General features: G+C 70.8%; 49 protein-coding genes and 3 pseudogenes (1 of these 52 running past the window's edge). 31 read left to right on the top strand and 21 right to left on the bottom strand.

Annotation, left to right across the window (positions count from 1 at the left end; all coding sequences use genetic code 11):
* Positions 1 to 54 precede the first annotated feature (54 nt).
* Positions 55 to 720, top strand: coding sequence for a response regulator transcription factor (locus ABZ848_RS21465; protein WP_360834015.1), 666 nt, complete (start codon positions 55 to 57; stop codon positions 718 to 720).
* 4 nt (positions 721 to 724) lie between these two features.
* Here ABZ848_RS21465 and ABZ848_RS21460 read toward each other — a convergent pair whose 3' ends face one another.
* From ABZ848_RS21460 to ABZ848_RS21445, 4 genes are read right to left on the bottom strand one after another with little or no spacing between them, the layout of a single operon-like run.
* Positions 725 to 1,927, bottom strand: coding sequence for a Gfo/Idh/MocA family oxidoreductase (locus ABZ848_RS21460; RefSeq protein WP_360834013.1), 1,203 nt, complete (start codon positions 1,925 to 1,927; stop codon positions 725 to 727).
* Between the two features lie 26 nt (positions 1,928 to 1,953).
* The gene (locus ABZ848_RS21455; protein WP_360834011.1) at positions 1,954 to 3,303 is read right to left on the bottom strand and encodes a sugar ABC transporter substrate-binding protein; all 1,350 of its coding nucleotides are present in this window, start codon (positions 3,301 to 3,303) and stop codon (positions 1,954 to 1,956) included.
* Between the two features lie 10 nt (positions 3,304 to 3,313).
* The gene (locus ABZ848_RS21450; protein ID WP_360834009.1) at positions 3,314 to 4,237 is read right to left on the bottom strand and encodes a carbohydrate ABC transporter permease; all 924 of its coding nucleotides are present in this window, start codon (positions 4,235 to 4,237) and stop codon (positions 3,314 to 3,316) included.
* Between the two features lie 17 nt (positions 4,238 to 4,254).
* Positions 4,255 to 5,220 carry a sugar ABC transporter permease gene (locus tag ABZ848_RS21445; protein ID WP_360834007.1) on the bottom strand — a complete coding sequence of 322 codons (966 nt, stop codon included), beginning with the start codon at positions 5,218 to 5,220 and terminating at the stop codon, positions 4,255 to 4,257.
* Positions 5,221 to 5,401: 181 nt separating this feature from the next.
* Between ABZ848_RS21445 and ABZ848_RS21440 the strand changes: the two genes are divergently transcribed.
* From ABZ848_RS21440 to ABZ848_RS21430, 3 genes are all read left to right on the top strand, one after another.
* Positions 5,402 to 6,562 (top strand): ROK family transcriptional regulator, encoded by a 1,161-nt coding sequence (locus ABZ848_RS21440; RefSeq protein ID WP_360834005.1) that lies wholly within the window; start codon positions 5,402 to 5,404, stop codon positions 6,560 to 6,562.
* Between the two features lie 141 nt (positions 6,563 to 6,703).
* The gene (locus ABZ848_RS21435; protein ID WP_360834003.1) at positions 6,704 to 6,889 is read left to right on the top strand and encodes a hypothetical protein; all 186 of its coding nucleotides are present in this window, start codon (positions 6,704 to 6,706) and stop codon (positions 6,887 to 6,889) included.
* A 59-nt stretch (positions 6,890 to 6,948) separates the two neighbouring features.
* The gene (locus ABZ848_RS21430; RefSeq protein ID WP_360834001.1) at positions 6,949 to 7,770 is read left to right on the top strand and encodes a DMT family transporter; all 822 of its coding nucleotides are present in this window, start codon (positions 6,949 to 6,951) and stop codon (positions 7,768 to 7,770) included.
* A 55-nt stretch (positions 7,771 to 7,825) separates the two neighbouring features.
* Here ABZ848_RS21430 and ABZ848_RS21425 read toward each other — a convergent pair whose 3' ends face one another.
* From ABZ848_RS21425 to ABZ848_RS21415, 3 genes are all read right to left on the bottom strand, one after another.
* A complete protein-coding gene (locus ABZ848_RS21425; protein ID WP_360833999.1) occupies positions 7,826 to 9,208 on the bottom strand; it encodes a S1 family peptidase in 1,383 nt (460 codons plus the stop codon).
* Positions 9,209 to 9,353: 145 nt separating this feature from the next.
* Positions 9,354 to 10,184, bottom strand: coding sequence for an SAM-dependent methyltransferase (locus ABZ848_RS21420; RefSeq protein WP_360833997.1), 831 nt, complete (start codon positions 10,182 to 10,184; stop codon positions 9,354 to 9,356).
* A 54-nt stretch (positions 10,185 to 10,238) separates the two neighbouring features.
* Positions 10,239 to 11,276, bottom strand: a complete 1,038-nt coding sequence (locus ABZ848_RS21415; RefSeq protein ID WP_360833995.1) for a hypothetical protein — start codon at positions 11,274 to 11,276, stop codon at positions 10,239 to 10,241.
* Between ABZ848_RS21415 and ABZ848_RS21410 the strand changes: the two genes are divergently transcribed.
* Genes ABZ848_RS21410 through ABZ848_RS21400 form a run of 3 tightly spaced genes read left to right on the top strand, consistent with a single transcriptional unit; the run spans position 11,275 to position 13,674 of the window.
* Positions 11,275 to 12,459 (top strand): MalY/PatB family protein, encoded by a 1,185-nt coding sequence (locus ABZ848_RS21410; RefSeq protein WP_360833993.1) that lies wholly within the window; start codon positions 11,275 to 11,277, stop codon positions 12,457 to 12,459. The two genes, ABZ848_RS21415 and ABZ848_RS21410, sit on opposite strands and share 2 nt — an antisense overlap.
* Positions 12,460 to 12,519: 60 nt before the next feature.
* The gene (locus tag ABZ848_RS21405; protein ID WP_360833991.1) at positions 12,520 to 13,278 is read left to right on the top strand and encodes a type 1 glutamine amidotransferase domain-containing protein; all 759 of its coding nucleotides are present in this window, start codon (positions 12,520 to 12,522) and stop codon (positions 13,276 to 13,278) included.
* Positions 13,279 to 13,287: 9 nt separating this feature from the next.
* Complete coding sequence (locus ABZ848_RS21400) at positions 13,288 to 13,674, top strand: PPOX class F420-dependent oxidoreductase (RefSeq protein WP_360833989.1); 387 nt, start codon at positions 13,288 to 13,290, stop codon at positions 13,672 to 13,674.
* A gap of 66 nt (positions 13,675 to 13,740) precedes the next feature.
* Here ABZ848_RS21400 and ABZ848_RS21395 read toward each other — a convergent pair whose 3' ends face one another.
* Positions 13,741 to 16,521, bottom strand: a complete 2,781-nt coding sequence (locus ABZ848_RS21395) for a hypothetical protein (RefSeq protein ID WP_360833987.1) — start codon at positions 16,519 to 16,521, stop codon at positions 13,741 to 13,743.
* Between the two features lie 203 nt (positions 16,522 to 16,724).
* Here ABZ848_RS21395 and ABZ848_RS21390 point away from each other — a divergent pair, with 203 nt between their 5' ends.
* The gene (locus ABZ848_RS21390; protein WP_360833985.1) at positions 16,725 to 18,170 is read left to right on the top strand and encodes a Gfo/Idh/MocA family oxidoreductase; all 1,446 of its coding nucleotides are present in this window, start codon (positions 16,725 to 16,727) and stop codon (positions 18,168 to 18,170) included.
* Here ABZ848_RS21390 and ABZ848_RS21385 read toward each other — a convergent pair.
* Positions 18,152 to 18,565, bottom strand: a complete 414-nt coding sequence (locus ABZ848_RS21385) for a zinc ribbon domain-containing protein (protein ID WP_360833983.1) — start codon at positions 18,563 to 18,565, stop codon at positions 18,152 to 18,154. The two genes, ABZ848_RS21390 and ABZ848_RS21385, sit on opposite strands and share 19 nt — an antisense overlap.
* A gap of 186 nt (positions 18,566 to 18,751) precedes the next feature.
* Positions 18,752 to 19,420, bottom strand: coding sequence for a TetR family transcriptional regulator (locus ABZ848_RS21380; RefSeq protein ID WP_360834152.1), 669 nt, complete (start codon positions 19,418 to 19,420; stop codon positions 18,752 to 18,754).
* Positions 19,421 to 19,638: 218 nt separating this feature from the next.
* Here ABZ848_RS21380 and ABZ848_RS21375 point away from each other — a divergent pair, with 218 nt between their 5' ends.
* The 6 genes and pseudogenes from ABZ848_RS21375 to ABZ848_RS21350 all read left to right on the top strand — a co-directional run.
* Entirely contained in the window at positions 19,639 to 20,736 is a 1,098-nt protein-coding gene (locus ABZ848_RS21375) for a substrate-binding domain-containing protein (protein ID WP_360833981.1), read from the top strand.
* 176 nt (positions 20,737 to 20,912) lie between these two features.
* Positions 20,913 to 22,217, top strand: a complete 1,305-nt coding sequence (locus ABZ848_RS21370) for a sugar ABC transporter substrate-binding protein (RefSeq protein ID WP_360833979.1) — start codon at positions 20,913 to 20,915, stop codon at positions 22,215 to 22,217.
* Positions 22,218 to 22,311: 94 nt separating this feature from the next.
* Complete coding sequence (locus ABZ848_RS21365; RefSeq protein ID WP_360833977.1) at positions 22,312 to 23,283, top strand: sugar ABC transporter permease; 972 nt, start codon at positions 22,312 to 22,314, stop codon at positions 23,281 to 23,283.
* A gap of 62 nt (positions 23,284 to 23,345) precedes the next feature.
* Positions 23,346 to 24,116 (top strand): carbohydrate ABC transporter permease, encoded by a 771-nt coding sequence (locus ABZ848_RS21360; protein WP_360834150.1) that lies wholly within the window; start codon positions 23,346 to 23,348, stop codon positions 24,114 to 24,116.
* An 83-nt stretch (positions 24,117 to 24,199) separates the two neighbouring features.
* A complete protein-coding gene (locus tag ABZ848_RS21355; RefSeq protein ID WP_360834148.1) occupies positions 24,200 to 25,177 on the top strand; it encodes a hydroxyacid dehydrogenase in 978 nt (325 codons plus the stop codon).
* 77 nt (positions 25,178 to 25,254) lie between these two features.
* A pseudogene (locus tag ABZ848_RS21350) lies at positions 25,255 to 26,082 on the top strand (alkaline phosphatase family protein); the annotation flags it as partial.
* Positions 26,083 to 26,122: 40 nt separating this feature from the next.
* Here ABZ848_RS21350 and ABZ848_RS21345 read toward each other — a convergent pair.
* Both ABZ848_RS21345 and ABZ848_RS21340 read right to left on the bottom strand, forming a co-directional pair.
* Positions 26,123 to 27,370, bottom strand: a complete 1,248-nt coding sequence (locus tag ABZ848_RS21345) for a cytochrome P450 (RefSeq protein WP_360834146.1) — start codon at positions 27,368 to 27,370, stop codon at positions 26,123 to 26,125.
* A 49-nt stretch (positions 27,371 to 27,419) separates the two neighbouring features.
* Positions 27,420 to 28,769, bottom strand: coding sequence for a glutamine synthetase family protein (locus ABZ848_RS21340; RefSeq protein WP_360833975.1), 1,350 nt, complete (start codon positions 28,767 to 28,769; stop codon positions 27,420 to 27,422).
* Between the two features lie 291 nt (positions 28,770 to 29,060).
* Between ABZ848_RS21340 and ABZ848_RS21335 the strand changes: the two genes are divergently transcribed.
* From ABZ848_RS21335 to ABZ848_RS21290, 10 genes are all read left to right on the top strand, one after another.
* Positions 29,061 to 29,249, top strand: a complete 189-nt coding sequence (locus tag ABZ848_RS21335) for a ferredoxin (RefSeq protein WP_360833973.1) — start codon at positions 29,061 to 29,063, stop codon at positions 29,247 to 29,249.
* Position 29,250: 1 nt separating this feature from the next.
* Positions 29,251 to 30,456 carry an FAD-dependent oxidoreductase gene (locus ABZ848_RS21330; protein ID WP_360833971.1) on the top strand — a complete coding sequence of 402 codons (1,206 nt, stop codon included), beginning with the start codon at positions 29,251 to 29,253 and terminating at the stop codon, positions 30,454 to 30,456.
* Between the two features lie 11 nt (positions 30,457 to 30,467).
* Entirely contained in the window at positions 30,468 to 31,280 is an 813-nt protein-coding gene (locus ABZ848_RS21325) for an acetoacetate decarboxylase family protein (RefSeq protein ID WP_360833969.1), read from the top strand.
* A gap of 123 nt (positions 31,281 to 31,403) precedes the next feature.
* Positions 31,404 to 32,864, top strand: a complete 1,461-nt coding sequence (locus tag ABZ848_RS21320) for an aldehyde dehydrogenase (RefSeq protein ID WP_360833967.1) — start codon at positions 31,404 to 31,406, stop codon at positions 32,862 to 32,864.
* Positions 32,857 to 33,792 carry a 3,4-dihydroxyphenylacetate 2,3-dioxygenase gene (locus ABZ848_RS21315; RefSeq protein WP_360833965.1) on the top strand — a complete coding sequence of 312 codons (936 nt, stop codon included), beginning with the start codon at positions 32,857 to 32,859 and terminating at the stop codon, positions 33,790 to 33,792. Before ABZ848_RS21320 ends, ABZ848_RS21315 begins: the two co-directional genes overlap by 8 nt.
* A 10-nt stretch (positions 33,793 to 33,802) precedes the next feature.
* Complete coding sequence (locus tag ABZ848_RS21310; protein ID WP_360833963.1) at positions 33,803 to 34,648, top strand: fumarylacetoacetate hydrolase family protein; 846 nt, start codon at positions 33,803 to 33,805, stop codon at positions 34,646 to 34,648.
* Between the two features lie 28 nt (positions 34,649 to 34,676).
* On the top strand, positions 34,677 to 35,276 hold the full coding sequence (locus ABZ848_RS21305) for a TetR family transcriptional regulator (RefSeq protein WP_360833961.1): 600 nt from the start codon (positions 34,677 to 34,679) through the stop codon (positions 35,274 to 35,276).
* Between the two features lie 177 nt (positions 35,277 to 35,453).
* Positions 35,454 to 36,905 (top strand): APC family permease, encoded by a 1,452-nt coding sequence (locus ABZ848_RS21300; protein ID WP_360833959.1) that lies wholly within the window; start codon positions 35,454 to 35,456, stop codon positions 36,903 to 36,905.
* Between the two features lie 46 nt (positions 36,906 to 36,951).
* Positions 36,952 to 38,442: an aldehyde dehydrogenase gene (locus ABZ848_RS21295; RefSeq protein ID WP_360833957.1), complete on the top strand. Its 1,491-nt coding sequence runs from the start codon at positions 36,952 to 36,954 to the stop codon at positions 38,440 to 38,442.
* The gene (locus tag ABZ848_RS21290) at positions 38,439 to 39,152 is read left to right on the top strand and encodes a gamma-glutamyl-gamma-aminobutyrate hydrolase family protein (protein WP_360833955.1); all 714 of its coding nucleotides are present in this window, start codon (positions 38,439 to 38,441) and stop codon (positions 39,150 to 39,152) included. The genes ABZ848_RS21295 and ABZ848_RS21290 overlap by 4 nt, the downstream gene beginning before the upstream one ends.
* A 3-nt stretch (positions 39,153 to 39,155) precedes the next feature.
* On the opposite strand, the gene ABZ848_RS21285 is transcribed toward ABZ848_RS21290, so the two are convergent.
* Both ABZ848_RS21285 and ABZ848_RS21280 read right to left on the bottom strand, forming a co-directional pair.
* Positions 39,156 to 39,728, bottom strand: a complete 573-nt coding sequence (locus tag ABZ848_RS21285; protein ID WP_360833953.1) for a MarR family transcriptional regulator — start codon at positions 39,726 to 39,728, stop codon at positions 39,156 to 39,158.
* Between the two features lie 67 nt (positions 39,729 to 39,795).
* Complete coding sequence (locus tag ABZ848_RS21280) at positions 39,796 to 42,252, bottom strand: polysaccharide lyase 8 family protein (protein ID WP_360833951.1); 2,457 nt, start codon at positions 42,250 to 42,252, stop codon at positions 39,796 to 39,798.
* Between the two features lie 167 nt (positions 42,253 to 42,419).
* Between ABZ848_RS21280 and ABZ848_RS21275 the strand changes: the two genes are divergently transcribed.
* On the top strand, positions 42,420 to 43,079 hold the full coding sequence (locus ABZ848_RS21275) for a peptidoglycan-binding domain-containing protein (RefSeq protein WP_360833949.1): 660 nt from the start codon (positions 42,420 to 42,422) through the stop codon (positions 43,077 to 43,079).
* 80 nt (positions 43,080 to 43,159) lie between these two features.
* Positions 43,160 to 43,318 carry a hypothetical protein gene (locus ABZ848_RS21270; protein WP_360833947.1) on the top strand — a complete coding sequence of 53 codons (159 nt, stop codon included), beginning with the start codon at positions 43,160 to 43,162 and terminating at the stop codon, positions 43,316 to 43,318.
* Positions 43,319 to 43,351: 33 nt separating this feature from the next.
* Here the strand turns inward: ABZ848_RS21270 and ABZ848_RS21265 are convergent.
* From ABZ848_RS21265 to ABZ848_RS21235, 7 genes and pseudogenes are all read right to left on the bottom strand, one after another.
* Positions 43,352 to 44,068: pseudogene (locus ABZ848_RS21265) on the bottom strand (PP2C family protein-serine/threonine phosphatase); the annotation flags it as partial.
* Positions 44,069 to 44,152: 84 nt separating this feature from the next.
* A pseudogene (locus ABZ848_RS21260) lies at positions 44,153 to 44,338 on the bottom strand (ANTAR domain-containing protein); the annotation flags it as partial.
* 147 nt (positions 44,339 to 44,485) lie between these two features.
* A complete protein-coding gene (locus tag ABZ848_RS21255; protein ID WP_360833945.1) occupies positions 44,486 to 44,860 on the bottom strand; it encodes a hypothetical protein in 375 nt (124 codons plus the stop codon).
* 295 nt (positions 44,861 to 45,155) lie between these two features.
* Entirely contained in the window at positions 45,156 to 46,079 is a 924-nt protein-coding gene (locus ABZ848_RS21250) for a MurR/RpiR family transcriptional regulator (protein WP_360833943.1), read from the bottom strand.
* Positions 46,080 to 46,203: 124 nt separating this feature from the next.
* Positions 46,204 to 47,973 carry a phospholipid carrier-dependent glycosyltransferase gene (locus ABZ848_RS21245; protein ID WP_360833941.1) on the bottom strand — a complete coding sequence of 590 codons (1,770 nt, stop codon included), beginning with the start codon at positions 47,971 to 47,973 and terminating at the stop codon, positions 46,204 to 46,206.
* A 37-nt stretch (positions 47,974 to 48,010) separates the two neighbouring features.
* Entirely contained in the window at positions 48,011 to 49,939 is a 1,929-nt protein-coding gene (locus tag ABZ848_RS21240) for a phosphatase PAP2 family protein (protein WP_360833939.1), read from the bottom strand.
* 198 nt (positions 49,940 to 50,137) lie between these two features.
* The gene (locus tag ABZ848_RS21235) at positions 50,138 to 51,037 is read right to left on the bottom strand and encodes a BadF/BadG/BcrA/BcrD ATPase family protein (protein ID WP_360833937.1); all 900 of its coding nucleotides are present in this window, start codon (positions 51,035 to 51,037) and stop codon (positions 50,138 to 50,140) included.
* Between the two features lie 228 nt (positions 51,038 to 51,265).
* Here ABZ848_RS21235 and ABZ848_RS21230 point away from each other — a divergent pair, with 228 nt between their 5' ends.
* From ABZ848_RS21230 to ABZ848_RS21210, 5 genes are all read left to right on the top strand, one after another.
* The gene (locus tag ABZ848_RS21230) at positions 51,266 to 52,390 is read left to right on the top strand and encodes an ROK family transcriptional regulator (RefSeq protein ID WP_360833935.1); all 1,125 of its coding nucleotides are present in this window, start codon (positions 51,266 to 51,268) and stop codon (positions 52,388 to 52,390) included.
* 274 nt (positions 52,391 to 52,664) lie between these two features.
* The gene (locus ABZ848_RS21225; protein WP_360833933.1) at positions 52,665 to 53,993 is read left to right on the top strand and encodes an extracellular solute-binding protein; all 1,329 of its coding nucleotides are present in this window, start codon (positions 52,665 to 52,667) and stop codon (positions 53,991 to 53,993) included.
* Positions 53,994 to 54,077: 84 nt separating this feature from the next.
* Positions 54,078 to 54,989 (top strand): sugar ABC transporter permease, encoded by a 912-nt coding sequence (locus ABZ848_RS21220; RefSeq protein WP_360833931.1) that lies wholly within the window; start codon positions 54,078 to 54,080, stop codon positions 54,987 to 54,989.
* On the top strand, positions 54,986 to 55,888 hold the full coding sequence (locus tag ABZ848_RS21215; protein WP_360833929.1) for a carbohydrate ABC transporter permease: 903 nt from the start codon (positions 54,986 to 54,988) through the stop codon (positions 55,886 to 55,888). Before ABZ848_RS21220 ends, ABZ848_RS21215 begins: the two co-directional genes overlap by 4 nt.
* A gap of 2 nt (positions 55,889 to 55,890) precedes the next feature.
* Positions 55,891 to 56,856, top strand: the 5' portion of a protein-coding gene (locus ABZ848_RS21210) for a hypothetical protein (RefSeq protein ID WP_360833927.1). It continues 768 nt past the right edge of the window; only the first 966 of its 1,734 coding nucleotides appear in the window; its start codon is at positions 55,891 to 55,893; the stop codon falls past the right edge of the window.

Genomic DNA, 56,856 nt, shown 5'->3' with positions numbered 1-56,856 from the left:
GACACCCGGGACACCCGGGACACCCGGGACACCCGGGCCGCTCGGGGAGGACCGATGAGTGCCGTCCGGGTGGTCATCGCCGACGACCACCCCATGTACCGCTACGGTCTGGCCGCCGTCCTGGCCACGAGGCCGGACCTGGACGTCGTCGCCGAGGCCACGAACGGCGACGACCTGCTGGCCGCCGCCGACCGCACCGAGCCCGATGTCGTCGTGACCGACCTGACCATGCCCGGACTCGACGGCACCGAGGCCATCCGCGCCCTGCTCACCCGGCGCCCGGCCGTCGGCGTCCTCGTCCTGACCATGCATGAGGACGACCAGGCGCTGTTCGCGGCGTTGCGCGCGGGCGCCCGCGGCTACCTCCTCAAGGACGCGGACAGCACCGAGATCGTCCGGGCCGTCCTTGCCGTCGCCGAGGGACAGGCGGTGTACGGCAAGGCCGTGGCCCGGCGCATCGTCGACTTCTTCACCGGCGCCCACCGCGACTACGCGGCGCAGGTCTTCCCCGAACTGACCGAGCGGGAACGGGAGGTACTGGACCTGGTGGCCCTCGGCGTCGGCAACCACCAGATCGCCGCCCGGCTCGTCCTGTCGGAGAAGACGGTCCGCAACCACGTCTCGTCCATCCTCGACAAACTCCACGTCTCCGACCGGGCCGCGGCCGTCGCCCGCGCCCGCGACGCGGGTCTGGGCGGACGGCCGCGGCCTCCCGGCTGACCGCTCAGCCCTGCGGCGCGTCCCCGAAGTCCGGGATCTCCAGCCGTGCGCCGCCCTGCCGGGCCGAGTCGTGGGCGATGATGCCCGGCAGGGTGTAGCGGGCCGCCACCCATGCGTTCACCGAGGGCAGCGACCGTGTGTTGACGGCGGTCACGAAGTCGTCGACCAGGAAGTGGTGGCTGCCCTCGTGGCCGTTGTGCAGGTTGTCGAACACCCGCGGCAGCCGTGAGCGGTCGTGCACCGGTGCCGAACCGGAGGTGAAGGCGGCCCGCAGGTCCGGCGCGATGTGCTGGAGGGAGGGGTCGTCCGGGGACATGGTCGGCTTCGGTTCGAGGAGCTCGCTGATGTCCTTGACGCCCTTCTTGTCCTGCCACAGGGCCACGGTCGCGAGCTGCTCCATGCTCGCCTCCGTCCCGAAGAACCGGAAGCGGGACTCGCGGATGTGCGAGGGGTAGCCGACCCGCCGGAACTCGTTCGTACGGAACGAGCCGCCGCCCGCCACCTCGAACAGCGCGGTCGCATTCGAGAAGTCGTTGCCGAACTGGCTGACGTCCTTGTCGAAGACGCCGTCGCCACGGTCGTCGACGACACCGATCGCCGAGACGCTCACCGCGTGCGTCTGCCAGGCGCCGAGCACCCCGCCCACGGAGTGGGTGGGGTAGAGCAGCGGGGGATAGCTGGCGGTCTGCTTCCAGTTCTCGCCGCCGCTGTACTGGTACGCCGCGTAGAACCCGAGATCCATGTCGTGGACGTAGTCGCCCTCGGCGTAGAAGAGCCGCCCGAAGGCGCCCTCGGCGATCTGGTTGCGGGCGTGCACGGTCGCCGGGTTGTACTGGCTGGTCTCGCCCATCATGTACGTCAGTCCGGTCGCCTTGACCGCGTCGATGATGGCGGAGATCTCCTCCGTGGTGATCGCCATGGGGACCGCGGAGTACACGTGCTTGCCGGCGCCCAGGCCCTGCAGCACCAGCGGGCCGTGCGTCCAGCGCTGGGTGAAGATGGCGACCGCGTCGACCGCCTTCGACTCCAGCATCGCCTCGTACGAGGGGAAGGTGCCCGCCAGCCCCTGCGCGGCGACGAGCTGCTCGGCCCGCTCGGGCAGCAGGTCGGTGACGTAGATGTCGCTGACGCCGGGGTGGGCCTGGAAGAGGGTGGCGAACTGGCCGGAGAACTGGCCTGCGCCGACGATACCGATCGAGAACGTCATGTAAGGCGTGCCCTTCAATGGTCGAGTCACTGGTCGAGAATCAGGTTGATCTGGCTGTTGGTCCGGTTCAGGCTCGTCACCGACTTGCCGTTGCCGTATATGTCCTGCATGGCCGGGTGCATCAACGCATACACGTCGGCCGCGTAGTTGGTGATCGGATAGGAGAAGGTCGCGAAGTCCTTCTTGTCGGCGACCGGCTTGGTGAAGGCCGAGACGTCGAGGCCCTTCTTCTCGTACGCCGCGACCGCCGCCTTGGTCCCGTCGGGCGTGGCCGGGAAGACGATGCCGTAACTGCCCACCGTCTTCTGGCACTCGTTCGAGGACAGGTACTCGACCCACTTCAACGCGCCCGCCTTGTTGCGGGCGTTCTTGGTCACCGAGTCGGCGAGGCCGTTCATCATCGTGGCGCGCTTGCCGGTGGGGCCCTCGGGAGTGAGGGCGGTGGCGATCTTCATTCCCTTGAACCCGGCGTACGTCGAGATCATCCAGGCGCCGTCGAAGGTGGCCGCCGCCGTGCCCGCGGCCACCTGGGCGTTGCCCGGGCTGGACTGGGAGTTGTAGGCGGTGAAGGGCGCCATGTAGCCCTTCTTCGCCAGCCCGAAGTACCACTTGATCACCGACTGGAAGGTCTTGCTGTCGTACCGGTACTCGTTGCCCCACCGCTTCTTGTCGGTGTAGGTCCAGCCCGCGGAGGCGGCGAAGTTGCTCCACTGGGTCTGGCCGTCGCCGTCCCCGCCGCCGTTGCTGGCGAGGCCGTAGACCTTCACGTGGTTCTTGTCGAAGCCGGGTTCGTCGCCGCGCCTGCCGTTGCGGTCGACGGTGAGGTGGGCGATGGCCTTCTCGAAGGTGCCGCCGTCCTTCGGGTTCCAGGACAGGGAGTTGAGCTGTTCGGCGGTGAGGCCCGCGTCCTTGGCCGCCTTCTGGTTGTAGAAGAGGGCGACCGTGTCCCAGTCCTTCGGGGCGCCGTAGCGGTGGCCGTCCTGGCCGATCCAGTTGTCGGCGAGGCCCTTCTGGTAGGCGGCCGGGTCGATGCCCAGGTCGTCCAGCGGCTCCAGCACCTTCAGGTCGGCGAACTGGCCGAACTTCTGGATGTGGTCGGTGAACACGTCCGGCTCGGTGCCGGCGATGAAGCTCGCGGTGAGCTTGGTCCAGTAGTCGTCCCAGCCCAACTGGGTGATCTTCACGTGCAGTCCGGGGTTCTCCTTCTCGAAGCCCTTGGCGCACGCCTGGTAGGCGGGCAGCTGGTTGGCGTCCCACAGCCAGTACGACACCGTGTCCGAGGAGGACCCGGCCCCGCCGCCCTTGGCGCAGCCGCTCACCAGGGACAGCGCCAGCGCTCCGGTCAGTGCCACGACCGTACGCATCCGAACTCGCATGTCCGTCCCCTTACTTGATGCCGGTGAAGCTGATGGAGCCGACGATGCGGCGCGCGAAGAACCCGAACAGCACGAGCATCGGTAGAGCCGCGATGAGCGTGGCCGCCATCAGGCCCGACCAGTCGGTGCCGGTCTGCGGGGTCTGCGCCCGGAAGATCGCCAGGGCCACGGTCAGGACACGGGAGCTGTCGCTGTAGGAGACCATCAGCGGCCAGAAGTAGTCGTTCCAGGCCGTGATGTACGTCAGGACCGCGAGCGTCATGATCGGCGTGGACGCCATCGGCAGCAGCACCCGGAAGAAGATCCGCACCTTCCCCGCGCCGTCGAGCAGGGCCGCCTCCTCGACCTCGCTCGGGACGTTCATGAAGAACTGGCGCAGGAAGAACACCGCGAACGGCGTCATGAACATCGTGGGCAGCGCGATCCCCAACAGGTTGTCCACCAGGCCGAGTTGCTTGATGAGCACGAAGTTCGGCAGCAGGGTGAAGATGGTCGGGACCATCAGCCCGGCGAGGAACAGGCCGAACACCTTGTCCCGCCCGCGCCAGCGCAGCCGGGCGAAGGCGTACGCGGCCATCGCGGAGAAGAAGATCTGGCAGCCGGTGATCAGTGTCGAAACGATCACCGAGTTGAGCAGATAGCGCCAGAACTTCAGTCCGCCGCCCGCACCGCCCTGAGCGATCGCCTCCTTGGTCGACTGCAGGCCGAGTGCCCGCTCGAAACCGCCCGTACTTATGTCGACCGGCAGCGGATCGCCCGGATGCGCGGCGAGCCCGGAGTTGGTGGACAGCGCGGTGCGCAGGATCCAGTAGAACGGCAGCAGGGTGACGAGCACGATCGCGGCCATCACCGCCCAGGCGGCGATCCGGCCGAGGGACGGCCGGCGCCGGAGGGGCCGTATGCGTGTGGTCGTCGTAGTGGTCACGGCAGCCATGTCGGTCTCCTCTCCCGTCAGCCGAGGTCGCTCTGGCCGGCCCGGGTGATCCGGTACTGCAGGACGGTGATCGCGCTGAGCACGACGAGCAGGGCCACGGACATCGCCGAGGCGTAGCCGAACTGGAAACGGCCGAACGCGGCGCCGTAGATGTAGTACTGGAGCACGTTGGTCGCGTTCGCCGGACCGCCCGCGGTCGTCACCGCGACCGTGTCGAACACCTGGAACGAACCGATCACCGTCATGATCAGAACGACCGCGAGGACCGGTCGCAGCAGCGGCATGGTGATCCGCCAGAACATCCGCCACTCGCCCGCGCCGTCCACCTTCGCGGCCTCGTACACGTCGTTCGGAATGGCCTGCAACCCCGCGAACAGCAGCAGCGCGGTGTAGCCGACGTGCCGCCACACGTTGATCAGGGCGATCGTCGGGATCGCCCAGGTCTCGTCGGCGAGGAACGGGATGCGGTCGAAGCCGAGCCCGGCGATGATCTCGTTGCCGATGCCGAGCTGGTTGTCCAGGATCCACAGCCAGACCAGACCCGCGACGACGTTGGACATCAGATACGGCGTCAGCACGATCCCGCGCAGCACGGCCGACTGGGTCAGCCGCTGGAGCAACACGGCGATGGCGAGCGCCGACACCGTCTGGATGCCGATGTTGATGACCACGTACTCGACGGTGACCTTCAACGAGTCCCAGAAGATGGGGTCGTGGACCATCCGCACGTAGTTGTCGAGGCCCACCCACTCGGCCGGGGTGAGCAGGTTGAAGCGGGTGAAGCTCAGGTAGATCCCGCGCAGCGTCGGCCAGAGCAGGAAGACCGTGAAGCCCAGCAGCGCCGGGGCCAGGAACACCGCGGCGAGCCGTCCGTCGCCCCCGCGCTCGCGGGCCCTGGCCCGCCCCGTCCTCGATGTGGTCCCAGCCCCTTCCGCGCCGCGCAGCGGCAGACGCGAAGGAGGGCTGCTGGAGGCGATGGTCATCGGGAGACTCCCTCGTCTACGGCGGCTCGTCCTCGGGCCACTTACTTTTGTCGCGAAAGAATCGACCCGTCAAGAGTCGTGCTGACATCTTTTTCGCACCCGTTCCAGCGCACTACAGTGGACCTGTTGCTTTTGAAGTGAAAGAAAAAACCGTGAATGATCATGTGGGAGTCTGACCTTCATGACCACAGTTGCCGCCAGCTGGCTTCCGCTGAGCCCCGGTGAACGCGCGGTGGCGATCGAGGTGCTCCTCGGCGGCCCGCTGTCGCGCACCGAACTCGCCCGGCGCCTCGACCTCTCCGCGGGCAGCCTCACCCGGTTGACCAAACCGCTGATCGAGTCGGGCCTGCTGATCGAGGTCGCCGAGGCCGGCGCCCCGCCGGAGGTGCGCCAGGGCCGCCCCTCGCAGCCCCTCGACGTCGTCGCCGAGTCCCGCTCCTTCATCGGCTTCAAGATCACCGAGGACATGGTCTACGGCGTCGTCACCACCCTCCGCAGCGCCATCGTCGCCCGCCACGACCGCCCGCTCACCACCCACGAGCCGGCTCAAGTGGCCGACCTGCTCGCGGAGATGACCGCCGAGCTCGCGACCGCCCACCCGCGACTCGCAGGCATCGGGATCGGCGTCGGCGGCCTCGTCGAGGACCGTTCCGTGGTGGGGGAGTCGCCCTTCCTGCAGTGGCGGGACGTACCCCTCGCGCGGCTCGTCGAGGAGCGCACAGGGCTGCCCGTGGTCGTCGAGAACGACGTCGCCGCCCTCGTCGAGGCCGAGACCTGGTTCGGGGCGGGCCGGGGCCTGGACCGCTTCGTCGTGCTCACCATCGGCGCCGGCATCGGCTACGGACTGGTCCTGGGCGGCAAGCGCGTGCCCAACGCCGAGGAGGACCGCGGCTTCGGACGGCACTGGATCATCAACCCCAACGGACCGCTCACCCCCGACGGCGAACGGGGCAGCGCCGTCTCCCTGCTCACCATCCCCAGCATCCGCTACCAGGTCCGGGCCGCCACCGGCCACGACAGCACCTACGAGGAGATCCTCGCCGGGGCCGCGGCCGGCGAGCCGATGCCCGCCCGGGTCGTCGACGAGGCCGCCCGCGCGCTCGGCGTCCTGGTCGCGCAGATCTCCAACTTCGTGCTGCCCCAGAAGATCCTGCTCGCCGGCGAAGGCGTCGGCCTGATGGACGTCGCCGGGGACGCGGTGCGGGAGTCGATCGCCGCCCAGCGGCACCCGCGGGCCGCCCCGGTCGCGCTGGAGACCAAGGTGTCCGACTTTCACGACTGGGCGCGGGGTGCCTCAGTCCTGGCGATCCAGGTGCTGGTGCTCGGGGCCGCCGACGCATGAAAATCTCCTGGGAATGGCCAACTCCCCGGAGGATGTTGCGAACTCCCTGACCAGGTTCGGCAGATCGACGTGATCAGCAACACGGTCCGATATGTCTGCTTTATTCCTGATTACTCACGTGGCCTTCACCTCCGGCGCCGTATGCTTCACAGCATGTCCACCACTGTTGAACCCGCTACCGATCGATCGGCTGACGAGGTCAACGAGGAGATCCGTGCCCTGTGGCGCCGGTCGGGCGGGACACTGAGCGGCGAGCAGCGCGAGGAGTACCAGCGGCTCGTCCTGGAGTGGGCCGCCGCGGCCCCGCAGCCCGCGCGAGCGGCCTGAGCACCGCCCGCTGAAGCCCCCGGCGCATCCCCGCGCCGGACCTGGGCACCCCTGAGGGGATGGGCCCACTCCTCGCACTGGCCTCGGCGCTCTGCTACGGCACCGTCGACTACGCCGGCGGCATCCTGTCCCGCCGGGCCCCCTTCACGACCGTGACCTTCCTCGGCCAGCTGGGCGGGCTCGCCCTCGCGTCCGTCGCGGCCCTGCTGATCCCCGCCACCTCCGTCCACCCCGCCGATCTGCTCTGGGGCGCCCTGTCCGGCCTCGGCAGCGGCACCGCCATGCACTTCCTCAACCGGGGCCTCAGCCGCGGCGCGATGAGCGTCGTCGTACCCGTGAGCGCGGTGACCGGCGTCGCCCTGTCCGTGGTGTGCGGGGTCCTCGCCCTCGACGACCGGCCGGGCCCGCTCGCCTGGCTGGGCATCGCCGTGACCCTGCCCGCGCTGTGGCTGGTCTCCGGAGGCCGGGCCGGTGCGGCCCGGGGAGCGGGGGACGGGCTGCTGGCCAGCGCGGGGGTGGCCGTGCAGTACGTCGCCCTCGGCCTCGCGGCACCGGCCGCCGGGCTGTGGCCCGTCGTCGCGGGCCGCGTCGCCGCCGTACTCCTGCTGCTGCCGACCGTCGTACGGCACGGGCCCGCATGGCTGCCACGGCCGCTCGCCGCGCAGGCGCTGCTCGTCGGGGCCGGGGCCGCACTCGGGCTGATCCTGTACCTGCTCGCCGTCCACCGGCAGCTGCTCGCCGTCGCCGTGGTCCTGGCCTCCCTCTACCCGGCCGTCCCGGTCGTCCTCGGCCTGGCTCTGCTGCACGAGCGGGTCACCCGGCGGCAGACGGCGGGGCTGCTGGGCGCGGCCGTGGCGACAGTCCTGCTGACGCTGGGCTGAGGCGCCGCAGCCCTCGCGTGATGCCCGGGCGAGGCGCCGCGACCCTCGCGTCCCGTCAGCCCCAGGTCGCCGAGTAGTACCGCCGGTACTCCTTGCGGTCCTGTTCCGCGCGGATGTAGCGAGTCGCGACCAGGGCCAGCAGACTGCCGCCGATGACCAGCATGCCGGGGCCGATGTTGCGCGGGTCGGTGAGGCGGGCCAGCAGGGTGGAGCCGCTCGCCAGGCCCGTCGTCGGCGCCGAGGAACCGGGGGTGGTGGTGTTCGGCGCGATCGCACTGTGCGTGGCCGAGGCGGACGGCGCCGGGCTCTGCGAGGCGTTCTGGCCGGCGGCGGCCTCCTTGGAGACGATCAGCTGGACGCCGAGCGCCTGCATGGCCTTCGTCACCGGCTGGAAGAACGTCGTCCCGCCCGTCGTGCAGTCACCGCTGCCGCCGGAGGTCACACCGAGCGCGATGCCCTCGGAGAACAACGGGCCGCCGCTGTCGCCGGGTTCGGCGCACACGTTCGTCTCGATCAGCCCGGTCACCGTGCCCTCCGGGTAGTTGACCGTGGCGTCGAGGCCCTTGACCTCGCCGTCGTGCAGCCCACTGGTGCTGCCGCTGCGGAACACCCGCTCCCCGACGGCCGGGTCGCCCACGCCCGTGATCCGCACGCCGTTGCCGTTGCCGATCGCCACGATGTCCGCGCCCTGCCCGGCGCTGCCGCTGTCGTACTGGACCAGGGAGAAGTCGCTGCCGGGGAAGTTCTGCTGGACGGTCTTGCCCAGTTCCTGGGAGCCGCGGTTGTCGGCGAACCACACCGAGCCGGTCGGCCCGCAGTGCCCGGCGGTGAGGATGAAGTCGCTCTGCCCGTTGGTCACGTTGAAGCCCGCCGAGCAGCGCCCGCCGGTCGACAGGATGGGCACGGCGCCGTTGACGCGGGTGGTGAAGGCGCCCTGGGTGCGTTCCATGCGGACGTAACTGCCGATGCCGGAGGCCACCTCGGTCATGTCCGACCAGTCGGTGGCCGAGACGGTGCTGTCGGCCTGCACCACCACCTGGTTCGTCTTGTAGTCCATCACCCAGGCCGTGCCCGCCACCCGGGGCGCCGAACGCAGCGTCGCCGTGGCCGCCTTGAGCTCGTTCATGCTGTGGCCGACCATCTTGGCCTCGGCGCCCGCCTTTTCGACCTCGGCCGCCGCCTTCTGGTCGGTGACCGCGACGACCGTCTTCCCGTCGGCGCCGATCCAGGTGCCCGCCGTCCGCGCGGTACCGAGCTCGGAGATCAGCGAGGCTCCCGTGCCGGGCGCGGAGTCGGTGGAGCTGAACGGGACGGCCGAGGTGCCGGGAGTCTCGCTCGCCATGGCGGCCTGCGTGACCATGGCTCCTCCGAGGAGGAGTCCGCCGACGGCCGCCAGTCGCGTCACTCGCCGGACGATCCGTCGTCGTGCGTGCCTCATCCATGGCTCCCGTACCCGAACGCGCGGTGTCAACACCGCGGGGCCCTCCGGTCGTTGAGCGCCCCTGTTCCATACGTCGCGCGGGACGGGAGTGTTCAGTGGGTGGACGATCCCCTCAGTTCTTGATCTTCACCTCTCCTGGTCCCTACTTCTTGCGGCCCACCCCGCCGTAGATCCCCACCGCCTGCGGCAGGCCGGCCTCGGCGGGCTCGGGGCGCCACTGCGAGCACGAGACGATGCCCGGTTCCAGGACCTCCAGGCCGTCGAAGAAGCGGGCAACGGCATCCGGGGTGCGCTGGGTGAGCGTCGGGGTGCCGTGCTCGTTCCAGAAGTGCACCGCCGCGTCCACCCCGGGCATCGCCGGGCTGGTGATGGTGTGGGAGATGACCAGGTGGCTGCCGGAGGGCAGGGCGTCCATGAGCCGCCCGACGATCCCGTACGGGTCCTCGTCCTCGCCGATGAAGATGACCACCCCGAGCAGCATCAGGGCGACGGGCTTGCTGAGGTCCAGGGTCTGCGCGGCGCGTTCGAGGATCGCGTCGACGTTGCGCAGGTCCTCGTCGAGATGGTCCGTGCGGCCCTCGGGGGAGCTGGTGAGCAGTGCGCGGGCGTGCGCCAGGACCAGCGGGTCGTTGTCGACGTAGACGACCCGGGCGTCCGGGGCGAGCCGCTGGGCGACCTCGTGGGTGTTGTCGGCCGTGGGGAGGCCGGTGCCTATGTCGAGGAACTGGCGGATTCCCACGTCGGCCACCAGATGACGTACGGCACGGCCCAGGAAGAGACGGTCGGCGCGGGCCAGATCGCCGATCTCCGGATGCAGTTCGCGGATCCGGTCGCCCGCCACGCGGTCGACCTCGTAGTAGTCCCCGCCGCCCAGCCAGTAGTTCCAGATCCGGGCCGTGTGCGGGCGCAGCGTGTTGATGCGTCTGCGCAGCGTCGCGGCGGGATCTTCCGTGGCTGCGTGGTTCTCGGTCACGGGTTCAGCTCCTGCGGTGCCGGGTGGGGGATGTGAAGGTTGTCAATGGGAAATCTAGACGGCCGAGTTGCAATCCGCAGAGGGTACGGAGCGGTTGTTTTCTCCCACGGCCTTTTCTGTGCCGATCAGGGCCCATGCGGCCCGGTCGCCCCACACGGATCCCGGATCCACATAGGGGCGCAGCAACGCCGTGAGGACGGGGTCGACCCGCCCGTGCAGCACGTCGGAGGCGATCTTGCGGGCGATCCCGGCGAGGAAGTCCGCGAGCTGCACCCGGGGATCCTCGCGGGCGACCACGAGCCGCACTCCGTCGAGCCCGATACCGGCACTCCGGGCGGTCTCCTCGATCCAGGCGATCCGCTCCGGCGTCAGCATGTTCTGCCGGTCGTGGACGAGCCGCACCCGGCGTCCGCCCGCACTCCAGTGGGCGGCCGTTCGCACGATGGCGGGCAGCAGCGGATTGAGGACCGGAACCAGCACCGGACCGGCGAGAACGCGGGCGCGATAGGAATCCGCGATGGGACGGGCGGCCGCGAGGCGTTCCAGAGTGAGAGCGAGGGGCGTACGGGACTGCGCGCGCCGCAGTTCGTCCACCGCCCGGAAGAACGCGTCGACGGGCTCGTCGGGTGCTCTGTCGTTGCGTACGCGCAGCAATTGGTTGGCGGCCTCCAGGAATTCCCGCCAGCGCTCTTCTCCGAAGGCGGGCGGCCCCTCACGGAACAGGGTGAGGGCCTCGGCGTTGTCGCCGAGCAGCAGGTCGGCGGCCCGGTCGACGACGAAGAAGGCCTTCTCCGTCAGATGCACATGGGCCCTCCCGTGAATAGGCCCGCCGGGTGCCAGCAGCCATTCCAGGACCGCCCGGTGTTTCTCCCTGAGCAGATGGGTGGCCTTGTACTCCTCCGCGGGCGAACGAATCCGGTCCCGGATCTCCTGCACGTGAGCGGCCGCCGAATCCACCGGCATACGCACACTCGCGTGGGCGAAGACGTCGGTGTTCCCGCCGGTGAGATTCTCGCCGTCCGAGCCCGACTCGTCGCAGGCCACTTCCGGCTCGTTCCAGGTCACCCCACAGCCCCCTATCTTGAGCTCCATGACCAGGATCCCGCACGACCCGTCCGGCGAACCGAATCCCCTCCGCGCCCTCTCCCTCGACCACCTCCGCTCCCGTACGAGCATGAAGTGGCGCACCTACCCCGCGGACGTGCTGCCGCTGTGGGTGGCCGAGATGGACGTGCCGCTCGCCGAACCCGTCGTCCGCGCCGTCACCGACGCCCTCGCGCTCGGCGACACCGGCTACCCGGCCGGCACGGCGTACGCCGAGGCGCTCGCCGGGTTCGCCGAGAAGCGGTGGGGGTGGGACGGGCTCGCGGTGGAGCGCACCGCGATCGTGCCCGATGTGATGCTCGGTGTGGTCGAAATGATCAAACTGGTCACCGGGCCAGGCGATCCGGTCGTCGTGAACTCACCCGTGTATCCGCCGTTCTTCCAGTTCGTGGAGCACATGGACCGGCTGGTGCTGCAGGCGCCGCTCGGCGCGGACCTGCGCATCGACCTCGGTGTGCTGGAGGAGACCTTCCGGCACGCCGTCGCGGGCGGCCGCCGGGCCGCCTACCTGCTGTGCAGCCCGCACAACCCGACCGGCACCGTGCACACCGCCGGGGAACTGGCCGCCGTCGCGGCCCTCGCCGACCGGTACGGGGTCCGGGTGGTCGCCGACGAGATCCACGCCCCGCTGGTCGCGGCCGGCGTCGACTTCGTGCCGTATCTGAGCGTGAGCGGCGCGGAGAGCGGCCTGTCCCTCATGTCCGCGTCGAAGGCGTGGAACCTGGCGGGCCTCAAGGCCGCCCTCGCGATCGCGGGCACCGAGGCCGCCGCCGACCTGGCCCGGCTGCCCGAGGAGGTCAGCCACGGGCCGAGCCACGTCGGCGTCATCGCCCACACCGCCGCCCTGACCGACGGCACGGCCTGGCTCGACGCGCTGCTGGCGGGCATCGACGAGAACCGGCTCCTGATCGCCGACCTGCTCGCCGAACACCTCCCCGAGATCATCTGCCACCCGGCCGAGGGCACCTACTTCGCCTGGCTCGACTGCCGGCCGCTCGGCCTCGGCGACGACCCGGCGGAGATCTTCCTGGAGCGCGGCCGGGTGGCCCTGAACTCCGGGATCCCCTTCGGAACCGGGGGAGAGGGCCACGCCCGCCTCAACCTGGCGACCTCGCCGGAGATCCTCGGGGAGGGGGTACGGCGGATGGTGGCGGCGCTCGGCCCGACCTGACCGGCCGGTATCGGCCGGGTCGGGTGTCATGGACACGTGACAGCCCTGCATGATGGGCCCATGCGTGTGCTGATGCCGCTCCCCGACCGCGACTTCGACGTCACGGAGGTCGCCGTCCCCTGGCGGCTGCTCACCGACGCCGGACACCAGGTCGACTTCGCCACCGAAGGCGCCGGCACCCGCCCCGAGGCCGACCCGCGGCTGCTGACCGGCGTGCTCTTCGGGCGGCTCGGCGCGGAGGACGAACCCAAGCGGTTCTACGAACAGCTCACCGCAGCCCCCGAGTTCACCGCGCCCGCTGCCTGGGCCGACGTGGACGTGACGGCGTACGACGGACTGCTGCTGCCCGGCGGACACGCGCCCGGCATGCGGCAGTACCTCGGCTCCACCTCGCTCCAGCGGCAGGTCGCCCGGTTCTGGGCGCTGGGCCGGCCGGTCGGCGCGATCTGCCACGGCGTGCTGGTCCTGGCCCGCACCGAGGACCCGGCCACCGGCCGCAGCGTCCTGGCGGGCCGCCGGACGACCTGCCTGCCGAAGTACATGGAACGCACCGCCTACCTGACCACCGCCTGGCGCCTCGGCCGCTACTACCGCACCTATCCGGCCTACGTGGAGGACGAGGTGCGCGCCGCCCTCGCCGACCCGGGAGGGCAGTTCGAGCGCGGGCCGCGCGTCCTGACCCGGCGCGGCACGGCCGCCGACGACTCGCCCGCCTTCGTCGTCCAGGACGGCCACTATCTGTCCGCGCGCTGGCCGGGGGACGCGTACCTCTTCGCCCGCCGCTACCTGGATCTCCTCCGGGCGAGGTCGGGTGCCTAGACTTTCGGCATGGACGACACGTCGCTGGAGCGGCTCGGCGCGGGCAAGTACCTGCTGATCACGAGCTACCGCAAGAACGGCACCCCGGTCGCCACCCCGGTGTGGGTGGTGCGCGACGGCGACACGCTCGGTGTGTGGACGGTCGCCGACTCCTGGAAGGTCAAGCGGATCAGGGCGCGCGGCGACGTCCTGGTCGGCCCCTGCGACCTGCGCGGCAACCCCACCGGCGCCCAGCTCCCCGCGACCGCCGAGATCACCGACGAGGCGACCGTCGCCCGCTACCGGCAGCTGATCGCCCGCAAGTACGGCATCGCCGGCCGCCTCACCCTGCTCGGCAGCCGCCTGCGGCGGGGCCTGAAGGGAACCGTCGGCATCCGCGTCACGCTCGACGCCTGAGACGCGTACGGCCGCGTGGCCCCCTCGTCGGGCAGCCGCGCGGCCGTCGTCATGGCTCGTGCCGGGCTACGACGCGTCCACCACCGTGCCCTTCAGCTCCGGACCGCCGGGCCGCGGGTCGCCGTTGTCGTCGGTCGACCGGAAGAGCACCGACTCGGCGGGCTCGGTGACCTGGTCCCTGATCGTCGGCAGGTCCACCTCGCCGCTGAGCTTGCCGGCCGGGATGTCCGCGCCGAGGTACAGGTACTGGATCGAGGACAGCGGGCGTTCCGGGTCCGGTTTCTCGCCCGAAGCGTTCTCGAGCCACGCCGGGTCCACGTCCTTCGTGGACAGCTCCGGGCCACCGGTGACGGGAGCGATCGCGAAGTACACGCCGAGGTCCACGTCGGCGGCCTCGGACAGGGTCACCTTCCACTTCAGGGGCTGCCCCTCGGCGACCCGGTCCGCCACCGGCTGCACGCCGATCGTGGGCATCGGGTCGTCGTTCCGCACGGTCACCCCGCCGCGGTAGGCGCCGATGACGGCACCCCGGACGGCCTTGACCAGCACCGTGTTGTCGACGTCGTACGAGAAGCGGGTGTTGCCCTGCACCGTCACCGGTACGTCGATGTCGTGACCGCCGGGCCGGACGGTCGCCAGGTGCTGCTTGGTCCTGCCGGTGGCCGGATCGACGACGTAGACGCGCACCTGGCCGCTGCCCTGCCCGGAGACCTGCACCGGCACGGTGTACGTGCGGGTGCCGGCGTCGCCCTCCTTGACGGTCGTACGGCCGATGTCGACGCGCGGCAGCACGGCCTCCCGCACCGCCGGGGTGCCGGGGCGCCAGCCCCAGGCGTCCATCAGCCAGGCCCGTCCCGTGGTCGAACGCGGTGTCAGCTCAAGGGACTTGACGTGCCCGAGGTCGAGACCGGCCCGGGTCGCGGCGGTGAGCGGGACACGGACCTCGCGCGCCCAGTAGGAGGAGGTGCGTTCGGTGCCCGGCAGCCCGTCGACGGTGACGCGGCCGAGGCCGGCCCGCTTGCCGTGGGTGTCCGTGAGGGACACGTCGAGCTTCGTGCCGGTGGAGCCGGGCGGCACGATCACGCGCAGGGTGAGGTCCTTGGCGCCGGCGAGCTTCACCGGCGTGCCGGGGCGCACCTTCACGGCCGATCCGGCGCGCGTCCAGTGCAGTGCCACGGCGCGGCGGCCGACCTCGCGCTCGGTCTCCCACTGCGCGAAGTGCGGTGAGGAGCCCTTGGTGCCGGGGCCCAGGCAGGCCACGTTGACGTCCGGGTCGACGGCCGAGCACAGCTTTGCGCCCGTCACCGACATCTTGCCGTCCGGCAGGAATCCACCGGCCCGGTTCGCGCCGACCGCGTGGGTGAGCACGCGCGCGGGGTCCGCCGAGGGAGCCCGCTTGCCGGAACCGTCCAGCAGCGGCCGTACCTTGTCGTCGCCCGCGACGAACAGCCGGGCCGCGGCGGCGATGTAGGTGCTGCCCGCCTTGTGCTGCTGGTTCGCCGTGAGACGGGTCGCGGTGCCGGGTGAGCACACGGGGTCCCGCTGCTGCGGGTCGTCGTAGAAGTCGTCGTCCGAGGGCGCCTGGGCCTGACCCGGAGTCCACTCCGTGTTGAAGAAGTTGTGGTTCGCGCCGACCACGTACACCGCGCTGTGCAGCGCCTTGCCCCGGCTGATCCCGCGGGTGCCGTCGACGAACGCCTCGCCCTGGAGGTCGGAGACGTCGCCGTCGCAGCCGGGCAGGATCGTCGCCGACGGCACGTCCGCGACCGGGTTCTGGCCGAAGATCGTCGGTCCGATCAGCACGTTGCCGCGGATGTGCCAGCGCACCGGGCCGTGGTAGCCGTCCTGTGCGGCGGGCGGCGGGTACAGACTGTCCAGCGCGGCGCGGTTGACGCCCTCGCCGCCGCGCGAGTGCCCGACGAGCAGCACGCGGGAGAGGTCGGCCTTCGGCGCGTCACGGACGACGGCGGGCGCCGAGCCCGGGTTCGCCGCCCAGTCGGCCCAGCGGGCCAGGTGCTGCCGGACCAGCGAGGAACGGGCCTGCGCGCCGCCGTCCTCGGCCGCGTAGTCCTGGCCGTTGATGCCGTTCGCCGAGATGGAGACGGTCACATAGCCCTGCGAGGCGAGGAGTCGCTGGTCGCGCAGATAGCCGCGGTAGCTGGGGATCGGCTTGGTGCCCTGCGGGCAGGGCCAGTCGCCGGTCACGTCCTCGCCCTTGTAGCAGGTGGCGTGGCGGCCGTGCAGGAACAGGGCGAGCGGACGCTTGCCGGTGGCGCCCTTCGGCGCGACCACCACGGCCTTCATCTCGACCGGCTCGGGGAAGTCGGGCAGCTTCACCGGGTCGAGGTCGTACTCGCCGGTGGTCGTGCGGTACGAGCCCGGCTTTCCCGGGTCGACGGAGTTCGCCGGGAGCTGCGCGGGCGGCCGGGCCGCGGCCACCGAACTCCGGCCGTGCGGGGCCTGCGCACGTCCGGCGGCGTCCAACTCCCGCCCACCGGCACGTACTTCAAGGTCCTTCAGCGGGCTCGAAGCCCCGGTGTCCGCGAGGTCGAGACGGAACGTGCGCCCGTCCTTCCCCGGTTCCGGATGGCCGAGCAGCCGCCCGCCCGCGTAGAAGTCGACGCGCGCGTCCCCCATCGCCACCGGTGCGCTCGAACGCCACACCAGCTGCCGGCCGGCCCCCTCACCGATGACCTTCCAACCGGGCGGCAGATCACTGCCGTTGTCGGTCACCGCCGCCGACGGTCCGGCATCCGACGGCTGCGCCGCCTGTGCCAACCCTGGCGATCCCCCCGCCACCGCGAGCACCGCCACAGCGGCCACCCATATTCGCCGGGCACGGATCAAGATGCCCCTCCTTCGTCTTGCGATCCTCAAGTAGCGAGCTCAGGCACCCCGTTGGTCAGCGGAGGCCGCTCGCGTACCGGAGGACGTGAAGAAGAGCCTGTGGGTTGTCTGTGTACGACGATGTGATCGACGGTCGCCGACACGTTCGCGCCAACCCGGCCGGACAGGCATGCGTGCCCGGCCTCCGGGATAGGGCACCCCCTATGAGCCGAACTCCCTTGCGCGCCGCGATCGTCGGCACCGGCCACCGCGCCCAGACCTTCACCCACGGCCTCGCCGCCCGCCCCGGCCACCGCGTGGCCGCCCTGTGCGACCCGAACCCGACCCGGATGGCCTTCCACAACGGCCTGCTCACCGGCGCCGGCGAACCCGCCGCCACCACCTGGGAACCCGACCGCTTCGCCGACATGCTCGCCAAGGAGGACATCGACGAGGTCGTCGTCACCACCGTCGACGCCGAACACGACCGCTACATCATCCCCGCACTGCGGGCGGGCTGCCGGGTCGTCACCGAGAAGCCGATGACCGTCGACGCGGCCCGCTGCGCCCGCATCCTCGACACGGTCAGGGCCACCGGCAACTCACTCACCGTCGCCTTCAACTACCGCTTCAACCCCGTCCACGAGAAGGTCCGCGCCCTGCTCGCCGAGGGGAGCATCGGCGAGATCCTCTCCGTCCACTTCGAGTGGCTCCTCGACACCCGGCACGGCGCCGACTACTTCCGCCGCTGGCACCGCGAGAAACACAACAGCGGCGGCCTGATGGTCCACAAGTCGAGCCACCACTTCGACCTGGTCAACTGGTGGCTCGCCGACGAGCCGCAGGAGGTCTTCGGCTACGGACGGCTCGGCTTCTACGGCCGTGAGGCGGGCGAACGCCACGGGCTGCGCCGGGGGTACGAGCGCGCCCACGGCGCCGAGGCCGCCGCCGACGACCCCTTCGCCCTGGACCTCGCGGCCAACGACACCCTGCGCGCCCTCTACCTCGACGCCGAGCAGGACGACGGATACCTCCGCGACCGCAATGTCTTCGGCGGGCCGGTCACCATCGAGGACGACATGGCGGTCCTCGTCCGCTACACGCGCGGGGCGACGATGACGTACCACCTCACCGCGTACTCGCCGTGGGAGGGCTACCGCGTGATGTTCAACGGCAGCGCCGGGCGGGTGGAGTTGGAGGTCGAGGAGAGCCGCTGGCAGGCCCCGGTCACCCGAGTCACTTCCAACAGCGGTGCGCTCCACGGTGATACGGCCGCCGAGCACGCGGGCGGCGCGCGGCTCACGCTGCGCCCGTTGTGGAAGCCGCCGGTCGACATCCCGCTGGACGCCGCGCATGAGGCGCACGGCGGGGGAGATCCGCGGATGCTCGACGCGCTGTTCGGGGTGGTGGACGCGGAGGGTGGGAGCCCGGTGGACACGGGCGCAGGGGGTGCGTCGGATCCGGGCGCTGGGAGTCCGGCGGAACCTGACGGTGGGAGTCCGGCGGATCCGGGAGGCGCGCTGCACCCCACCGCCACCGAGCGCGACGGTGCCCTCGCGCTTGCCGTGGGCCTCGCCGCCAACCGGTGCTTCGAGACCGGGCGGCCCGTCGCCGTGCGGGATCTGATCCCCGGGGTGGTGGGGCAGGCGGGTCAGGTCCAGGCGCGGTAGGGCTCGTCGATCAGCTGGAAGACCGGCTCGCCGCGCACCGGGTCCTTGGCGGTGGACAGCCGGACCCGGTCGCCGCTGTGGATGCCGATCAGCGGGCCCATCACCCGGCCGCGCACCACGAAGCCCTCGGCCAGCTCGACGAGCGAGACATTGCGCGCGGCGGGGGTGTTGCGGTGCACGATCGTGGCGTGCCGGACCGTGCCCACGCCCTCGCTGCGCTCCGTCCGCAGGTCGCTGCCCTGGCAGACCGGACACAGCAGCCGGTGGTACATGGCCGTGCCGCACCAGGTGCAGCGCTGGAAGACGATGTTCTCCGAGTCCGACGCCAGGGGATCGAGCAGGCCCGCCCCGGAGCCGGCGGTCTGACGGGCAACGCTTCCTGAGTGGTGGTACACGCTGGTCAACTCCCTGCGCTAGGGCGGACTCCCACGTGCGCGGTTCGCTGTGCCACCGTGCACAGCCCCAATGTATGGCACTGAGTGCCAGCCGTAAAGGCACTGCGTACCCTCAATTTGACGGGGATGTTTCCGCAGGCCAGAGGGGGCGGGCGCGAGGGGCAGCCCTCGGTGGGCGTGGGTGGGTCAGCCGCGGCCGAGCGCCGACTCGATCTCCTGGACCACCCGCCACAGCGGGGCATCGCGCCGGGCCACGACCACCACCACGTCCTCGGGCAGCTCGACCTGCAGCGGCGCGGGCGCGGTCCCGAAAGCGGACTGCACGTATCCCAGCGCGTGGTCCACCGTCGCGCTCGCGTCGCCCTGTCCGTCCGAACGCAGCCAGGAACGCAGCGCGTTGTTGTGCGCCGCCACCACGGCCGCCGCGATCACGTCGGCCTGCAGCGTCCCGTCCCGGCGGCCCGCGAAGCGCGCCCGCAGGTACTCGGCGAGCGCGCGCTCGTAGCGCCACACCACCGACAGCTCGAAGGCGCGCAGCCCCGGCACCTTCTTGGTGAGCCGGTAGCGCTGTACGGAGAAGGTCGGGTTCTCGGCGTACATCCGCAGCACCAGCCGGGCCGCGTCGCACACGCGGTGTACGGGCTCGTCGTCGTCCGCGCTCTTGGCGAGGTAGGCCGTCATGTCGGCCAGGCACCGCTCGTGGTCGGGGAAGACCACGTCCTCCTTGGAGGGGAAGTAGCGGAAGAACGAGCGCCGCCCCACGCCGGCCAGGGCCACGATGTCGTCGACGGTCGTCTGCTCGTAACCCCGCTCCAGGAACAGCTGGAACGCCGCCGCCACCAGGGCGTCCCGCATCGGTGGCTTCCCGGCCGCCGCCTCCGTCTTCATGCACGGAACGTAGCATCCGGCCGCACCTGATGGCACTCAGTGCACACCCATGAGGGAACTCAGTGCTCTCCTTGTGAACGCCGATCATATTGATCGCAAACGATCGATACGATGGTGGGCATAGAGTTGGCGGCTCGGGATCATGCCCGGGACCCGTTCGTCCGGCCTCGCTCCAGGGGGAGCCCATGCGACTGCACGTCGACCAGCGCCACGAGAAGGTGCTCGAACTCGTCCGGGAGCGGGGCAGTCTGCGCGTCGCCGATCTCGCCGCCGAACTCGGCGTCTCCGCGGTCACCTTGAGGCGGGACGTGGAGGCGCTGGCCGCGCAGGGGCGGGTGCACCGGCTGCACGGCGCGGTGGTGTGGCCCGGCGACGACGCGGCCGTGGAAGCGGAGCGGCCCGGGCGCCTCGACGGTGCGGTGATCGGAATGATCGTGCCGACCACGAAGATCATCTTCGCGGACATCGTCCGGGGCGCCCGCGAGGCCGTCGCCGCCCAGGGCGGACGACTCCTGCTCGGGGTGAGCGGATACGTCGACGCCGAGGACTCCGTGCAGGCCGGACACCTCGTCTCCGGCGGGGCACAGGGCCTGCTGGTGGCGCCCAGCTGGTTCGGCGGTGTACCCGAGGACGGGCAGGAGAAGTGGCTGCGGGACCACGCGGTGCCCACAGTCCTCGTCGAACGCTCGGCCCCGCCCGGAAACCCCGCCGCCGCCCTCGACCGGGTCGGCACCGACCGGGCGCACGGTGCCGCGGTCGCCGTCGGCCACTTCGCCGCCCTGGGTCACAGCAGGATCACCGCCGTCCTCCAGGAGGGCCCGCACGCCGTCCAGATCACCGCCGGCTTCGAGGCGGCCGTGCGGGCGCTGGGCCTGAAGGCCGACCCGGGCGCACCGACCGTGCGCGAACACGGGGACTACGAGGCCAGCGTCGACTACCTGGTCGAAGCGGTGAAGAAGCGGGGCCTCACCGCCGCGCTCGTGCACAGCGACGAGGACGCGATCGTGCTCCTGCCCAGGCTCCAGGCCCGCGGCATTCGGGTGCCGGACGACCTGGCGCTCATCGCGTACGACGACGGGGTCGCCGCCCTCGCCGACGTACCGCTCACCACTGTCGCGCCGCCGACGCACGCCGTCGGCGAACTGGCCGCGCAGCTGCTCCTCCAGCGGCTCGCGGAGCGCAGGGGCGGCCGGCGGCCCGGGCCGCGTCAACACATCGAACTGCTCCCGGAGTTGAGGGTCCGCGCGTCCTGCGGCGGTACGCCGACCGACGAGCCGGCCTGAAGGGACTTGATCAGTCGGCCTGAAGCGGCCTGAAGCGAACCGACGAACCGATCAGTTGATGAGCATTGAGCGATCGTTTTGATTGTATTGCGCGAACGCTCTTGACTCCGATCGTGTGCGCACAAAAGATGTCCTGCGACCGCCTCTTCCCTTACGAGGTCTCGTAGGAGCAGTGCATGACGCGCACTTCACGTTCGTTCCGTACCGCAGCCTTCGCCGCCGTCGCAGCCCTCGGCCTGCTCACCACCGCCTGCGGCGGCGACGGCGACTCGACCGGATCCGCCGCCGGCAAACCGGTCACCCTCACCTACTGGACCTGGACGCTCGGCGCCAAGTCGACGGTCGAGGCGTTCAACAGGACGCACAAGGACATCAAGGTCGAGTTCACCGAGATACCCGGCGGCACCGAGGGCTACAGCAAGCTCGCCAACGCCGTGAAGGCGGGCAACGCACCCGACGTGGCCACGATCGAGTACCAGATGGTCCCGGAGTTCGCCAGCCAGGGCAATCTGATCGATCTGACCAAGTACGCCGGTGAAACGGTCAAGACGAAATTCCCGCAGTCCATCCAGAGCCTGGTCACCTTCGGCGGCAAGACCTGGACGGTGCCGTACGACGCGGCGCCGCAGCTGTACTACTACCGCACCGACCTGTTCAAGAAGTACGGCATCGAAGTCCCCAGAACCTGGGACGAGTTCAGGACCGCCGCCGAGAAGGTCAAGAAGCAGGACAAGAGCGTCCGCCTGGCCTCGATGCCGAAGAACGACCCGGCGCTGCTGGCGGCGCTGTCCTGGCAGGCGGGCGGCAAGTGGTTCGCCACCGAGGGCGACGCCTGGAAGGCCGGCGTCGACGACACCGCGACCAAGAAGGTCACCTCCTACTGGGACGGCCTGATCAAGGACGACCTCGTGCAGTCGTACGCCGGCTACAGCCCCGAGGAGACCAAGGCCCGCACGGCGGGGAAGACCCTGTCCTTCCTCGGCGCGTCCTGGTCGGCGGGCGGCATGCAGACCTCCATGCCCGACCTCAAGGGCAAGTGGGCCGCCGCGCCCATGCCCAACTGGGGCACCGCGGCCAGCGGCAACTACGGCGGTAGCTCCTACGGCGTCCTCAAGGGCAGCGAACACGCCGAGGCCGCGGCCGAGTTCATCACCTGGCTCACCACGAACAAAGCCGGCGTCGAGGCCCGCCTCGCCGACCTCGCTTCGCCGAGCAGCGCGCTGCCGGCCAACCCCGGGATGCGGGAGGTGGCCGCGGCGAAGTTCGACACCTCGTACCTGAACGGCCAGGACCTCTACAAGCTGGCCTCCGAGCAGGTCGACACGATCGTGCCGGGCTGGACCTGGGGCCCGGACCAGATGGACGTCTACACCGCCGTCCAGGACGCCACCGCCAAGTCCGGCTTCACCGCGGGCGTCGAGGCGGGCCAGCAGAAGGCGGAAGCGGGCATCACGGAACGCGGGCTCAAGCTCGCCGAGTGACGTGACGACCGCGCCGGTCGGGGCGCCCGGCCAAGGCCCCGACCGGCGCCCCTGCCGACCCCATCCGCCTTACCGCCCTCGTCAAGGAGCCGCCGTGGCAGCCCCCACCGCACCTCCCCTACGCCGTCCGGAAAGACTCCGGCCGCCCGCTGATCCACCGCGGGCATCCGGACTGCGGCGCAGCCAGCGTCGTACCGCCGTCCTGTTCGTCACCCCGTTCTTCGTCCTGTTCGCCGTGGTCATGGCGGCGCCCATCGGCTACGCGGCGTGGATGAGCCTGTTCCAGGAGCGTTCCTCGGGGCTCGGGTTCGGCGGCAGCGAGCGGGTGTTCAGCGGGATCGCCAACTACACCAAGGCGCTCTCCGATGCCGGATTCCGGGCCTCCTTCGCGCACATCGCCGTCTACTGCGCGCTCTACATCCCGGTGATGATCGGCGCCTCGCTCACCCTGGCGCTCCTGCTCGACTCCGCACTCGCCCGCGCCAAGCGGTTCTTCCAGCTCGCGCTCTTCGTGCCCCATGCGATCCCCGGACTGATCGCCTCGATCATCTGGATCTACCTCTACACCCCGGGTCTGAGCCCGGTGCTCGACTGGATCGGAGCGCTCGGCGGCTCCTGGGACTTCTACAGCAACGACCATGTGCTCACCTCCATGGTCAACCTGACCGCCTGGCAGTGGATCGGCTACAACATGGTCATCTTCTACGCCGCCCTGCAGGCCGTACCGCGCGAAGTGATCGAAGCGGCCGTCGTGGACGGCGCCGGCGCCCTGCGCACCGCACTGGGCATCAAGGTGCCGATGATCGCCTCGGCGATCGTCATGACCGTTCTGTTCACCTGCGTCGGCGCGATCCAGATCTTCACCGAGCCGAAGCTCCTCAACCAGCGTGGCGCGCCCTCGATCGACACCGAGTGGTCGCCCACCCTGTTCATCTGGAAGGCCGGATTCGTGCGGCACGACTACGGCCTGGCCGCCGCGGGTTCCCTGCTGCTCGCCGCGCTCGGCGTCCTGCTCTCCTACCTGGTCACCAGGCTCGGCAACCGGTGGAAGGCGGCAGCCGCGTGAGATCACTGCTCTCCAAGGGCGCCGTCAACGGCCTCCTGGTCGTCGCCGCCTGCTACACGCTCATGCCCGTCAGCTGGCTGCTGTTCGCCGCCACCAAGAACCACCGCGACTTGTTCGCCACCCCGGGCTTCGCCTTCGGCGACTTCGACCTGCTGACCAACCTGCGGCGCGTCCTCACCTTCGACGACGGCATCTACCTGCGCTGGTTCGGCAACAGCATCCTCTACTCCGTCATCGGCTCCGCCGCCTCCACACTCATCTGTGTGGCCACCGGCTACGCCTTCGACAAGTACGAGTTCAAGGGCCGCGAGAAGCTGTTCGGGCTGGTCCTCGGCGGCGTCCTGGTACCCAGCACGGTCATCCAACTGCCGATGTACCTCCTGGCCACCAAGGCCGGGATCGTCAACACCTACTGGGCGCTGCTGCTGCCCGCCCTGGTCAACCCGTTCGGCGTCTACCTCGCCCGCGTCTTCTCCGAAGGCTACGTACCGAACGAGGTCCTGGAGGCCGCCCGCGTCGACGGGGCGAGCGAACTGCGCCTGTTCTCCCGGATCTCCCTGCCGATGCTGGCGCCGGGCTTCATGACCATCTTCCTGTTCTCGTTCACCGCCAGCTGGAACAACTTCTTCGGCGCCCTCGTCATGCTCAACGACGACCACCTCTACCCGGTCAACCTGGGCCTGTTCATGTGGAACAGCGTCACCCAGCAGCAGCCCGAGTACTACTCGCTCGTCATCACGGGCTCCCTCGTCGCCGTCGTCCCGCTGATCGTCGCGTTCGTCTGCCTGCAGCGCTTCTGGCGTTCCGGTCTGACCGCCGGCGCGGTGAAGTGACGATGCCCGCACCGGAAGGCACCCTCCTGAACGGCACACCGCCCCGACCGCCCGCCCTGCCCCGCCCGCACACCCTCCTCGCCATGGGCGCCGACGTCCACGGCCGCCTCCTCGCCCAGGGCGCCCTCGACCGACTCACCTCCGTCGCCCACGTCGACACCAAGACCGCCGTCACCGACCTCGAACGGGCCGACCCCGCCGAACTCGCCCGCGCCGAAGTGCTGTTCACCCACTGGGGCGCCCCGCAGCTCACGGAGGACGCGCTGCACCGCATGCCCCGGCTGCGGGCGGTCGTCCACGCGGCCGGCTCGGTCAAGCACCACGTCACCGAAGCCGTGTGGCTGCGCGGCATCCGGGTCTCCTCCGCGGCCGCCGCCAACGCCCTGCCGGTCGCCGAATTCACCCTCGCCGCCATCCTGTTCGCGGGCAAACGCGTCCTCGACGCGGCCCGCGCCTACACCCGGGCACGGCAGCGGACCGATCTCCTGACGTACTACAGCGGTCACGGCAACTACCACCGCACCGTCGGAATCGTCGGAGCCTCCCGCATCGGCCGCCGGGTCATCGAACTGCTGCGCCCGCTCGACCTCGACGTCCTCCTCCACGACCCCTACCTCGACGCCCACCAGGCCCGCGCCCTGGGCGCACACCCCGTCGGCCTCGACGAACTCGCCCGACGCAGCCACGTGGTGTCCATCCACGCCCCCCAACTCCCCGAGACCCGGCACATGTTCGACGCCCGCCGCCTCGCCCTCCTCCAGGACGGCGCCACCCTGATCAACACCGCCCGCGGCTCCCTCGTCGACACCGACGCCCTCACCGCCCACCTCGCCACCGGCCGCCTCCACGCGGTCCTCGACGTCACCGAACCGGACGTACCACCCGCCGACTCGCCCCTCTACACCCTCCCCAACGTGCTGCTCACGCCGCACATCGCCGGCTCCCTCGGCAACGAGCTGACCCGCATGAGCGACTGGGCGACCGAAGAGGTCGCGCGCTACGCCCAGGGCCTGCCGTTCGAGCACGAGGTGAAGCCGGACGAGCTGACGCGGTCGGCGTGAGCGGAACACCGAGCGACTCGGACGTAACAGAGGGAAACTGTCCAACTCGCGCAAAACGATCGATACGAAAGGAACCCGTGCCCGACACCCCCAACCCCGGCCGCGCCCTCGTCGTCGGCATCGACGGCGTACGCCTCGACACACTGCGCCGCGTGCCCACCCCGCACCTCGACGCCCTCGCCGCCGAGGGTTTCCTCACCCCAGTCGAGGTGGACGCCCAGACACCGACCATGTCCGGCCCCTGCTGGGCGACCGTCGTCACCGGCGTGACCGTGGCCAAGCACGGCGTGTGGAGCAACGACCTCACCGGTCACCGACTCGACGTCTTCCCCGACTTCGCCACCCGCCTGGCCGACCAGTACGGCCGCCGCACGTTCGTCGCCGCGGGCTGGCAGCCCCTACTTCAGCCGCATGCCGGCGGCCCCCTCTTCCGCGCCCCGTCCCGCACCGCGTACATCGCCCCCACCGCCGACACCCCCGAGGCCTGGGAGCACTGCGACGAGCAGATCACCGAGACGACCGCACGGGTACTCGCCGAGGACGACGTCGACGCCTCCTTCGTCTACCTGGGCGCACCCGACGAGACCGCCCACTTCCTGGGCTGCGGCGAAGAGTACGAAGCGTCGATACGGCAGGCCGACATACGCCTCGGCCGACTGCTGGCCGCCGTCCGCTCGCGCCCCTCGTACGCCGAGGAGCGCTGGACCTTCCTGGTCGTCACCGACCACGGCCATGTCGACGCGGGCGGCCACGGCGGCCGTTCGCCCGAGGAGCGCACGGCCTGGCTGGCCGCGGCAGGCCCCGGCATCCACGCGGCACCACCACACCTCCGCCACGCCGACGTGGCCGCCCAGGTCTTCGCCGCCCTGGGCCGACAGCCCGACCGGCACTGGACTCTGGACGGCCAGCCGTTCGCGGCCGTGCCGGAGACCGCCGTGCAGGCCGTCAGGCAAGCGTGACCTCCACCGGCAGCTTCTTGATGCCGTTGACGAAGTTCGAGCGCACGCGCGGGACTTCACCGACCAGGCGGATGTCGGCCAGACGCGGGATCAGCTCCTCGAACATGATCCGGATCTCGGTGCGGGCGAGCAGATTGCCCAGGCACAGATGCGGGCTGCCCTTGCCGAAGGTGACGTGGTCGTTGTCGGTCCGCGCGACGTCGAAGTCGTACGGATTGCCGAAGACCGCCTCGTCGCGGTTGCCGGAGGCGTACCACATGACGACCTTGTCGCCCTCCTTGACCTGCTTGCCGCCGAGTTGGACGTCGCGGGTCGCGGTGCGGCGGAAGTGGTAGACGGGGGAGGCCCAGCGCAGGAACTCCTCGACCGCGCCCGGGATCAGGGAGGGGTCGTCCTTCAACCTGGCCAGCTGCTCGGGGTGTTGGAGGAGGGCCAGCATGGAGTGGGTGATGGTGTGCCGGGTGGTCTCGTTGCCGGCCACCACCAGGAGCAGGAAGTAGTTGTCGAAGTCCTGCGCGGACAGCGGGACTCCGTCGCGCGGGGTCGTGTTGACGAGCCTGGAGACCAGGTCCGTGCCGTCACCGCCGCGCCGCCGGCGGGCCAACTCCCGTCCGTACTCGAAGACTTCGAGCGAGGCGGGCGAACGGAACGGCAGATCCCGGTACTTCTCGCTCTCCGCGCTGTGCAGCAGCACGTCCGCGTAGTCCGGGTCGGTGTTGCCGATGATCCGGTTGCCCCAGTCGATGAGCTGCTGGTTGTCCTCCGGCGGCACGTCGAGGAGCCGGGCCAGGACGTTGATGGGGAAGTCCGCGGAGACCTCCTTGACGAAGTCGAAGGAGCCCTTGGCGAGCGCCGCGTCGAGGGTCCTCGCGGTCAGACCGCGCAGGAAGTCGGTGTAACTGTTGATGACACCGGCGCCGAACTGCCGCTGGATCACGCTGCGCAGAGCCCGGTGGCGGACGCCGTCCAGCTCCAGGATGGAGGCCCGCTTCCTGATCTGGTCCTCGTCGACCTCCTCCAGGTTCACGAACCTGGTCGAGGTGAAGGTCTCGGCGTCACGGTCGACTCGGGCGATGTCCGCGTGCCGGGTCACCGCCCAGAAACCGGAGTTGGGCGCCTCCTCCGGCTGCCAGTGCACCGGGTCCTCGTGGCGCAGGGTGTGGAACATCCGCCAGGGGGTGACCCCGTCGGTGAAGTTGTCGAGGTCGGCGAGGTCGACGTCCGCCAGCGGCATGGGCTCGGCGGCGGCCGGAACAACAGTGGTCACGTGATGGCTCCAGTCGTCACAGGTGGTAGGCGTACTCGGTGAACTCCCAGTCGGTGACGTGCCGTTGGAAGCGATCGACCTCGTTGCGCTTGTAGGCGAGGAAAGAGGCGGTGAAGTCCTTGCCCAGGACGTCGGCGAAGGCGGTGTCCGCCTCAAGCGCGTCCAGGGCGCCGGTGAGCGTGGTCGGCAGCAGGGCCGAGCGGGCGGTGTCGTAGCCGTAGCCCTCCAGCGGGGCCGGCGGCTCCTCGGCCGCGAGCACACCGAGCAGCGCCGCGGCGACCGTGCCCGCGATCAGCAGATACGGATTGGCGCTCGCGTCCCCGAGCCGCAGCTCCAGCCGCGCCCCGGACCCGCGCTCCGGCGGGATGCGCACCATGGCACTGCGGTTGTCGAGCCCCCAGTCGATCAGCCAGGGCGCGAGGGTGTCCGGGCCGAAGCGTTTGTACGAGTTCACGGTCGGGTTGGCGAGGGCGGCGAGGGCCGGCGCGTGGGCGAGGACCCCGGCCACGGCATGACGGGCGGTGGCCGACAGACCGTACCCGCCGGAAGGATCGTCGAAGGCGTTGCGCCCGCCGGCGTCCTCGCACGACAGGTGCAGATGGAAACCGGAGCCGCCCGCGTCGTTGAACGGCTTGGCCATGAACGTGGCGAGCCGCCCCTCCCGCCGCGCCAGCTCCTTGATCGCCGCCTTGAAACGGAACGCGCGGTCGGCCGCCGACATCGCCTCCGAGTGCAGCAGGTTGATCTCGAACTGCCCGCCGTCGAACTCGTGGTTCCCGCTGATCACGCCCAGGTCCAGATCCCGGACCTGGCGCAGCGTGCGCAGCAGGTGGTTGTCGGGGTCGGCGCGCAGCCCGGCCGTGTAGACGACACCGGCGTCCCGCGCGTACCGCCGCCAGCCGCCCGCCGGGTCCGCGTCGCACAGGTAGTACTCCAGTTCGGGCCCGACCACCGGCCGCAGCCCGTGCTCCCCGCAGCGCGCGAGCACCGAGCGCAGCAGATCGCGCGGCGACTCGGGCGCCGGCTGCCCGGTGGCCGGATCCCGCACATCACCGAGACAGACCGCGACCCCCGGCTCCCACGGCAGCGGCGCGAGCGTGTCGAGATCCGGTCGTACGGCGATGTCGGGCAGCCCGGCGTCCAGGCCGCCGCTGACCGGCACCACATCGCCCTGCGGGCTGGTGTGGTAGACGGCCCGGCAGAAGGCGAGGCCGTGCTCCACGGCCCTCGGCAGCTCCTCGACGAGTACGTCGCGGGCCCGGTCGGTGCCGATCAGATCGGGGTAGGTCACCCGGACCACGTCGATGCCGTCGGCGGCGAGCCGCTCCAGATGGCGGCCGAGGTCCGGGGTGTCGTGAGCGCTCACCGTTGTCTCCTCGAAAGGAAGAGGCCGGGGCGGTGCGGCTGCCCGGCGGAAGTTGTTTGATGCCAAACGGTAGGAAGGGGGAGGGCTGACCGCAAGGGGTCCGGGAAAAGAATTTATCCAGACGGATAGGTATTGACCAGGGGTGGCGCTCTGCCTACCTTGTTTGAAGCCAAACGAGTTGGGGGCGCGGAAATCCGCATCCCTTTGGCAGGGGCCCGTCCGTCCGGCGGGCGGGCCCTCTTTCCCCTTCTTCTTCCTGCTCCGACGCCCTCACCCTCTGGAGGACCGGCCATGAAGGTCGTCGTCGACATGAACAAGTGCCAGGACCACGGCCAGTGCGTCTTCGCGGCCCCCGACGTCTTCCGCCTCGACGACGACGGGCACCTCGCCTACGTCCCCGACCCCGACGACGCGCTGCGCGACGAGGTCGAGGAGGCCGCGGACGTCTGCCCGCTCCAGGCCATCCGGATCGAGGACTGACATGAGCCGCATCCTTGTCGCGGGCGCCTCGATGGGCGGTCTGCGCGCCGCCGAGCAACTGCGCGCGGTGGGCTGGAGCGGGGCGATCACGGTCGTCGGCGACGAACCCCACATGGCCTACAACCGGCCGCCGCTGTCCAAGGAGGTCCTCGCGGGCCGCGCCGGCTTCGCATCGCTCGCCTTCACCCCGAAGGCCTCCACCGCCGACGTCGAATGGCGCCTCGGCACGCGGATCCTCGCGGCCCGGCTCGACGAGCGGACCGTGGAACTCGACGACGGTACGACGATCTCGTACGACGGACTGGTCGTCGCCACCGGGATGCGGCCGCGGCGCCTCCGCTGCCCCGGGCCGGTCGCCGGGCGTCACACGGTCCGAACGATCGCCGACGCGCAGGGTCTGCGGGACGAGCTGACCCGGCCCGGCGCGCGGGTGGTCGTGGTCGGCGCGGGGTTCATCGGCTGCGAGGTCGCCGCGACCGCGGTGGGGCTCGGCGCGGCCGAGGTGACCGTCGTGGATCCGCTGCCGCTGCCCATGGTCGGGCCGCTGGGCGAACTGCTGGCCGGCGCGCTGCTCGGCCGGCACGAGCAGCGCGGGGTGCGCTTCGCGCTCGGCACGGGGGTCGCGGGCTTCGCGGGGGAGGACCGGGTGACCGGTGTCCTGCTCGCCGACGGTCGCATGCTGGACGCGGACGTGGTCGTGGAGTCCGTGGGGTCCGTGGCCAACGTCGAGTGGCTGGACGGGAACGGGCTCGATCTCACCGACGGGGTGCTGACCGACGAGCAGCTGCGGGTGGGCGGGCGGCCCGAGGTCGTCGCCGTCGGGGACGTCGCGCGTTTTCCCAACGCCCGGTACGACGGGGTGCCGCGGCGAGTCGAGCACTGGTCCATCCCGACGGACAGCGCGAAGCACGCGGCGAAGGTGCTCATCGCTCATCTGGCGGGTGCCGAGGGCGAGTTGGCGCCCTTCGCACCGCTGCCCACGTTCTGGAGCGACCAGCACGACTTCCGGTTGCAGTCCTTCGGGGCGCCCGTGCTGGGGCTCGGTGACGTCCGGGTCCTCGACGGGTCACCGGACGGTGACGTCCTGGTCGGGTACCACGCCGACGGTCGTCTGGTCGGCGTCGTGGCGCTCGGCGGCCAGTCGGCCGCGATGGGCGCGGCCCGTTATCGGGCCCAGTTGCTCAAGCAGCCCGCTCTCACTGCGTAAGGAACCCTGCAATGTCCGGTGTTCGTGGTTACTTCCATCCGAAGACGGCGACCGGTGCGTCGTCGCTGATTCCCTCGCCGCCGTGGCGGTACTCCGGCGACCTGCTCACCGTCGAGTACCGCACGGATCCCTCGCGGGTGCGTGAACTGCTGCCCGAGCCGCTGGAGTTGGCCGACGAGGATCCCGGCGCGGTCGCTCTGATCTGGGCCGACTGGCAGTCCTGCTCGGGCTCGGGGCAGGAGCTCCTCGATCCCGTGCTCGCGCAGTACAAGGAGGCCTTCGCGGTCGTCCGGTGCAAGTATCGGGGGCAGACCTACACGCGGTGCGTGTACATCTGGGTCGACAAGGACTTCGCGATCGCGCGCGGGCTGCACCAGGGGTATCCGAAGAAGCTCGGCTCCATCCATCAGACGCGACCGCATCCGTACGGGCCGGCTCCGCGGATCGAGGCGGGCGCACGATTCGGGGCGACGCTTGCCGCGGCCGACCGGCGGTTGGCGCAGGCTGTCGTGACGCTGCGGGAGCCGTCCGGGACGAACGGGTTCGTGAACGCGCATCCGATGGCTCACCATCGGTGGCTGCCCTCGATCGAGAAGGGCAAGGGGCTGGCGCTGGACGAGCTGATCGAGTCGGGGGCGGCGTCTTTCGAGGGCGGTCAACCGTGGGTCGGTGACGCGGAGTTGGAGCTTTTCGACGCGCCTACCGAGGAGTTGGCGCGGCTGGAGATTCGGGAGCCGATCGCCGCGTACTACCGGCAGGTCGGGGTGGTCTGGGACGGGGGGCGGCTGCTGGAGAGTGGGACGTCCGGGGCGGGTGCCGAGTGATGCCAGTGGGTGAGTGCGGGTTCGTTGTGGCTGGTCGCGCCCACGCGGCGGAGCCGCTTAAAGACACAGCTCCGCGCCCCTGAGTAGATCCACTTCCCCTCATTCTCAAAAGGAGCCCTGCTCATGGCTGACAAAATCATCGTCGCCGGCGTTGCCGTCGACACCCGGCACTGGATCGGTGGCGAGCGTGTCGCCTCCGACGCCACATTCACGGATCACTCACCCATTGACGGGGAGTTGATAGGCGACATCGCCCGAGGCGGGCCCGCCGAAGCGCAAGCCGCTGTCTCCGCCGCTCGCGCCGCGTTTCCCGCCTGGGCCGCCACCTCCCGTGCCGAGCGCGCCCGCATCCTGCATGCCATCGCCGATGGTGTCGAGAAGCGGATCGAAGAGCTCGCCATCGTCGAGACCACCGACAACGGGGCCTTGTTGCGGTCGCATCGGCGGGGTGTCATGCCTCGCGTCGCGCACAACTTCCGCTTCTTCGCCGACTGGTTGCTGACGCTGGAGCACGAGGACTTCGAGACCCGTGGGCACAGCAACCACGTCAGCTGGGACCCGGCGGGCCCCTGCGTGCTGATCACGCCGTGGAACGCGCCCCTGATGCTGGCCACTTGGAAGGTCGCCCCGGCACTCGCCGCCGGAAACACCGTCGTGCTCAAGCCCGCCGAGTGGTCGCCGTTGACCGCCTCGCTGCTCGCCGACATCGCCGCCGAAGCCGGGCTGCCGGCCGGGGTGTTGAACGTCGTGCAGGGGTACGGATCCGAGATCGGCGACGCCCTCACCTCGAACCCGGACGTGCGGCGGATCAGCTTCACCGGGTCGGTGCCCACCGCCACGCGGATCGCCGCCTCCGCCGCTCCCAATCTCACGCCGCTCAGCCTCGAACTCGGCGGCAAGTCACCCCTGTTGGTGTTCGCCGACGCGGATCTCGATCTCGCCGTGGACCTCGCGGTGGAGCAGTACGACAACGCCGGGCAGGTCTGCCTGGCCGCGACGCGCTTCCTTGTCGAGGCGTCGGTCGCCGAGGAGTTCACACAGCGCTTTGTCGACAAGGCGACGGCGCTCAGGCAGGGCGACCCGCGTGACGAGGCCACCGACATCGGCCCCAACATCCACCCGAACCAGCTGGAGAAGATCGACGGTTTCGTTCAGCGGGCGATCGCGTCCGGGGCGCGCGCGGTGATCGGTGGGCATCGCAAGGACGGCCAGTACTACGCGCCCACCCTGCTCACCGACGTCGCCCAGGACTCCGAGATCGTGCAGGAGGAGGTCTTCGGGCCGGTCCTGACCCTCCAGACCTTCCGCGACGAGGAGGAGGCGATCCGGCTCGCCAACGACACCCGCTTCGGGCTCGCCGCCACCCTCGCCACCGGCGACCCCGAGCGCGCCGAACGCGTCACCGCACAGCTGGTCGCGGGCACGGTCTGGGTCAACTGCTTCTTCGTACGCGATCTGCAGGCCCCCTTCGGCGGCTCCCGCCTGTCCGGCGTCGGCCGCGAGGGCGGGACCTGGAGCTTCGACTTCTACTGCGACCTGAAGAACACCGTCACCGCACCGAAGGGGTGGAACGACCATGGGTGAGATCGTCGGGGCGGGGCTCCTCGCCCACGTCCCCACCATCGTGCTGCCCGAGGCCGACCGGCTGGAGCTCAACGAGGGCAAGGAGATCACCCTCGTCAGCGGGCTGCGACAGCTGCGCGAGGACGTCTTCGAGCGTGACGACTACGACACCGTCGTCGTCCTCGACTCGCACTGGGCGACCACCGTCGAGTTCGTCGTCACCGCACAGCAGCGGCGCGCCGGGCTGTTCACCTCCGAGGAACTGCCGCGGGGGATGTGCCGGATGCCGTACGACTTCCCGGGCGATCCCGAACTCGCCCGCAACGTCGAGAAGTTCGCCGACAAGCACGGCACCTGGATCACCGCGATCGAGGACGACCACCTGCCGATCTACTACGCCACCATCAACCTCTGGAAGTTCCTCGGCGAGGGGCTGCCCGACAAGCGGTGGGTGACCATCGGGGTCTGCCAGACCGGGGACATGGAGGACCATCTGCGGCTCGGGCGAGCGCTGGCCGACGGCATCGCCGCCACGCCGGGGCGGCGGGTGCTGCTCATCGCCTCCGGCGCGCTGTCGCACTCCTTCTGGCCGCTGCGCGAGATCCGGGACCACGAGGCGAGCGATCCCGTGCACATCCGTACTCCGCAGGCTCGTGAGGCGGACTACGAGCGCATCGGCTGGTTCAAGGAGGGCCGGCACGACAAGGTCCTCGACACCATGGACGAGTTCTGGAAGCACAAGCCCGAGGCGAAGTTCTTCCACTACCTGATGATGGCCGGCGCCCTCGGCGAGCGCGCCTGCGTCGCCCGGGCCCGTCAGTACGGCGAGTACGAGAACTCCGTCGGCACCGGCCAGGTCCACCTCTGGTTCGACCGCCCGGCCGACGGCTGGACCGGCACGGAGGCGCACGAGGCCGCCGTACCCCGCAACCCGCACCGTCGCTCCTAGGAAGGCCGCCATGCCCGAATACCGCCGCATCCTCCTCGACGGCGCCGCCGTCCAGGTCACCGTCGACGGGGACGAACTCGTCGCCGGGGACGGCCGTCGCGTCAAGGTCGAGGAGGCCCAGCACCTGCCTCCGGTCGTGCCGTCGAAGGTCATCGCCGTCCACCTCAACCACCGCAGCCGCGTCGACGAGTTCCGCATCGAACTGCCGGACACCCCCACCTACTTCCACAAGCCGACCTCCTCCCTCAACTCCCACCGGGGCGCGATCGTCCGGCCCGAGGGCTGCAAGTGGCTCAACTACGAGGGCGAGGTCGCCATCGTCATCGGGAAGACCGCGCGGAACATCTCGCCCGAACAGGCGGGGGAGTACATCGCCGGCTACACCGTCGCCAACGACTACGGGCTGCACGACTTCCGCGACACCGACGCCGGGTCGATGCTCCGCGTGAAGGGCTCCGACACGCTCTGCCCGCTCGGGCCGGGGCTCGTCACCGACTGGGACTTCCACGGCAAGCGGCTGCGCACGTACGTCAACGGGGAGGTCGTGCAGGACGGTTCGACGGACGAGATGAAGTGGGACATGCACTACCTCGTCGCCGACATCGCCCGCACCATCACCCTGTACCCGGGCGACGTGCTGCTGTCGGGCACACCCGCCAACTCCCGCCCCGTGCAGCCCGGTGACGTGGTCGAGGTCGAGGTGGAGGGCCTGGGCCGGCTCACCAACCACGTCGTCACCGGACCCACCCCCGTCCGCACCGACGTCGGCGCACAGCCCACCGAGTCCGAGGAAGTGCTCTCCACCGCACTCGGCGGCGACTGGGAGTTCCGTGGCATCCGCCCGCCGCGTCGCTGACGGCGTCGCCGCAGGTAGGGTCGCTGTCATGACCGAGCCTGCCGAGCGCCGCCCCCGCAAGCGCGTGACATACGGCGCGGGCCGCGAGGCCCTGCTGAACGCCGCGGTGCGCGTCGTGGCGCGGGGCGGCCTGCGCAGGCTCACCTACCGCGCGGTCGCCGAGGAGGCGGGTGTCACCCACGGGCTCGTCGTGCACCACTTCGGCTCCCGCGACGCGCTGATCGAGGAGGCCCTCGCCCACGCCATCCGCACCTCGCTCAGCAGCAGCGCACTGGAGCCCGGCACCGGCAAGACCGAGGACTTCTCTGTCGGACTGACCGAGATGGTCGAGTCCGGGCCCGACCTCCAGTCCTTCCAGTACGAGCTCCTCATCGAGGCGCGCCGCCGGCCCGAGTTGCTCACCCACCTGCGCGCCCTCTATGAGGAGTACTTCGAGGCCACCCGGCGCGAGCTCACCCAGATGCTGCCCGGACCCGTCGACGAGGGCCTGTCCCGGATGGTGTTCGCCACCCTGGAGGGCCTCGTCCTGCACCAGCTCGTCTTCGGCGAGCGGGAGATCATCGAGGACGCCCTCGAAGAGCTGCGCGGTGTGCTGCGGCTGCTCGCCCGTGAGCGCGACGCGCACTGAGACCGCCCGGCCCCGGCCGCGCCGCGGACGTCCCTTGATTACGGCCCCGTAAGAAGTCCGCCTCAGAACGGATTCTCCGCCGCACCCCCTTGCCAAACGGATAGTTCCGCCCCACGATGAGCGCAACTCGTTTGGCCTGAAACGATCCTCCTCTCCTCTCTCAGGCAGGTGATCCGAGTGGACAGTCGTACGGTCGCCACGGCGCACACCGTGCAGGACGACGCACCCACCGCAGGCATGCTCAAGCCCAACGCCCTCGGCGTCCTGGGCATCCTCTTCTTCGTCCTGTCCGCACAGGCCCCGCTCACCGGCATCGCCGGCGCGCTCCCCATCTCCGTGGGGGCCGGCAACGGTCCCGGCGCCCCGGCCGCCTACGTGGCCGCCGGCCTGGTCACCCTGCTGTTCTCGGTCGGCTTCGTGGCCATGGGCCGGCACGTCGTCAACGCCGGCGCCTTCTACACCTACATCGGCAAGGGCCTCGGCCGGCACGTCGGCACCGGCAGCGCGGGCGTCGCGCTCTTCGCGTACTGCGCGGTCCAGGCCGCCATGTACGGTCTGTACGGGGCGACCGTGAGCGGCCTGCTGAACCACTACACCGGCCACGACGTGCCCTGGTGGGTGTGCGCCCTGGTCACCATGGCGATCGTCCAGGTCCTCGGCGCCTCGGGCATCGAGATGGGCGCCAAGGTGCTCGCGGTCTTCGTCCTCGCCGAGTTCAGCATCCTGAGCGCCTTCGCGCTCGTCACCCTCTTCAAGGGCGGCGGGCCGGAGGGGCTGGGCTTCACCCAGTCCTTCTCCCCGAGCGCGGCCCTGAAGGGCGCGCCGGGCGTGGCGCTCATGTTCGCCGTCGCGTCGATGATCGGCTTCGAGGCCACCGCGATCTACGGCGAGGAGGCGCGCGAACCCCGGAAAACGGTGCCCCGGGCCACCTACCTGGCCGTCGCCGTCGTCACCGGCTTCTTCGCCTTCACCTCATGGATGCTGGTCTCCGCCTACGGCGCCTCCAAGGCGCAGGAAGCGGCCGGGAAGGCGCTCACGACCGACTCGACGACCTTCGTCTTCGCGCCGATCGCCGACCAGTTCGGCGCCTGGGTCAACGACGTCCTGCCGATCCTCCTCGCGACCTCCCTCTTCGCCGGCATCCTCGCCTTCCACAACTCCGCCAACCGCTACCTCTTCTCCCTCAGCCGCGACGGGCTGCTGCCCCGCAAACTGTCGTCGATCAACCGCCGGCACTGTCCCTCGGTGGCCGGCCTGGTGCAGACGGCCATCGCCGTGCTGCTCGTCGTGCCCTTCGCGATCGCCGGCAAGGACCCGGTGCTCACCCTGTTCTCCTGGTTCAGCGGCGTCGCGGTCCTCGGGATCATGCTGCTGTACTTCCTGACCTCGGTCTCCGTGGTCGCGTTCTTCCGCCGCGAGCGCCTCGACACCCGGCCCTGGAACACCCTGATCGCCCCCACCCTGGGCGCGCTGGGCATCGCGGGCGCCATCTGGCTGATCCTCGACAACTTCACCACCCTCATCGGCGGCGAGAGCAGCACGGCCGCATGGCTGGTCGCATCGGTGCCGGCGGTCATGGCCCTCGGCCTGGTGGCCGCACGCGTGACCCGCAAGGACGCGACCGCCTAGGCCGCCTGCCCGCCACCGATCACCTCACCTGCACTGGAGGAAACGCATGCCTGCCGTCACCCACGACGAGTGGCTCCGCCGGGCCAAGGCGCTGGAGGCCGACGGCGCCCACCACATCGACGGCGCCGACGAACCGGGTGGCGGCGGCACCTTCCCCGTCGTCTCACCCCGGGACGGCCAGGTGATCGCCCAGGTCGCCGACGGCGGCCCGGCCGAGATCGACGCCGCCGTGGCCGCCGCCCGCCGCGCCTTCGACTCCGGTCCCTGGCCCCGGCTGGCCCCCGCCGAACGCGGCCGCGTCCTGGTCCGCCTCGCCGAACTCCTCGAAGAGAACCGGGAGTTGCTGGCCCTCACGGTCAGTCTGGAGATGGGCAAGCCCATCACCGACGCCCACGACATCGAACTGCGCGCCGCCATCACCACCTTCCGCTGGTACGGCCAGCTCGCCGACAAGCTCACCGGCGAGTCCCCGCACACCGCCCCCGACGCCCTCGCCCTCGTCACCCGCGAACCCGCCGGCGTGGTCGGCGCGGTCGTCCCGTGGAACTTCCCGCTGACGCTGGCCGGCTGGAAGGTCGCCCCCGCGCTGGCCGCCGGCTGCACGGTCGTACTGAAGCCGTCGGAGAACTCCCCGCTCTCCGCGCTCCTGCTGGCCCGCCTGGCCACCGAGGCGGGGCTCCCGCCCGGAGTGCTCAACGTCGTCAACGGCAACGGCCCGGTGGCGGGCCGCGCCCTCGGCCTCCACCCCGACGTCGACGTCCTCGCCTTCACCGGCTCCACCGCCGTCGGCCGCCACTTCCTGCACTACGCGGCCGACTCCAACCTCAAACGTGTCTGGCTGGAGCTGGGCGGCAAGTCGCCCAACATCGTCCTCCCCGACGCCCCCGACCTGGACAAGGCCGCCGCCACCGCGGCCTGGGGCATCTTCTTCAACCAGGGCGAGATGTGCACCGCACCCTCCCGCCTCCTCGTCCACACCTCGATCGCCGAACAGGTCACCGAAGCCGTCGTCCGCCGCGCCCGCGAACTCCGCGTCGGCGACCCCCTCGACCCGGCCACCGAGATGGGCGCCCTCGTCGGCGAGAGCCACCTGAAGCGCGTCCTCGACCACATCGGCACCGGCCGCGCGGAGGGCGCCCGGCTGCGCACCGGGGGCGACCGCATCCGCACCGACAGCGGAGGGACGTACCTCGAACCCACCGTCTTCGACCGCGTCGACCCCGGCATGCGGCTGGCCCGGGAGGAGATCTTCGGCCCGGTCCTGTCCGTGCTCGCCTTCGACGACCTCGACGAGGCGGTACGGCTCGCCAACGCCACCGAGTACGGCCTCGCCGCAGGGCTGTGGACCTCCGACCTGGCCACCGCACACCGGGTCTCCCGACAGCTCAAGGCAGGCACGGTCTGGGTCAACTGCTACGAGGAGGGCGACCTGACCGTCCCCTTCGGCGGCGTGAAGCAGTCGGGCAACGGCCGCGACAAGTCCGTACACGCCATCGAGAAGTACACCGAGCTGAAGACGACCTGGATCCAGCTGTGAGCCGCACGAAAAGGTCTGCCCGGCCCCTGATCGCGATCCCGGCCCGGTTCTCCGCCACGACCTCCGCACTGCGGTACGCCGCCGAGGTCAACGCCCGCGCGCTGATCGAGGCCGTGTGGCGGGCCGGCGGCGAACCGGCCGGCATCCACCCCGCCGACACCGACGTGGCCGACCGCCTCGCCCGCTTCGACGGCGTCCTGCTCCCCGGCGGCGGCGACCTGTCACCGTCGAGATACGGGGCCGACGACACCCACGACAGCGTGTACGACGTCGACGACCTCCAGGACGCCTTCGACCTCGAAGTCGCCCGGAAGGCACTGGAGTTGGGCATCCCGCTGCTGGCGGTCTGCCGGGGACTTCAGGTCGTGAACGTCGCCCTCGGCGGCACCCTGGACCAGGACATGGGCGGACCCGGCCGCGACCACCGGCACGTCATGCACCCGGTCACGCTGGAGCCGGGATCGACCGTGGCGCTGGCGGCCGGGACCGAGAAGACCGACGCCTCCTGCTACCACCACCAGCGCGTCGACCGACCTGGTGAGGGACTCACCGTCACCGCCACGGCGGCCGACGGCACGATCGAGGGGCTCGAACTCCCCACCGCCCGCGGCTGGTTCACCGCAGTCCAGTGGCACCCCGAGGACACCGCACACGAAGACCCGGCCCAGCAGGGCCTGTTCGACGCGCTCGTGCGCGCGGCGCGCGGCTGAGGCTCAGGCCTTCGGGCGCCGCCCGCTGCGACGGGGCGCGGGCTCCGCGCCGTTGAGGAGGGCGCGGCGGCGCTCCTCGCCGTGCTCCTCGACCTGCAGCACGACCTGCCGCAGCCCCTCCGCGAGGCTGCGGCACTCGGCGTCCGTGAGGCGCTCGGTCACGAAGGACTCCTCCTCGTTGAACGCCGGGAACACCCGCTGCATCAGTTCCTCACCCTTCCCGGTGAGGCTCAGCAGCACCAGCCGGCCGTCGGTCGGATGGCCCGCCCGGACCAGCAGGCCCCGCGACTCCAAGGTGCGCGACACGCCCGTGAGGGTGCCCTTGGAGATGCCCGCCTCCTCGGCGACGTGCCGGGTCTCCGACTCGCCCCACACCCACACCACCCACAGCACCACGAACGCCGTCCAGGTCAGATCGGACCCGCGCAGCACCGAGTTCTCCAAGTGCTGTCGGACCGCGGAGGCCGCCCGGTAGATGTTCGCGACGGCCGCCATCTGCTCCCGGCGCAGCGGGACACCGCCCAGCTTCGCCGCGGCGAGCTTCTCGGCTTCGGTGATGGATCGATGGCCCGGCACGGCAGCTCCTTCGGTCGTTCGACCTCAAATTGTACGGACCGGCGGGCGCGGGCCGGACCGGGCCGCCTCACCCAAGCTTCACGGTGATCTTCTGGGTGACGCCGGCCGTGCCGCTCAGATCGCCGAAGGTGAGCGTCAGCGCGGAACCGGTCGTCGCCGAGGTCACGGTGGACGGTTTCGACGTCACCGCCGACACCGCCCGGTTCCAGGTGAGCGTCAGGCTCGTCCGCATCCGCATCGGATCGCTCACACAGATCACGGCGGTCCCGTCGCTCTTCTCGGTGATCATCACGCAGCACGGATCGCTCGCCGTGAGCGTTCCGACCGTACCGCCGAACCAGAAGTTGACGCCGGTGAAGCCCAGCGAGGGCACCGAGATGCTCTGCTGGTTGTCGGTGTTGGCGAGCACGGTCAGCCAGCCCGTGGCGGCGGCCCGCGCCTGGGTCTGCGCCGCGGTGGCGCCCGGCATCAGCAGATAGGAGTAGCTGCCGGCGGTCGGGTCGGTGCCGTGATCGACGTACATCGTCAGGTACTTGCGGGTGATCGCCGTCGTGGAGCCACTCTTGTTGACGCCGCTCCAGGCGCCGGTACGCGAGTCCCTGAGCGCCTTGAACGTGGCGCCGCCCGGGAAGACATAGCCGCCCATGCCGCCGATGTGCGCCCAGCCCGTGCCGGTGAAGGTCTGGGACCAGGGGTAGGCGGCGGCGTAGGCGGTGCCGTCGACCGTGAAGGCGTGGGTTCCGGTCGGGCCGAGGTTGCGGTTCTCGATCGTGGTCTCCACGGCCGTGCCGTCGGTGCACTTGATGCCCGCGCCGAGACAGACGATCGAGTCGTCCAGACAGAACCACGACTTCTTCGCCATGAGCGTGGACTGAAGTCCCTTGAGGTACTGGCCGATCGCGGCCCGTGCGCCGTCCGTGGCCCCGCCCACCCAGTTCACGTCCGGCAGCGAGGCGCCCCAGTCGCCGCCCGCCGCGTCGGCGAGCACCGTGCGCGAGGCGGTGGTGCCGGGCAGCCGGTACGGGTCGACGGTGGGCCAGAAGGCGTCGCTGTACTGGCCGTTGGCGTAGGTGTCGCCCCACCAGTAGAGCATTCCGGACCCGGTGTGCCAGCCGTGGAGGTTCTCGCCGTTGCCGGTCTCGTAGTAGGTGATCCGCCGGTCCGCCATGCTGATCGAGGCGGCCCAGCCGGGTCTGCGGTGGGTGGCCCGCGCCATGTCGGTGAACAGCCGGTGCCCGGTCGGCTCGGCGATCGCGGTGACCGAGGTGTCGTCCACGACCGACTTCAGCCGGGCCAGGCCCGTCAGACCGATCGACGGATCGCTCAGCGGCGGGCTGTAGTAGTCGCGCTGCACCCAGCCCTTCACCAGCCCGCGCCAACGGGCGTTCTCCGTCGCGCTCGCGCCCTGACCGAGCAGGACGATCGCCGCGAGGATCGGATGACCGCGCAGATGATCGTCCTGCTGGATCTGTTTCGTGTCGGTCGCGGAAAGGCCCCGGCTGATCGCCCGGCCTGCCACGCCGTCCATCACCAGCCCGTTGTAGAGGAACGGCGCCCAGGCGTGCTCCACGGCGTCGAACACGATCTGCCGGTTCGCGTCGGTCACTTCCCAGGTCGAGCCGGCCAGCAGCGCGAACAGCAGCCCGAGCCCGCCGAGCATCACCGAACCGTACGAGCCCGTGTACGGCACGGTGGTGTGCTGGATGAAGGAGCCGTCGGTGTGGAGCCCGTCCCCGGTGGTGACGTACGGGAAGACGGGGGAGAGGGCGTCCCTGGCCAGCGCGACCTTCGCCGGGTTCGCGCCGACGACCCCGCGCAGCGCCAGCACCCGGCACAGGTCGACCCGGTTGGCGCCGGTGCTGGTGCCCGAGTAGCCGGCGACGGCCGAGTCGGGCACGAAGTGGTCCACGGCGGCCAGGTAGTCGGCGATCCGGGTCGACGACAGCGCGTCGTACATCAGCACGCAGACGTCCAGCAGCGCCTGCGGGGCGCCGATCTGCCAGCTGTACCAGTTGCCGTAGCGGGTCTGCGTGGCGTTGTAGACCTCGGAGTTGAGATGGTCGAGGCCGGTGAGGACGGCGTCCCTGAGGCCGGTGTCGCCGGTCAGTCCCGTGCCCTGCTGGCAGTAGGCCTGTGCGAGCGTACTGAGCCGGGTGTAACTGGTCTGCAGGTTGCCCGAGTAGCCGTACGACTCCTGGTCGGTGTCCGGATCGGGGTCCGCGTACACCAGGTCGGGCCACAGCGAACCGGACGCCGGTGCCATCGAGGACTGCAACTGGCTCGCCGTGGTACCCAGTTCGGCGAGCCGGCTCTTGAAGGGCTCCGCGGTGGGACTGAACCCCTCGCCCAGGACGAGCGTGCGCCACTTCGCCCGCAGGGTGGTGAACTCGTCCGCCGCGTCCGCCTGTTGAGCCTGTTGAACGGCGGTGGACGGAGCGGCGCTCGACGGAGTGGAGAGGCCGAGAGCGACAGCGGTGCCGGTGCTTGCGGTCAGAAAGCCGCGACGTGACCAACGAGTCGTCATGTCGGCGGTTTCTAGCACGGTGCCGCTCAAACGCTCAATACAAGCTACCGAATTGAACATATCGATCGTTTGGCAGGGGTGGGATCCGCTGAACTTCCGGGGGCGCGGCCGCGTATCACTCCTCGGGGAAGGCGGACAGTCCCGTCACGGGACGGAAGGAGAGCACAGTGCCCACACCGCCCGAATCCGGGTCGTCCGACGACCGTCCGCCGCTGGAGCCCATCGTCGTGCTGCGCCCGCGCCGCACCGACGCGCTCGCGGAGCTGTTCAGGGAGATGGAGGAGGGCAACAGCGGCCTCGAACCCGTCGCCGTCCCGGACCCGCACTCCTGGGACGAGGGCGAGACCCAGGAACTCCCGCCGGTGCGCACCGAGGAGCGGAGAACACCGCGCAGCGGTGGCCGGTTCGGGTTCGGCCCCGGTCTGCGCCGGGCCGCGGTCACCATCGGCGTCGGAGCGGCCGCGCTCGTCGGCTTCGGCTGCGCCCTGCTGCTGCCCGGCCGCGACGGCGAGGCCGCCACCCCGGTCCCCAGTCCGACCGCGTCCGCCGAAGCGACCCCGACCCCCACGGCGACCGGACCGACCGACCCCGACGGCGCCGGCACCCTCCGCGAGGGCGACAGCGGCCCCGAGGTGACCGACCTCCAGCAACGCCTGCTGCGCATCCCCGACGTCTACAAGGACGGCTCAACGAACGGCACCTACGACGCCACCCTCAAGGAGGCCGTGGCCCGCTTCCAGCTCTGGTACGGCATCAGGGGCGACGAGAACGGCGTCTACGGCAACGACACCCGTCTCGCACTGGAGTCCCGGACCGGCACGGGCTGACCCCGGCGGGGCGCCGGTACTCGAACGCAGGGCAACGGGTGGGGAAAGTCACGGCGTCGGCCGGGCCGTTGTGTATCACCATGGGCCCAGGGCCGACGTACAGGGCGTTCCGCCCGCTCGACCCGAAGGCCCCGCCCATGAACGGCTCCCGCATCCCGGGCCTGATCCTGCCCGGCGCGTTCCTATTGGCCTTCGTGGTGGGCATCTGCTGGTACTGGCTGCACCGCGACGACGATTGACCGCGCGGGGATGAAGCGTATGCGTGGCGCCGTCTACTCCGGATCCGTCGGCACCCTGATGTCCAGCACGCACACGTCGTCCCGCCGCTCGCCCTCCAGCATCTCGGCGAGCAGCGGCGCCAGGGTGTCGGCCTCGTCCGCGGCATGGGCGAGGAGGGCCTCGGAGAGCCGCCTGAGCCCCCGGTCCAGGCCCTCGCCGGGCCGCTCCACCAGGCCGTCGGTGTAGAGGATCACGCGGTCACCGGGTTCGAGCCGGCACTCGGCCTCCTCGAAGACCGGTTCGTCGATCGCGCCGAGCAGCATCCCGCCCGGCCGGTCGAGCACCCGCACCTGCCCGTCGCGCAGCAGCAGCGGCGGCGGATGACCGGCCTGCGCCCACACCAGCAGCCGCTCGGCCGGGTCGTAGCGGGCGAGAACCATCGTCGCCGTGCCGTGCGGATCGCGGGAGTGCAGCAGCAGCGTGTTCAGCCGGGCGAGCGCACCGGTCAGCGAGGAGCCCGTGATGACCATGCCCTTGGCGGTGAAGCGCAGTTGGGCCATCGTGGCCACCGCGCTCAGCCCGTGTCCGGCGACGTCGCCGACCACGAACAGGGCCTCCCCGTCCGGCAGTTCGATGGCGCTGAACCAGTCGCCGCCGACGTGGATCCCCGACTGCGCGGGCAGGTAGGCGACTTCGACGCGCAACCCGGCCAGGCGCGCGGGCCGGGTGGGCAGCGGGAGCAGCGCGTGCTGGAGCATGCCGGCCAGCGACTCGGGGGTGACGACGGGCCCGGCGACCGGGTCGGCCGGCGGCACCAGGCTCCGCAGCGTGCTCCGGCACTCCTCGAGCAGCGTGCGCCCACCGGCCTCGGCCCGCCGGCGCAGCATCTCGGCCGCGACGTCCGCCGCACAGCCGGTCTGCGCCATCACCGCGCCCTTGGCCCGCTCCAGGACGGCCGACGCCGCCGCCAGGGCACGCAGCCCGTCTGTCTCGGCGCGCTGCCCGGCGAGGGCCTCGGCCGGTCCGGCGGTGCCCGACACGGTCCGGGGTTCCGCCGGTGTGGCGGGTTCGCTGGTCACGCGACGAGCATTGCACACGAGTGCCGTTCCGCTCGCGGCCTTGCCTGATCGCGATTCACTCGGAAGAGGACAACCGGCGCGGCCCGGGCCGCCGCAGGGTCGGCGCGCTCAGCGCCCGGAGTCCACCAGCGCCTGCGAGACGGCACGGACACTGCGCGCGATGTGCTGGAGCTGCAGCACCTCCGCCGCGTACAGCTTGATCGTGTGCTCGATGACCGACTCCGGCAGTCCCAGCGCGGGCAGATCGGCACGCGCTGTCTGCAGGGCGGTGCGGGCGACCCGGATCTCCTGCTGGACCTGGAGGTGCGCATGGCGGGCGAGCAGCACGGGGTGCCGGATCAGGGCCGGGTAGCTCGCGTAGCGCGCCGGCACCAGCTCGCGCAGCCACTTGGCCGCCGAGCGCTCCCAGTCGTAGCTGCCGGGCGCCTTGACCTGGCACGGCCAGTCGGGGCTGAGACGCGTGGTCGTCAGTTGCATGCTCATCGCTTCCGGTGTGCGGCGTCGTGGGGGGTGGTCGACGAGGGCGGGCGGCCCCGGCCTAGGGGATGACCGGGACCGCCAGGGGCGCTCGCGCGAGGCGAGGCCCCACCGGACACCGCCGGCGCCGACGCGGGTAGGAGACGGCGGCTTCGGGTGTCCGGGTGACGCGTGAGCAGTATTTATATATGCCGACTGGTTTGCAAGCGGCATGAAAACATTCATGCGTGAAATGTTGTGAAAGGTCCCTTTGTAATTACCGTCAGCAGGGGGGTGGGTGTCGCCCGTGGGTACGGGGCGGTCAGTCGCGCAGGAAGAACTGGTGCTGGTCGGAGATCTGCTCGTAGTCCTCCAGCCGGGCCTGGGTGCGCTCCGGATCGGCGTCGGTCATCGCCTGCAGCAGCGCCGCGGCGACGACACCGGGAGCCGCGTACGAGTCGAAGACCAGCCGGGAGCCCGTGCCGGTGGCGAAGACGACGTCCGCCTCGTCGGCCACCGGCCCGAGCGCCAGGTCGGTCACCAGGGCGACCTTCAGACCGGCGCTGCGCGCGACCCGTACGGCCGTGAGCGTCTCCTGGGCGTGCCGGGGCATCGAGAACGCCAGCACCCACGTCCCACCCGCCTCACGCGACTGCAACAGCGCGTCGTAGGCGACGCTGCCCCCTCGCGTCACCAGCCGCACGTCCGGATGGATACGGCGTGCGGCGTAGGCGAAGTACTCGGCGAGCGAGACCGAGATGCGCAGCCCGAGGACGGTCAGCGGCGTCGACGCGGACAGCTTGCGGCCGATGTCGATGAGCTGGTCGGGGTCGGCGAAGTCGCGGCGGAGGTTCTCCAGGTTCTCGATCTCCGCGTCGACCGCCGCCTGCAGCTCGTTGCTGCCGTTCTCCTCGGCCGTGCCCGGCCCGCCGGCCAGGGTGCCCAGGGCGATCGACTGGAGCTTCTCGCGCAGCGCGGGGTAGCCGCTGAAGCCGACCGCCGCGGCGAACCGCGTCACCGAGGGCTGGCTCACGCCGACCCGCTCGGCGAGGTCGGTGATCGACAGGAACGCGGCTTCGGTGATGTGCTCGATCAGGTACTGCGCGATGCGCCGCTGGCCCGGGGAGAGCCGGGGCCGGTCGAAGAGGGTTCTGAGCTGGGAGGCCGGGGCGGCCTCCGCTTCCGGTGCGGTCTTGCCCGAGGTGATGGCGGATGCCTGTGCGCGTGCCTGCTGCGGCGATGGCACCGGTGCGCCTCCTTTGTCTCCCACAGTGCTTCAACATAGCTCACACACCGTCGTGACCAGGGCTTGTACGGGAGCATCCGGGGCTCGCCCGACGGATCCTCAGGTTGCCCGCGGTGGCCTTGTGTCAGCGCCGGTAGATGGTGATCGAATGACCGACCTCGTCGATCGGACGGCTGCTGTCGATCAGTGCGGCCAGCCGTCCTCGCGCCTTCGCCACCGAGGAGTCCGACACCACCAGGAGACCCCGCACCTGCCGCGGCGACACCTTGCGCGGATCGGACGCGTGGATCCCGTAGTACGACGGCACCCCGCTGCCCTTGTAGACCAGCCAGATCCGCTCGCCCCGGTACCGCTCGCGCAGCCGGTCGGCGAGCCGGCCGAGGTCCTGGCCCCAGTCCACGTTGGAGTCGTGCAGCCGCAGATGCGTCTTGGCCGGACCGCCGAACGCCTCGTTGGAGTACGGCAGGTAGTAGGGAAACGTCCGCACCGAACTGACCGCGACGAACGCCACCAGCACCCCCGTGACGAGCGGCGCCCACCGCCACCGCACCGCGAGGACAAGGCCCGCGGCCACCGCGAGGAACATCGGCACGAAGATCGCGTACCGCGTCCCGAAGTCCCGCGACCCCGTCATCGCCGAGGCCAGCAGCACGGCCGGGGCGAGCAGCAGGTACGGCGCCGCCGGCCGCAGCCGCCGTACCGCCACCACCACGACCGCCCCGGCGGCCCACAGCGCGAGCATCCCGAGCGGGGTCTTCACCAGCAGCGCGGCCGGCAGGTAGTACCAGCGGGCCCCGGTGTACAGATGCCCGAACAGGAAGCCCTGCCACGGGTAGTCCTCCAGCCCGAACTGGATGCGCATGCCGTCCCGGTACGACTCGGGGAACGGCAGCAGTTGCACGAGCAGCCCCTTCAGCCCGTGCACGGCGGGCACGGCCTGCTCGGGCGACCAGCGCAACCGCGGATCGACGATCAGATACGACGCCCATACGACGGCCACGGCCACGATCCCGACGACTGCCGCGCCCGCCGCCGCCCGCAGCAGCGCCCTGCGCCGGTCCTCGTGGCCCGCCCGCCACACCGACCAGGCGGCCAGCCCCAACAGCACCGGAACGACCGGCAGCACGCTCATCTTGGTGGCCGGCCCCGCCCCGAGCGCGACCCCGGCGAGCGGGACGTACAGCCTCGGCCGTCGCCGTGCCCGCCACAGCAGCCAGGCCGACGTCAGCACGAACCCGGCCGCGGGCACGTCGAGGGTGGCCAGCGAGCCCTGGGCGATGACGTCGGGGGAGAAGGCGTACAGGGCCAGGGCCGCCAACCCGGCCACGGCGCCCGCGAGTTCACGCGCGAAGGCGAAGACCACGAGCCCGAACAGGAGCGTCAGCACGATCATCGGGAGGCGGGCCCAGAACATCAGCCGCCAGGGGTCGTTGCCGGACTCGTACAGCAGATGCCGGCCGAACGCCCCCTGGTCGCCCTTGTACGCCGTGTCCACGTGCGGGTCGGCGACCGCCACCCCGGCCGCGATGACCAGCTTTCCCAGCGGCGGGTGCTCGGGGTTCAGGCGGACGCGGTGCTCGTGGAGGTAGTCGGCGGCCGTGGCGACATAGATCGGCTCGTCGATCGTGGGCGTCTGCTGCACGGCGGTGGTGACCATGGCCGCGGCCATCTGGCCGAGCAGCACCACGACGAGGAGCGGCAGCAGCCACCGCCGCGCGGGGCCGGGGGCGGGCCGGGCGGGTGTCGGCGATGGCGGGGGGTGTGCCGCGCCGTCACGGGGCGGAGGATCGTCGCGGGTCCCGGGATCGAGGACCGAGTGCTGTTCGTGCGCCATCTTCCGCCCCGCGGTGTCACCGGCCGCGGGGCGGCGGGAGTGATCGTCGAGGCGCCGCATGCGCCTACTTTCGCATCAGCTCCCGCCGCCGGGGGCGTTACCGCTTCAGGAGTCGTACCGACAGACCTTCCGTCGTGTAGACGGGTACGGCCCGCAGCCGGTCGGAGTTCAGTTCCACGCGGTCGAACTGGCCGCGCAGCTGCGCGGCCGCCACGACGCGCACCGTGCTGCCCACGGCCGGCGGCTTGTCCTCGTCCAGCCGCAGTGACAGCACGCTGCCGCCGCCCAGCAGGGCGCGCCGGGTGACCTCAAGGGCGGGCTCGTGGCCCGAGCGGAGCGTCACCTCCAGTGTGGAGTTCTCCTGGGAGTACTGGCCGTGCACCTGGACCGGCCGGCCCAGCCGCAGTGTGCCGCCCTTCACCCGCACCTCGCCGTGGCCGAGGGCGTGCGAGGAGGTGGTGGCCAGGACGCCGTCCGCGACCACGGTGCCGCCGGTGTACTCGTTGTGCCCGGCCAGGGTGAGCGTGCCGCTGCCCTTCTTGGTCAGGCCGCCGTCGCCGTCGATGTCGTTGCGCCAGGTGTCGGCCGCGCCGAAGCCGCCCGCCGCCGTGTCCAGGGTCACCGTCACATCGGTGTCGAAGGCGCCGTAACCGTCGGCCGCGGCGAACAGGTTGAGCCGCCCCCACTGCTCGAAGCCGTCGAGGAGCACGTACCCGGAGGGCAGCGCGGTCGTGCGCAGCACCTCGCGGCGCTGCTCGGCGTCCAGGTAGGGCAGCCGGGTCTCCAGCAGCACCTCCGCGCCCTTGGGCACGGTCAGCGCCTCGCTGCGGCCGCGGCGGGTCAGCACGTACGTCAGCTTGGGCTCGACCGTGCGGGCGTTGGCGTCCCGGTCGGCGTAGGCGTCGGCGGAGTCGGAGTGCGCGTAGGCGAACAGGGTGTCGGCCGTGGTGCCGGTCTGCTGCGTGAAGTACGCCAGGGCCTGCGCGCGGGCGGCGGCCTTGAGGTCGGCGTTCGCGGGGTCCGCCAGCGTGGCGGCCGCGAGGGCGGTGGCCATGATGCGGCCGCCGAGCACGTCGACCGTGTTGTGCATGCCCGCCATGATCCGGGTGTGGCTGAGCTCGAAGGCCCGCGTCACCAGCTCCTGGAAGCGCTCGGGCACCGCGTAGGCGTACGCCAGGCAGGCCAGGTGGAAGGCGTTGGTGTGGCCGCTCGGGAAGCCGCCGTCGTCCGTGGGGGAGGTGCCGCGCTGGCGCAGCAGCTGGGGCGCGACGATCACCTTCGAGTCGTACACCGGGAAGCCGAGGGCGTCCGTGGTGCCGGTGTCGACGACCACGCTGTCCTCGTTCATGCGCCACGGACGCGGGTACTGGAAGGCGTACTTGCCGGGGTTGCCGGAGGCGTACGGGCCGCGCACCGTGTCGACCAGCTCGGCCACCTTGCCGAGCGCCGAGTCGTGCGAACCGGCGCCCAGCGCGGAACCGGCCGGGGCGTCCGCGGGCACCGCGTCGCTGATCGTGGTCGCCGGGGTGGAGTCGGGGGCGCTGGTGATCGACGTGACCGCCTTGGCACCCGACTTGTACAGGCCGGCCAGCGGACCCAGACCCGCGATCATCGCGTAGCTCTGGTGCTGGCGGTCGTAGATGAACGCCTCCTTGGCCTGCGCGTCCGTGCGCGCGCCGGTGATCCGCGCGCAGTAGCGCATGTTGGCGCGCAGTATCTCCGGCATCAGCGGCGTGCCGGTGTTCCAGGCTCCGCCCGTCTTCCAGATCAGGGCGAAGCCGCCGAGGATCCGCACGACCGCGTTGGTCTCGGGCGTGAGGTTCGTCAGGACGTTGGTCTTGTAGTCGTCGACGAACGCGGCGGGGCTCGTCGCGGCCTTGGCGTCGGCGGCGGCCAGCCAGGAGACGAAGGTGGGCGCGGCCATCACCCCGGCCGAGGCGCCCAGGGAGGTCTTCAGGAAACCCCGTCGGCCGACGGCGGTGCGGCCGGCCGACGAGGAGGAGCGGTGCCCGGCGGATGACGGCATGCGTGTGCCTCTCTTGAGTTCTTCGGCCGTACGGCCGGGGGAGATCGTGCGATCAGCGGTGTCAGGCGGGACGCACGAGATGTGCGATTCCGGTGGGTCCCGTGAAGCTTTGAGCGAAGATCTACGGCCGTGCCCTGACCCGGCGGGGAGGGCTCGGCGACCGGAACGTGTCGGGTACGTGAACGCGGGCCGACCGGTTCACAGGGTCGAACGCGCCAGTGCCAGCGCGCCTTCGACCGGTGGCAGGCGCAGCCGTTGCGGGCGTGCCCCGGGCACGGTCTCGGCGAGCGCGGAGGCGAACGCGTCGTACAGGGCGGGCTGGGCGAGGATCGTGCCGCCCGCCACCACCACGTCGTCCACGGCGACTTCGCGTGCCGCGAGCCGTCCGACGAGCGCGGCCAGGGAGCGTCCGGCGTCGGCGATCACGTCCCGGGCGAGTGCGGAGCCGGCCTCGGCGGCCGCGAAGACCACCGGGGAGTGCCGGCCCCACTCCGCGGAGATGTCGGTGGCGCTCTCCAACGCGGCCCCGAGCGCGGGTACTTCGGAGACGCCGAAGCCGGAGACGAGGCCGAGGGCGAGTTCGTCGGGCCGCTCCCCGCGGTCGTGCGCCGCCCATACGGCTCGCGCGGCCTCGCGCACGAGACCGGCCGCGCCGCCCTCGTCTCCGAGGACCGCGCCCCAGCCGCCGACCTGGACGCAGGTCCCGTCGGAAAGGCGGCCCACCGCGACGGAACCGGTGCCGGCCACCAGGCCGACCCCCTTGTCCAACCCGGCGGCGGGGACGAGCAGTTCGGCGTCGCCCACGACCAGCGCGGGCGCGTCGAAGTGCAGTTGCAGGGCGGTACGGATCTGCGCGCACTGGCGCGGGGTCTCACAGGCGTGGCCGCCCACGGCGACGGCCGACGGACGAGTGCCCGCCGGCAGTGCCTCGGCGACCAGCGCGGCCAGCCAGCCGGCGGCGGCCACCGGGTCGTGGGGCCGCCAGCCGCTGCTCGACCGGACGCGGTCGGCCACCAGGACGTCCCCCGCGCAGGCACGGAGGTGTGTCTTGGTGCCACCCACGTCGATACCGACCACGAGGGGCGTGGAGTCCTGCACGGAACCTCTTTCGTCGATGCGTGGTGCTGCGACGGCGGGGCGAACCGTGCCTGTTTACAAGGGAGTTGGTGAACTAGGGAAGCCCCGGGACGGGCTTCTGGCGGACACGGCAGGCGAGTACCGTGAAGTTCGTTAGGAAGTTAACTAACGAAGTACAGTGCGTCAAGAGGCATCGCGCACTCGACCACTGAGCGGCCCGTGACCCGTGGGAGAACTGTGATACACGACGTGGCGGAAGCCCCCCGCCTGACCGAGAGCGCAAGCGCGGTCTTCGCCGTGCTCGCCGAGGCGGGCAGCGCGACCCGGCCGCAGCTCGCGAGCCTCGCGGGCCTGTCCAAGCCGACGGTGTCCTCCGCCGTCGTCGAGCTGGAGAGCGCCGGGCTCGCCGCCCACTCCGGCACCGCCTCCAGCGGCACCGGCCGCAGCGCCGCCGTATACCGCCTGGGGCCCGCCGCGGGCGCCGTACTCGCCGTCGACCTCGGCCCCGCCCTCACCCGCGTCCGCGGCTGCGCCCTGGACGGCACGCTGCTGGCCGAGGCCACGGGCTCGCGGTCCGATGCCGTCGACGTGGTGCGCGAGGCGCTCGCCGCGCTGCCCGCCGGGACGCCCCTGCGCACCATCGTGGTCGCGGTCGGTGACGTCACCCGGGAAGGCACCGGAGTGCGGCCCGCCACCGCCAAGGCCGGGCCCGTCTTCGACGCGGTGGCCGTCGCGCTGCCGCCGGGCGTGCCCGTCCACCTGGAGAACAACGTCAACTGCGCCGCCCTCGCCGAGCTGCACGAGGGCGCAGCGCGGGGCCGGCGCACCTTCGGCTACCTGCGCATCGGCGTCGGTATCGGTCTCGGTGTCGTCATCGGCGGCCAGGTGCTGCGCGGGGCGAACGGTGCGGCCGGTGAGGTCGCCCGGCTGCCCTACCCGTGGGACGTGGGCCGCGAGCCCGGCCGGGAGGCCCTGGAGGAGCACGTCGGCGCCCGCTCCCTGCTGCGCCGGGCCGCGGAGGCCTGGCCGGACGCCGACGGGCCCTGCCCGGGCACCACCGAGCAGCTCTTCGCTCTCGCCGGCCAGGGCCGCGCCGCCGCCCGTGCGGTCGTCGGCCGCCACGCCGTCGACGTGGGACGGCTCGCCGCCGCCGTGACCGCCGTACTGGACCCGGGACTGATCGTCCTGGGCGGCTCCACCGGCGCGGACCCGCAGCTCCTGCCCGGGGTGCGGGCCGAGCTGGAGCGGCTGAGCTGGCCCACCGAGGTGGTCAGCAGCACGCTCGGCGATCTCGGCACCGTCGTGGGCGCCAGCAGGCTCGCCGTCGCTCATGGAGTCCAAACCGTGACCGAGGCCGCGCATGCGAAGGATTGACGGCCTCCGACTCGGTCTGCCAATGTCCGGACAAGCGCTTTCTAAGTCGGCCGGGACGCCGGCTTGGGTTGGCGTCCCGCCCGTACGCGAAGTACGGGAGCCGCACGAGGGCGTGCCCGTGCGACGGCGGCCCTCATGGCCGGGGATCCCACCCCGTGAAGGCGACGCGGCCGGGCGAGGCCGCGCCCCCGGAAAGCGAAATTTCCTTCAAAATGCACCCGTGCCGCCCAGAACGGCGCCGTGCTCCGTCCCCTCTCACGAAATGGGATCGAAGATGACCACTGTGGGTGTGCGGCGCTCCCGCCGACTCGTCCGCGGCGGCATGCGCCGCCTTGTTCCCCTCGCTGCCGCAGCCTCGGCAGGTGCCCTTCTGCTCACCGCCTGCGGGTCCGGGTCCAGCTCGGGCGGCACCTCCAAGTCGCTGACCTTCTGGATCTCCACGGTCCCGGGCCAGGACGCCGGCTGGAAGAAGATGGTGGCGCAGTACAAGAAGGAAACCGGCGTCAAGGTCAAGCTCGTCAACATTCCCTACGACGGCTACACCACGAAGCTGCACAACGCCGCCCAGGCGAACTCCCTGCCCGACGTGGCGGCCGTGCCGGCGCTGGACCCGATCTGGTCGAGCAAGCTGCTCGACCTCAGCTCCATCGCCAACAAGAAGAGCAACAACATCAACGCCAACTTCCTGGCGAAGGACTCGTCCGGGAAGGTGCTGTCCATCCCCTCGGACGTCACCGCGTCCGGCCTGTTCATCAACAAGTCGCTCTTCGAGAAGGCCGGCGTCTCCTTCCCGACCTCGCCGTCGAAGACCTGGACCTGGACCGAGTTCATCGCCGCGGCCAACAAGGTCCGCGAGAAGACCGGCGCCAAGTACTCCCTGACCTTCGACCAGTCGCCGTCGCGACTGCGCGCCATGGTGTACGAGATGGGCGGCAAGTACGTCCACGCCGACTCCTCCGGCAAGTTCTCGGTGGACGCCGCGACCAAGAAGGCCGTGAACACCTTCGTCGGGTGGAACGACGACAAGACCATGCCGAAGTCGGTGTGGACCAGCGGCGCCGACCCGTCCGCCATGTTCCAGAGCGGTGACGTGGTCGCCTACTGGTCCGGCGTGTGGCAGGTCGCCTCCTTCGCGGACAGCATCAAGAAGTTCGACTGGGCGAGCGTCCCGACCCCCGCCCAGCCGGTGCAGGCCAGCGACGTCAACAGCGGCGGCATGACCGTCGGCTTCAACAACAACGGCGCCGCGGCCACCGCCGCGACGAAGTTCCTGTCCTGGCTGTACGAGCCGGCGCACTACAAGACGCTCTGCGAGACCTCCGGTTTCCTCCCGGTCGAGAGCGGCCTGAACCCGACGTACCCCTTCAAGTCCGAGGCGGCGCAGGCGGCGTTCAAGCTCTACAACGAGGAGATCCCGCTCTACGCGCCGATCTCCGGCTACTTCAACACCGCGCAGACGAACTGGGTGCTGAAGGGCAAGAGCCTCACCGAGGACCCGACCAAGACGGAGCTCGGCAAGGCGATCAACGGTCAGCAGTCGGCCGAGAAGGCCCTGGAGAACATCGTGGCCGGCTACAACCAGCAGGTCGGCGGCGCTTCGTAGGCCATCGGGCCGGGCGGCGGGGTCACGACTCCGCCGCCCGGCCCCGGCAGCGCAATCCCCATCCACCAGCACGGAGTCAGGAAGATGACAAAACGCGCCTCGGACGTGTCCGCGAGCCCGCCCAGGAGACGCAGCAAGTACGTTCTTGCGCCCCTCGTCCTCATCGCGGCCAATGTCGTGCTTTTCGCGCTGTTCTTCGTCTGGCCGGCGGTGATCGGGCTCGTCTACTCGTTCACGAACTACACCGGTGTGGGGGCCTTCCAGTTCATCGGACTGGACAACTACCACAACCTGTTCGGGGACTCGACCTTCTACGACGCGCTGACCCGGACGCTGCTGTACGCCGTGCTCTTCGTACCGCTGAACTTCGCGGTCTCACTGCTCGCCGCCAACCTGGTGGTGAGCAAGCACGCCAAGGGCGGGTCGGTCGCCCGCGTCATCTTCTTCATCCCGTGGCTGCTGTCGCCCATCGTCGTGGGTGTCCTGTGGCGGTGGATGTTCGGTGAGAACTTCGGACTGGTCAACTACGTCATCGAGAAGTTCGGCGGGCCCGCCGTCCACTGGCAGTCGAACGCGGACCTGTCGCTGCTGGTGGTGGTGATGGCGGCGTCCTGGGCCTGGACGGGCTTCTCGATGCTGCTGTTCATCGCGGCGATCAAGAACGTACCGGCGTCGTACTACGAGGCGGCCTCGCTCGACGGCGCCGGCCCCTGGCGTCAGTTCTTCAGCATCACACTGCCGAGCATCGCGCCCACCTCGTTCATCGTGATCCTGCTCAACACGATCAACGCGATGAAGGAATACCCGGTGTTCGTCTCCCTCAACAACGGCGGACCCGGAACGTCGAACAACCTGATGGTCCAGTACATCTACGAGACCGGCTTCAAACGGGGCCAGATCGGCTACGCGAGCGCGGCGTCGTTCGTGCTCATGCTCATCCTGATGGCCGTCGCGATCATCCAGCTGATCGTCAACCGACGGGTGGAGAACCGATGACAACCACAGGCATGCCGCACAAGGTCGACAGCGGTCCCGGACGAAGCCTCTCCAAGAAGCGCCCCCGCAGGGCGCCCACGGGCGGGCTGCGCCAGGCCGTGTCCGCGACGACACTGCTGTGGATCCTGGCGTGCCTGTACGGGTTTCCGGTGCTGTGGTTCATCCTCAGCTCGTTCAAGCCGGCCAGCGACCTGTTCTCCTATCCGCTGACGCTGGTTCCGCACAACCCCACCCTGTCAGGCTTCAAGGCGGCGTGGGACAGCGCCAACTTCTCGCAGTACTTCATCAACACGGCCATCGTGTGCGTGATCACGACGATCCTCACGGTGGGAGTCAGCTGCTGCACCGGGTACGCGCTGGCCAAGTACGACAACAGGTGGCTCAAGGCGTTCTTCCTCTGCATCCTGGCCACCACGATGCTGCCGTCCGAGGTCATGCTCGCCCCGGAGTTCCTGGTCGTGCGCAACCTCGGCCTCTACAACTCCTTCGCCGGCATCATCCTCCCGGCCGTGCTCACCGCGACTGGCTGCTTCATGTTCCGCCAGTTCTTCCTGACGGTGCCCGACGAACTCGTGGAAGCCGCGCGCATCGACGGCGCCCGCGAACTGTCCATCTTCCTGCGGATCATGGTGCCGCTCTCTCGGCCGATCATGCTGACCCTCGCCATCCTGTCCTTCCAGTGGCGGTGGAACGACTACATCTGGCCGCTGCTGATGCTCAACGACCCGAACAAGTTCACCGTGCAGATCGGCATCCAGAGCATCGTCGGCGCGCAGAACATCAACTGGTCGGTCCTGCTCGGGGCTTCGGTCATCTCGATGATCCCGCTGATCGTGATCTTCCTGGTCTTCCAGCGCTACGTCATGGGCGCCGACATCAACGCCGGCCTGAAGGACTGACCTTGCCCACCGAGCTCGACGGCGAGTTCGTCCGGTCGGCGGCCCGCGCCGCCGACCGGACGGCCGTACCTCTGGCGGCCGTTCCCGACGAGGACCCCGCCGGGGTGACGCACCGCGTTCTGGCCCGGCGGGTGAAGACCCTGGTCGCCGCGTACCGCTCCCCGGACTCGGCACTGCACGGCAGCGGACAGGCGGTCGCCGCCGCGACGACCCACCTGCGCGCCCTGCGGGCCGTGCAGACGCCCTCCGGTCTCTTCGCGGGCGGCGACAACGTCCAGTCACCGCCCGACTCCGCGTTCACCGTCAACGACGTGTGCGACGCGCACGTCCTCGCGGCCGGCGCAGGGCCGGAGCTGCACGAGGTCACGGCGGCGCTGGCCGAGATCGCCGGCGCCGCCGCGGACAGTCTCCTGACCGGTGGCGTGCACACCCCGAACCACCGCTGGGAGCTGAGCGCGGCGCTCGCCCGTCTGCACCGGTCGTTCCCCGACGACCGGCTGCTCGCCCGCGCCGAGGAGTGGCTCGCCGAGGGCGTCGACATCGACGCGGAGGGCCTGTACTCGGAACGCAGCGCCGTCTACGCGTCCATCGTCACCAACCCGTCGCTGCTGTTGCTGGCCGAGGTGCTCGGGCGCACCGACCTGCCGGCCGCCGTCGAACGCAACCTCGCCGCGACCCTGGACCTGATCCGGCCGGACGGCACGGTGGAAACCGTCCACTCGCGCCGCCAGGACCAGCGGCAGTCGTTCGCGCTGTGGCCCTACCTGCCGCACTACCGGCTGCTCGCGATCCGCACCGGCCGGGGCGACTTCGCCCGCGCGGCCCGCCTGGCCGCCGCCGACGGCATCGACGACCCCGACCTGCTCGCCCAGACCCTCCTCACCCCGGATCTGGCCCGCGCCCTGCCGGCCCCGGACGCGGAGAAGCTCCCGCGCGACCGGTACCTCCCCACCGCACGTCTCGCCGCG

It is taken from the genome of Streptomyces sp. NPDC047081, from assembly GCF_040643775.1.
GTDB lineage: Bacteria > Actinomycetota > Actinomycetes > Streptomycetales > Streptomycetaceae > Streptomyces.
Note: the sequence above shows the minus strand (reverse complement) of the source record. Positions and strands in the feature narration are given on the sequence as shown.

Bases quoted from the DNA above. Each gene is read 5' to 3' on its own strand.
- ABZ848_RS21465 (WP_360834015.1), top strand. From the start codon at position 55: ATGAGTGCCGTCCGGGTGGTCATCGCCGACGACCACCCCATGTACCGC.
- ABZ848_RS21460 (WP_360834013.1), bottom strand. From the start codon at position 1,927: ATGACGTTCTCGATCGGTATCGTCGGCGCAGGCCAGTTCTCCGGCCAG.
- ABZ848_RS21455 (WP_360834011.1), bottom strand. From the start codon at position 3,303: ATGCGAGTTCGGATGCGTACGGTCGTGGCACTGACCGGAGCGCTGGCG.
- ABZ848_RS21450 (WP_360834009.1), bottom strand. From the start codon at position 4,237: ATGGCTGCCGTGACCACTACGACGACCACACGCATACGGCCCCTCCGG.
- ABZ848_RS21445 (WP_360834007.1), bottom strand. From the start codon at position 5,220: ATGACCATCGCCTCCAGCAGCCCTCCTTCGCGTCTGCCGCTGCGCGGC.
- ABZ848_RS21440 (WP_360834005.1), top strand. From the start codon at position 5,402: ATGACCACAGTTGCCGCCAGCTGGCTTCCGCTGAGCCCCGGTGAACGC.
- ABZ848_RS21435 (WP_360834003.1), top strand. From the start codon at position 6,704: ATGCTTCACAGCATGTCCACCACTGTTGAACCCGCTACCGATCGATCG.
- ABZ848_RS21430 (WP_360834001.1), top strand. From the start codon at position 6,949: ATGGGCCCACTCCTCGCACTGGCCTCGGCGCTCTGCTACGGCACCGTC.
- ABZ848_RS21425 (WP_360833999.1), bottom strand. From the start codon at position 9,208: ATGAGGCACGCACGACGACGGATCGTCCGGCGAGTGACGCGACTGGCG.
- ABZ848_RS21410 (WP_360833993.1), top strand. From the start codon at position 11,275: ATGACCAGGATCCCGCACGACCCGTCCGGCGAACCGAATCCCCTCCGC.
- ABZ848_RS21415 (WP_360833995.1), bottom strand. From the start codon at position 11,276: ATGGAGCTCAAGATAGGGGGCTGTGGGGTGACCTGGAACGAGCCGGAA.
- ABZ848_RS21405 (WP_360833991.1), top strand. From the start codon at position 12,520: ATGCGTGTGCTGATGCCGCTCCCCGACCGCGACTTCGACGTCACGGAG.
- ABZ848_RS21400 (WP_360833989.1), top strand. From the start codon at position 13,288: ATGGACGACACGTCGCTGGAGCGGCTCGGCGCGGGCAAGTACCTGCTG.
- ABZ848_RS21390 (WP_360833985.1), top strand. From the start codon at position 16,725: ATGAGCCGAACTCCCTTGCGCGCCGCGATCGTCGGCACCGGCCACCGC.
- ABZ848_RS21380 (WP_360834152.1), bottom strand. From the start codon at position 19,420: ATGCGGGACGCCCTGGTGGCGGCGGCGTTCCAGCTGTTCCTGGAGCGG.
- ABZ848_RS21375 (WP_360833981.1), top strand. From the start codon at position 19,639: ATGCGACTGCACGTCGACCAGCGCCACGAGAAGGTGCTCGAACTCGTC.
- ABZ848_RS21370 (WP_360833979.1), top strand. From the start codon at position 20,913: ATGACGCGCACTTCACGTTCGTTCCGTACCGCAGCCTTCGCCGCCGTC.
- ABZ848_RS21360 (WP_360834150.1), top strand. From the start codon at position 23,346: ATGCCCGTCAGCTGGCTGCTGTTCGCCGCCACCAAGAACCACCGCGAC.
- ABZ848_RS21355 (WP_360834148.1), top strand. From the start codon at position 24,200: ATGGGCGCCGACGTCCACGGCCGCCTCCTCGCCCAGGGCGCCCTCGAC.
- ABZ848_RS21345 (WP_360834146.1), bottom strand. From the start codon at position 27,370: ATGCCGCTGGCGGACGTCGACCTCGCCGACCTCGACAACTTCACCGAC.
- ABZ848_RS21335 (WP_360833973.1), top strand. From the start codon at position 29,061: ATGAAGGTCGTCGTCGACATGAACAAGTGCCAGGACCACGGCCAGTGC.
- ABZ848_RS21330 (WP_360833971.1), top strand. From the start codon at position 29,251: ATGAGCCGCATCCTTGTCGCGGGCGCCTCGATGGGCGGTCTGCGCGCC.
- ABZ848_RS21325 (WP_360833969.1), top strand. From the start codon at position 30,468: ATGTCCGGTGTTCGTGGTTACTTCCATCCGAAGACGGCGACCGGTGCG.
- ABZ848_RS21320 (WP_360833967.1), top strand. From the start codon at position 31,404: ATGGCTGACAAAATCATCGTCGCCGGCGTTGCCGTCGACACCCGGCAC.
- ABZ848_RS21315 (WP_360833965.1), top strand. From the start codon at position 32,857: ATGGGTGAGATCGTCGGGGCGGGGCTCCTCGCCCACGTCCCCACCATC.
- ABZ848_RS21310 (WP_360833963.1), top strand. From the start codon at position 33,803: ATGCCCGAATACCGCCGCATCCTCCTCGACGGCGCCGCCGTCCAGGTC.
- ABZ848_RS21305 (WP_360833961.1), top strand. From the start codon at position 34,677: ATGACCGAGCCTGCCGAGCGCCGCCCCCGCAAGCGCGTGACATACGGC.
- ABZ848_RS21295 (WP_360833957.1), top strand. From the start codon at position 36,952: ATGCCTGCCGTCACCCACGACGAGTGGCTCCGCCGGGCCAAGGCGCTG.
- ABZ848_RS21280 (WP_360833951.1), bottom strand. From the start codon at position 42,252: ATGACGACTCGTTGGTCACGTCGCGGCTTTCTGACCGCAAGCACCGGC.
- ABZ848_RS21270 (WP_360833947.1), top strand. From the start codon at position 43,160: ATGGGCCCAGGGCCGACGTACAGGGCGTTCCGCCCGCTCGACCCGAAG.
- ABZ848_RS21255 (WP_360833945.1), bottom strand. From the start codon at position 44,860: ATGAGCATGCAACTGACGACCACGCGTCTCAGCCCCGACTGGCCGTGC.
- ABZ848_RS21245 (WP_360833941.1), bottom strand. From the start codon at position 47,973: ATGCGGCGCCTCGACGATCACTCCCGCCGCCCCGCGGCCGGTGACACC.
- ABZ848_RS21240 (WP_360833939.1), bottom strand. From the start codon at position 49,939: ATGCCGTCATCCGCCGGGCACCGCTCCTCCTCGTCGGCCGGCCGCACC.
- ABZ848_RS21225 (WP_360833933.1), top strand. From the start codon at position 52,665: ATGACCACTGTGGGTGTGCGGCGCTCCCGCCGACTCGTCCGCGGCGGC.
- ABZ848_RS21220 (WP_360833931.1), top strand. From the start codon at position 54,078: ATGACAAAACGCGCCTCGGACGTGTCCGCGAGCCCGCCCAGGAGACGC.
- ABZ848_RS21215 (WP_360833929.1), top strand. From the start codon at position 54,986: ATGACAACCACAGGCATGCCGCACAAGGTCGACAGCGGTCCCGGACGA.